The following is a 54414-nucleotide window of genomic DNA, read 5'->3' on the forward strand; positions in this document are numbered from 1 at the left end:
CACCGCCATCGGGATCAAGCCCCCTCCCACAGTGACCGCGTTAATCCTTAACTGACTGATATTAGGGCAAGCCCCCCTCCCACATTTCAACTCGGGCGTCTGTTAGGTAACCGGCGTAAAAAAACCCGCCGAAGCGGGTTTTTTCCGTCAAACAGTTCAGCGTCCGCTTACAGCTCGGAGAAGCACTCTTCGATGATTGCCAAGCCTTTGTCCAACTGCTCGTCCGGCGAGGTCAGCGGCACCAGTACGCGCAACACGTTGCCGTAGGTACCGCAGGACAACAGGATCAAGCCCTTGTCACGCGCCTTGGCCACCACCGAAGCCACGGCGGCGGCGTTCGGCTTGTGGCTGTCGCCATCTTCGAACAGCTCCACCGCAATCATCGCGCCCAGGGCACGCACGTCGCCAATCACCGGGTACTTGGCTTGAATCGCCTTCAGGCCAGTCACCAGGCGCTCGCCCACGGCCTTGCAGCGGTCCAGCAGGTGCTCTTCTTCGAACACATCCATCACGGCCAGGGCCGCGGCGCAAGCGATCGGGCTACCGGCATAGGTGCCGCCCAGGCCACCCGGAGCGATGGCGTCCATGTATTCGGCCTTGCCGCACACACCGGCCAACGGGAAGCCGCCGGCGATGGATTTGGCGAAGGTGGTCAGGTCGGCAGCGACGCCCATCTGTTCCATGGCGAAGAAAGTACCCGTACGCCCGGCACCGGTTTGCACTTCATCGGCGATCAGCAGGATGCCGTGCTTGTCGCACAGTTCGCGCAGGCGCTTCATGAAGGCTTTAGGCGCGACATAGAAGCCACCTTCGCCCTGCACCGGCTCAATGATGATGGCCGCGATATCACGAGGCTCGGCGTCGTTCTTGAAGATGCGTTCGATGCTGGCGATCGAATCATCGATGCTCACACCGTGCAGCTCATTGGGGTACAGCGCACGGAAGATGCCGCCTGGCATCAGGCCCATGCCGGCCGAGTAAGGCACCACTTTGCCGGTCAGGCCCAGGGTCATCATGGTGCGGCCGTGGTAAGCGCCGGTGAACGCGATCACGCCGGCACGGCCGGTGGCGGCACGGGCGATTTTCACGGCGTTCTCGACGGCTTCGGAACCGGTGGTGACCAGCAGGGTTTTCTTGGCGAAATCACCTGGCACCTTGGCGTTCACTTTCTCGCACAGTTCCACGTAAGGCTCGTAGGCCAGAACCTGGAAGCAGGTGTGGGTCAGCTTGTTCAGTTGCTCGGTCACGGCCGCGATGATTTTCGGGTGCACGTGGCCGGTGTTCAGCACGGCGATACCACCGGCGAAGTCGATGAACTCGCGACCTTCAACGTCGGTGACGCTGGCGTTTTTCGCGGATTCGGCGAAGATCGGGTGAATCTGGCCGACACCGCGGGGTACAGCGGCTTCGCGGCGTTTCATCAGGGAGGCGTTGGTCTTGCTCATAAAGTCCTCATTCGCCACTCATCGGGTGGCGTGGTCCAAGGCATACGTGGCGGGAGGCAACTACGGCAGCATGCGATGATCGACTGCCACAGCTTTCCCGGCCACTACGAATAACGGGGTGAAACACGCAAAGGGTCAGCGCTCTCGTGCCCTCTGCGTTTACCGCATGCTCCTGCCGGTCAGATGCCCAGGCAGAGGTATTTGATTTCCAGGTAATCCTCGATCCCGTACTTGGAACCTTCACGGCCCAGACCCGAAGCCTTGATGCCGCCGAACGGTGCCACTTCGTTAGAGATCAACCCGGTGTTGACGCCCACCATGCCGTATTCCAGGGCCTCGGCCACACGGAACACACGGCCCAGGTCGCGGGCATAGAAGTAGGAGGCCAGGCCGAACTCGGTGTCGTTGGACATGGCGATCACTTCAGCTTCGTCTTTGAAGCGGAACAGCGGCGCCAGAGGGCCGAAGGTCTCTTCCTTGGCGACGGCGGCGTCTTTCGGCACATCGACCAGGATGGTCGGCTCGAAGAAGTTGCCTTCCATCACCTTGCCACCGGCCAGCAGCTTGGCGCCTTTGCCGAGGGCATCGGCGATATGCTCCTGGACCTTGGCCACGGCTTTTTCGTCAATCAACGGACCGGTGGTGGTGCCCTCTTCGAGACCGTTGCCGATCTTGAGCTTGGTCACCGCCACCTTGAGTTTTTCCGCAAACGCGTCGTACACCGAATCCTGGATGTACAGGCGGTTGGCGCAGACGCAGGTCTGGCCGTTGTTGCGGTACTTGGAGATGATCGCGCCTTCGACGGCCTTATCCAGGTCGGCGTCGTCAAACACGATGAACGGCGCGTTGCCGCCCAGCTCCAGGGAGACTTTCTTGATGTCCTTGGCGCATTCGGCCATCAACTGGCGACCGATTTCGGTGGAGCCGGTGAAGGACAATTTACGCACGATCGGGTTGCTGGTCAGCTCGCCGCCAATATCGCCGGCGCTGCCGGTCACCACGCTCAGCACGCCTTTGGGGATACCGGCACGGTGCGCCAGCTCAACCAGGGCCAGGGCCGAGAACGGGGTTTGCGAAGCGGGCTTGATCACCATGGTGCAGCCGGCGGCCAGGGCCGGGCCGGCTTTACGGGTGATCATGGCGGCTGGGAAGTTCCATGGGGTGATGGCAGCGGTCACGCCGATCGGCTGCTTGATCACGATCAGGCGCTTGTCGGGCTGGTGGCCGGGAATCACGTCACCGTAGATGCGTTTGGCTTCTTCGGCGAACCACTCGATAAAGGACGCGGCGTAGGCGATTTCGCCCTTGGCTTCGGCCAGCGGCTTGCCTTGTTCGAGGGTCATCAGGCGGCCGAGGTCGTCCTGGTTTTCGATCAGCAGTTCGAACCAACGGCGCAGCTTGTTGGCGCGCTCCTTGGCCGTCAGCGCACGCCAGGCCGGCAGGGCCTTGTCGGCGGCTTCGATGGCGCGGCGGGTTTCCGCAGCGCCCATCTTCGGCACGGTGCCGAGGATTTCGCCCGTGGCCGGGTTGTTGACCTTGATGGTTTGACCGTTGTCCGCATCGACCCAAGCGCCATCGATAAAGGCTTGCTGGCGGAACAACTGGGTATCTTTGAGCTGCATGTCGGCTTTCCTTAACAGCACCGCGCGCACGCGGAGCGAATTAGAGTTGTTGAAAGGCGCCTTGTGGGCTGCCGTCAGGGAAATCAGCCCCAGCGCGCACGATGATCAGAAAGCGCACGGGAGACAGAGCGTTTGAAATCTCAAACGAATCCTAGGATCAATGGGGGGGCAGGGCAATAGTCTGTTCGAAAAAAAGAACGAAAACCGCGCATTTGCCGCACCTTTCGGATCAAGCGTGCAAACGACAACACCCCCGCCGCCTGTTGGGCGACGGGGGTGCCTGAAGCGGTTGCGGTTTAAGGCTGGAACGATTTGAGGATGGTCAACAGGCTGGTCAGGTTGTCGGCCACGCCGCCCTGGGCGACTTTCTCGGTGGCGGCAGCGCCTGCGGTGGTGTCGACGCTGTAGATTTGCATCACGCCCTGGTTGGTGGCGGCCTGGGCCAGGGTGTTTTGCTGCTGCTGGGCCGAGACCGAGTTCTGGAACAGGATCGCCGTGGCCTGGCCCATCGATTGGTAGATCGTGCTCATGGACATCGCCGGTGCCTCGGCAACGACCTTGACGTTGGTCTGGGTAACGGCATCGGTGATTTGCGGGCTGACAGTACTCATGGGTGAAACTCCTTTGTTAAGAAAGAACAACATCCGTTATCGCTCAGTGCTTAAGACTGGAAAGACTTGAGCACGGTCAACAGGCTGGTGAGGTTATCCGACACGCCGCCCTGGGCGACTTTCTCGGTAGCCGCCGCACCCGCCGTGGTGTCGACGCTGTAGATCTGCATCACGCCCTGGTTGGTGGCGGCCTGGGCCAGGGTGTTTTGCTGCTGCTGCGCGGACACGGCGTTCTGGAACAGAATCGCCGTGGCCTGCGCCATCGATTGATAAATGGTGCTCATCGCCATCGCCGGCGACTCGGCCACTACCTTGACGTTGGTCTGGGTGACCGCGTCGGTAATTTGTTCGTTAACAAATGCCATGATTAACTTCCTTATTGAGTACACGGTGCATTCCGTGTTCATGAATGAACGTTGCGAAACAGGCGCTGTGAAGTGTGCGGTTTCAGGAACCGGCAGCCTTGGCCAGGGCGGCCTCGATCTGCGCAATCAACTTCTGGATCTCGGCGTTCACTTCACGCTTGAGCTGCGCCCGACCGGCGCTGTCCTCAGGCGTGCTGTTCAACGCTTGGCGTACCGCCTCTTCACTCTGCTCGGCGGCCTTGCGGATCGCCTGTTCGTTGACTCTCGATTGCTCAAGTACCTGAGTGGCGCGCTTGAGGGTTTCGTCAACCACGGCCTGGGGCGTTCCGGCGAACATCTGCGGGTTGCGCAGCATCGCTTCCAGCCGTTGACGGTCATCGCTCGATAGCACTGAAGGGATGGATGGGTGGGCCATGTCGGTCTCCTTGGGCAATGTAGGGCTGGCGGCAGGCCCGCTAAAGCCGCACCTCCTGACCGTCTTCCCAGAAGCCCGCAAAGTAGAACCGCGGCGACGAATCACAGAACGTCGCGAGTTCCGCGGGCGTAATCGCCGAAGGCCGCCGATTGAAAATGGCAGGCGGTGGCGGCACCAGGTTAGCCGCGTTGTAGAGGTTGCCCACCTCATAAGCGTTGGCCGCGAATTGTGAGCAAAAGGAACTGCTGCCAATGGCTACCGATTCATTGATTCGATCCTGCAGCGAAGTGTCGGACTCCCAAGCCTTGAACGCCGAAAGCATCGCGTTCCACATGCTGTAGCGACCGTCAATTTCGCCACCGAGCTTGTCGAAATAGAACTGTTTGGCCGCTACCGCCGCCGCAAACCCCAACTCAGTGTCACGGCAGGAAAACACCATGGCGGTGCGAGGTGGTTTTTCCAGGCTCACGTCAGTCAAGGCCAAGCCACTGCCAACGCTTTCGATCACCATCGTCTTGCTCACCGCAATCGCCGGGTGGACCACATTCAGATACGTCGTGTCCTGGGAGAACACTTTGGCTTTGACCAGCTGACCGGCCTTGATAAAGGCCCGTGTCGTACTGTCGTCTTCTTGCTTCACCGAAAAGATAAGATCTCCAACGTCCATGATGTCGCTCCTCACTCAAGAAAAGTTGCTGTTGCACCGTTCCAGCAGAACGCTGGAACGCTGTGCTCGGTTCAGGCCGCTGGCGCTGCCCGGTTGGCCAAGGTGTCGGCGTACTTGGCGATGCTCTGGTCGATCTTGTCGATGGCCACGCTGGCAGCCTCGGCCTCCATCGCACCGGCTGCGGCAGCCACGGCGGCGGCCGCGCCCACCAGCAGGTCGGTGGCCAATGCGCCCAGGGCGTCTTCGGCGGCGGCCGGCAGGTTGTCCTTGACGATGTTCTCGGTCATTTGCTGCAACAGCACAGCCTGAGCCGCCAAGGCGATCTTGCTGACCCCATCGAAATAGCCCGCCGCCGATTGCGCGACCAACCCCGCCGCCTGGCTGATCATCATGTCGGCCGGCACGGCGATCTGCGCCGGTGCGTAAGCGAAATTCTGCGCATTGGTGAACTGCACCGCCTGGACGATCTGGCTGTTGAGCGCGGCGGTGCTGTCAGACGAGGGCGTGCTCGCCTGGTTGAGCAAATGCTCGTTCATGCGCGCCATGATCGAGCGAGTGGGTGACGCTGCCGGGGCGGACGCCGAGGGCTGCGTGGCGGGTGTTTCAGGCGCGGGGCTGGGCTTCTTTCTGCTGAACCATGACATGGCAAGTCTCCCCAGGGTTTAACCCTTCTCGCCAATCTGCATGATCAACGCAACGGCCTTGGAGATCACCGCGTTGGAAATCTGGTTCATCGCCTGCTGGCTGTTGACGGCGTTCTGCAACGACAAGCCTGCCGCACTGCTAGCCACCTGATACAACGACGCAATGGCCTGCGCCGGCGCCTCCGCGACCACCTTGACGTTGGTTTGGGTCACCGCGTCGGTGATCTGGCTGTTGACCTCTGTCATACATCTCTCCTTGATGGAATTCACCCGATCGGGGTGGGGGTGGCGTGACGCGCTCCTAAACTAGAACGCCTCACGCCGATGTCTGTGAACGGTATTCAGCGCAAAGCGCTGCGCAGCAATTGCACCCGCTTGCGCACCAATGGCAGCTTGACCTGCAGTTCAGCGGCGATCTGGGGGTAAGGCAGGTCATCGACAAAGCGCATCTCGAACAACCGCTGCTGTGCGACAGGCAAGCGCGCCACATGCGCCGTCACTTGCTCCAGGCGCTCATAACGCTCCACCCACTCCAGCACCGAGGCGCAGGGGGCGGCGAGCGCGGCCAGGTGATCGTGCTCAAGATCGACCGAGTCATCGAACAGTTGCCCCTCACGCTTGCCACGCCGCAGGCTGTCGAGAAACACATGGTCGAGCACGAGAAACAGAAACCCCTGAGGGTCGCGAATACGCTCAGGCGAGCGCCGAAAAAAAAGCAGGGCCTTGATCGCCGTTGCCGACAACCATTCCTGGCCCTGATCCCGGTTACCCTTGGCACGCCGCAGCGCACGCCGCTTCAACTCGCCCTGGACGGCGCGCCAACTCGTTTCAAACAAGCGGTCATCCGCCACCCATTGATCCTTGAACGGAACAGTCATCCCCATCGCAAGCACTCCTGTGCATCCTTGATGAAGGGCCAGTGTGCGAGGCACAAACAGGCGCGCGCTGTTACCTGGGGAACACCGCGAGGGCTAATTCAAGGCAGATGCCTTGCGCCGCAAATGCTCCAGGTCGTTGATCACCATCCGCTCCAGGCTGCCGCTGATCAGGCCACTGCGGCGCCACAACTGCAGTTGCACATTGAGCTTGGGGCGACTGGTATTGAGCATGGCCGCCAACACCCCTTGGTTGGCGGGCAATGACACGCTGGGCATGGCGAGGGCCAGGTCGATCTCGTCCATATTGGCCAATAGGAACCGCGCCAGCCGCGACTCCAGCCGATGCAGGCAGACCAATTCGAGCAGTTCGATGGCATGCAACAGGCGCACCATCATCAGCATCAACAGACGCCGCAGAAACACTGGTTCCTCAAACAGCGGAGCAAAATGTCGACGCCCCAGTTGCAGCAAGCGCGTCGGGCCGCCGGCAAAGGTCGAAGACTCACGACCATGGTCATTGATCAACGCCGTCTCGCCCACGACCTGCCCGGCGCCCATGCTGCCGATGATCTGCTCGCGGCCATCCGGCCCGTGTACCACCGAATAGATCCGGCCCTCCACCACCAACGCAATAAATTCGAGAGCGTCATCCTTGAAATAAAGCAGCTCACGATCAACCAGCGTGCGCTCCACCATATGGGTGGCGACGTAGCACAAGAGCGGCTCCGGCAGCCCTCGGAATAAATCGGAGCGGGCGAGCAAGGTCAGTCTCAGCGGGAGATCGAGCATCACGGTTCCTTTGGAATGCATGCGTTCACCTGGCCAGGGGGGAGGGAATTGCGGCGCCACAGCGGTGCTGGAGCCACAAGAGCAAAGCAAACAAAGGGACGTACGGTAGGAGGAGTTGTGAAAGATAATGGCAAATAGCCGCTTTTGGCCCTGACACTGCCTACGATCGCCAGTGAAAACACCGGCATGGACGCATCTGGCCGACATGGGTATGATGTCGCCCGCACAAGCATCCGTAGCTCAGCTGGATAGAGTACTGCCCTCCGAAGGCAGGGGTCGTGGGTTCGAATCCCGCCGGGTGCACCAGATATGCATGAAAAAGCCCCAAGTCGAAAGACCTGGGGCTTTTTTGTGGGTGCTCAGCACGCCCATCGAAAATCCTGAAAGTGCGCCCTCCTCGCAGGCACCGCCACCACCGGTTGCTTGCTGGCCTGCAGCGAGGCGGCATAGCTGATGCCCGGCCCCAGGCCATCGACGATCTGGAACATGCTCTCCAGGCTGCAATCCAGGATCAGGGCCATGCCCGAGTAGTCCTGGCCCGGTGTGGCCAGCGGTTCGCGCAAGGCCAGTTCATCCGGCGACAGGTCGATCAGCAACCAGCTGCGGTATTTGAAGCGCACACCTACATCCCTGAGTACTTCGTTCCATTCCATGACAAAGCCTCATCGACTGGCAATCAGTACAGGGATGGCGTTGTTCAGTGAGAACGCGACAAGGAAGACCGCCAGCCCGACGTCGATCTGCCGCGTGTACTTGAGGAACAGTGCCTTGATCGGGCCTTGGCCGAACAACAGCGCCACCAGTGAGTACCAGATGATTTCCAGGCTCGAACACAGCATGACGACCAGGACTTTATCCAGGTCCGAACGCGGTGAAGAGAGAAAGCCTGCATAGATACTGATCATGAAGGCGATGGTTTTCATATTGCTGATGTTGGTGATGACCCCCACCCGATAAGCCTTGGCAAAACTGGTCACCCCCGGCGTCGAGCTTTCGGCGGTGCCGGTGTTTTTCGCCAGCACACTTTTGATGATGCTGTAGGCGATGTACAGCAGGTACGCCGAACCGCACAGCGTGGCGACTTTGGAAAACGCCGGATACTGATGCAGCAACGCCGCCAGGCCGAGCAGGGAAATGGTCGAGAAGAACACGCCGACGGTACAGATGCCCAAGGTTGCGCCGATGCCGGTGGAGACGGACCCCAGCGAGGAAAACCGGCTGACGATGATGAAGTTGGGCCCGGGGCTGATCACCGCCAGGATGTAGATCAATGCCGCTGTAAACATAAGAACTCCTTGTAAGAAGCAGCAGCCGGCAACGGCTGCTGCCGGGTTGGATCAAGCCAACGCTTGTGTCGGTGCCTCGGTCAACGCCAGCGTCTCCTCCAGGGCCGCCAGGATGTGCTCGACCCGCAGGGAGATCAGGCTGAACGAGCCGGCATCCCCCAGGCCGTGGGAGCTTTCGCAGAGCCCGTTAAGATACACGGCGGGCAAGTCGTCCAGTGCGGTCAGGCTGTAATCGCGGTTGACCACCAGTGCCCCCTGGGTGTCGGTGCGAAACCGTCGGTGATAAGGCGCCAGCAGCGGTGGGTAGAGCTCGCCGTTTTCCTTGGCGGCGATGTCCTTGAAGCCGGTGGCGAGCACCACGGCGTCCAGTGCCAGGGTCGAGTGCGTGAGCTGGTTGACCTCCTTGAGCGCCAGTTCTACCTGCCCGGAGGCGCTTATGGACGCCTGCTCGATGGCAACATTGTTGAGAATGTGGATGCGCTGTTTGCCCTGCAGTTTTTCTTCATGGATGCGCACATACAGCGCATTGATCACATCCTCATCGGCCGAGCTGTAGTTCGTCCCGCGCAGCTGCTTGTCCACCCGTGCCTTGGCCTCGGGTGGCAGGTTGAAGTAGTAATCGATGAACTCCGGAAAATACACCTTGTCGCTGAACGGGCTGGTGTCCTTGAGGCGGAAGCTGAAGCTGCGGTGCAACGAATAGATATCCTTGTCCGGAAACCTGGCGGTCAGGTCGAGCACAATTTCCACCGCGCTCTGGCTGGAGCCCACCACGCCGATGCGTTGCGCAGTCGGCGGCAAAGCATGAATACGCTCCAGGTAATGGTTAAGGTGGAACACCTGCGGGCCAGGCAGGCCATCGAACACCGCCGGAATGTTCGCCGTGCGCCCAGTGCCCAGCACCAGGCTGCGCCCGTAGATGACCCGCTGATCATTGTAGGTGACCTTCCATACGGGCTCGCCTTTGACGTTCAGCGGCTCGACGCGCCGGGCGAACGCCGATGATTCGACACTACCCAGAAAATGCCCGGCCACCCACTTGATGTATTCGGCGTACTCGCGCCGCAGCGGATAGGTCAGCGGCAAGTTGAGGTAGTCGAACAGGCGGCCGGTTTCTTTCAGGTAATTGACGAAGCCATAGCGGCTGCGTGGGTTGCGGGGTGTCACCAGATCCCGCAGAGGGTTGTTCTGGATATCCGAGCCGCTGAGCAACATCTCATCCTGCCAGTCCGGAGCCTGTTTGGCGTCCAGGAAGCGGTAGGTCAAGGGTGAGGTGGCTTCTTCGAGCGCGATGGCCAGCGCCAGGTTGGAGGGGCCGAAGCCGATCCCGACGATATCGTAAATAGTCTCTGACATGGAAAGCTCCTATCCTTGGGCGCGGGCGAGTGGAAGATGGTAATAGTGGTAGGCCGTGTTCTCGATAAAACCAAAGCGCGCATATAAGTTTCTCGCCCGTGGATTATCTTCGGCGCCTTCAATAAACAACTGTTTGGCATGAGTGCTCAGCGCAAAGTTGCGCGCCGCCGTCAACAAGGCCAACCCAACTCCCGCACTGCGCTTGGAAGCTTCTACATATAAGTCATTCAATATCCAGAGACGCTCCAGCGTGACACTGGAAAAACTCGGGAAGAGTTGGGTAAAACCGATCACTTCGTTATTTATCTCGGCCACGATAATGATCGACTCGCCCAAAAAGAACCGTTGCTGGATAAAGGCCAGTGACCGCGACAAGTCGGGGGCCTCACCATAGAACTCACGGTATTTGTCCAGCAGCGGCGCGATGGCCTGCGCGTCATCCAGGGACGCATGTCGGGTAACAATCGCTTGGCTCATGGCGCGGTTACCTCGGCGAAAGCTTGCTCCAGTATCTGCAGGCCCTGGGTAATCTGCGCCGGGGTGATGGTCAGCGCCGGGAGGAATTTGAGCACCTGATCGTCAATGCCCGACGTCTCAATGATCAACCCTCGCAGGTAGGCCTTGGCCGCGATTCGTTGCGCCAGGCTCTTGTCTTCAAACTCGAGCCCCCTGAAGAAACCACGCCCCTTGAGACGGTTGGGCGCCTTGGCGGCGAAGTGTTGGGAAAGCGCCGCCAGCGACGCTTGCAGGAAGTCGGCCTTGGCTTTCAACGCTTGGGTAAAACCGGCGTCGCGCCAGTAGTGCTCGATCACCGCTTTGCCCGTGACGAAGGCCAGGTTGTTGCCCCGGAACGTACCGTTGTGCTCGCCCGGCTCCCACACGTCCAGATGCGGCGCGAGCAACACCAGGGCCATGGGCAAGCCGTAGCCACTGATGGATTTCGACAAGGTCACGATATCCGGCGTGACCCCCAGGGCTTCAAAGCTGAAAAAGTCACCGGTACGGCCGCAACCGGCCTGGATGTCATCGATGATCAGCAGGATGTCGTGGGCCTGCGCGATGCGCTGTACAGCCTGCACCCATGCGGCCGAGGCACTGTTCACTCCGCCCTCGCCCTGCACGGTTTCCAGCACGATCGCCGCCGGCTTGTCGATACCACTGCCGCTGCGCAACATGTCGGCCAGGTAGTGCGAAGTGTCCACGTTGTCGCCGAAATACTGGTCGTACGGCATGAACGTCACGTTGCTCAGGGTGACCCCGGCCCCGGCACGCTTGCGTGGGTTACTGGTCAAGGCGAGGCTGCCCAGGGACATGCCATGGAACGCGTTGGTGAACGCCACGACGTTCTGGCGCCCGGTGTACTTGCGCGCCAGCTTGATGGCCGCCTCCACCGCGTTGGTGCCGGTTGGCCCAGGAAACTGCACCTTGTAACGCAGGTTGCGCGGCGCCAGGATGTGCTCCTCGAACGCGGTCAGGAAGGCCTTTTTGGCCGTGGTCTTGAAGTCCAGGCCATGGGTGATGCCATTGTCGGCGATGTACTCCAGCAGCGCAGCCTTTAACACCTTGTTGTTATGCCCGTAGTTCAGGGCACCGGCTCCACTGAAAAAATCGATGAATACCTGACCCTGTTCACTGGTCAGGGTCGAGCCTTCAGCGGTATGGAAAGTGTCGGTAAAGTCCCGGCAATAAGAGCGTACGTTGGATTCTTTACGCTCGAAAATATCCAGGGGTTGTTGAATCTCAGAGACCACCGTGTTTGCCAGCGAGTCATTTAGCGTAGCCGTCATGTAAGGCACCGTTTATCAATCCAATTGAATGGACTTTCAACAGGTAGAGCGATTTCCCAGTGGCCATGTAGCGAATGCTGAGAAGACTTTAATCCCTTGAAGTCCGCATGCAACTTTTCATCCTATGAAACATGACCCGCTCTGTTGGCCAGCAGGAACAATGACGTCTTTCGCTGATTAAACTAGCAGCAATTGTAAGCGCCGCGACTAATTATAAATTCATATGCTTATGACCCGTTGCCCAGAGGCTGGCGATGGCCGCGGAAGATGCCATCGCCACAGGCTCATCGAGACTGCAATGCCTTTAGCTGCTCCTCGATATTTTGCGAGGGAAAGCGTTGCTTCAACTCGGCCAGTTTGGCCGTCGCAGCCGCTTCGTCCCCTGCCGCACGCAAGCGCAATACTTCCAGCAGCCCCTGCTCCAGCGGCTGCGGCGCGGTTCGTTTGGCCAGTTTGCCTTGGGGCAACGCCTCACTTCGCTGCGGGGCACTGTAAGACTCGGCCTGGGGCGGTGCACTCATAGGCGCAGGCGCAGACAGCGCCGCCGGCGCCGCCAGGCGCCCCTGTGGGCCCTGTGGCCCCTGTGTATCGAGGTCGAGCTCGGTGGTACGCATCACCACGCCGAGCATCAATGCCACGCCGGCAACCGTGGCGAACGCCATTTGCCAACGCGGCTGACGGCAGGCACGGCTCCAGCGCTGCCACAGGCTGAGCTTGGGCGCAGGCACCTCGCGGCGCGCGGTGGCCAGGATGAAGGCATCCAGCGACGCAGGCGGCTCGCCAATGCTGTGTTGACGCACATGCTGGATCAGCAGGTCGTCGGAATCCGGGGTCTGTCGGGAGTCGGTCATACAGGTATCTCCTCGGCCAGCAGGCGGCGCAGTTTCTGCTGGGCGTAACGCAGGCGGCTTTTTACGGTTTCCAGCGGGGCGCCGGTGAGGGCGGCAATTTGCGGCACTTCAAGGTCGCCGTGCAGGCGCAGCAGGAAGACTTCGCGCTGGTCTTCGGGCAGGTCTTGCAACGCGGCGTCGAGGCGCGCCTGGTCGCGGCTCAGGCTCAGTTGCTGCTCGGGGCCGGCGCTGTCGTCGGCCTGGGCGTGCAGCTGTTCATCGTAACTGTCGTGTAAAGGGTTGTGGATGCCATGCTTGCGCCAATGGTCGATCAGGCGATTACGGGCGATCTGAAACAACCACGTACGAAAACTTGCCCGGCCCTGGGGTTGGGTGGTGCTGCGGATCAGGCTGAGCCAGGTGTCCTGATAGATTTCTTCGGCCAGTTCAGCCTTGTTGCTCAGGGACACGAGGAACCGGTACAGGCCCTGACGGTGCCGCGCATAGAGCCCTTCAAAGGCGGCGGCATCACCGGAGCGGTAACGGGCCAGCAGCGATTCGTCGCTGGGTGAGTCGTGTGGAACGGCCATGGGGTGGGCGAACTCCTTTCTGTCAATCGAAGCTGATCTAACGGTGGGAGGGGGGTAGTGAGCGGGCTTGCCCCGCGCTGGGTGGCGCAGCCGCCCCAAACCCAGGCACCTCGGTTTTTCTGAAACACCACGGCGTTCCGTTGGGGCGGCTTCGCCACCCAGCGCGGGCAAGCCCGCTCACTACAGGTTAGGGCATGCCTCTCAGATTTGGGCGGGGTCGAGATCAGGGTTTGAGGTTCTGGGCCAACTCCACCAGTTGCACGAACTCATTGCGCAGGCCGAACGGGTCATCGCCGCGAGCCGAGCGGGCCAGTTTGGCGGTGTCCTGCAAACTCATGCTGCCAGTGTAGCGGCCATCGCCCTTGAGCTGTTGGGCGAAGGCAGCCACGGCAGCCGAGAAGCGCAGGTCGTCGCTGGCCGGGGTGGGCTGGTTGGCGATAGGACGTTCGATCAACTGGCTGTTGCCGCCCGCAGCGGGCTTGTAGCGCACCCGTAACATCGCCAGCTCGGCGGACTGACCGTCGGCCGCAGGCGCAGCGGCGTATCGCAACGGCTCCAGCCAGCCCTTCTCGCCCTTGGGGACAATTTCGTACAGCGCGGTCACCGTGTGCCCTGCGCCAATTTCACCGGCATCGACCTTGTCGTTGTTGAAATCCTCACGGTTGAGGGTGCGGTTTTCATAGCCCAGCAGGCGGTATTCACTGACCTGGGCGGGGTTGAATTCCACCTGCAATTTCACATCCCGTGCTACCACGGCCAGGGTCGAACTGAGTTGTTCGACCAACACTTTGCGCGCCTCGCGCAGGTTGTCGATGTAGGCGTAGTTACCGTCGCCCGCGTCGGCCAGTTGCTCCATCAGGTGTTCGTTGTAGTTGTCTACACCGAAGCCGAGGGTGGTGAGGGATACGCCGCTTTTGCGCTGCTCGACCGCCATCTGCTTGAGGCTGTCGAAGTCGCTGACGCCCACGTTGAAGTCGCCGTCGGTGGCCAGCAGGATGCGGTTGATGCCCTTGTGGATAAAACCTTCGCGAGCCATCTGGTAGGCCATTTCAATATCGGAAGCACCGGCCGTGGAGCCGCCGGCGGTGAGCTGATCGATGGCGTTGCGGATCTTCACCTTGTCACGGCCCGACGTCGGCTGGAGCACCACGCGGGATTCACCGGCGTAGACCACCAGCGATACGCGGTCTTGCTCGCGCAACTGATCCACCAGCAATTTCAGCGTGCTTTTCACCAGTGGCAAGCCTTCGCGGCGGTCCATGGAGCCGGACACATCCACCAGGAACACCAGGTTGGCGGGCGCCAGTTCCGCCACGGCTTTATCGGAAGCCTTGATGCCAATGCGCAGCAGCTGGGTATGCGGGTTCCACGGCGTGGCGGCGACTTCGGTGGTCACACCAAAGGGCGAGCCGTCGGTGGGCAGTGCGTAGCTGTAAGGGAAGTAATTGAGCATTTCCTCCAATCGCACGGCGCCTTCGGGCGGCAGGCGGCCTTGGTTGAGGAAGCGTCGTACGTTGGCGTAGCTGCCGGTATCGACATCCACACTGAAGGTGGAGACCGGGGTTTCGGCGACGCGATGCACCGGGTTCTGCGGCAGGTTTTCGTAGTGCTCGCGGGGTTCGCTGCGATAATCCACCGCCGCTGATTCCGGCATCTGCAAGCGCGCAGTCATCGGTGCGGGCGTTATCGCGGCTTTCGCCAAAGCCCCTTGGGGCGCCACGCTTTGCAACTCGGAAATGGGCGCCGATTCATCCGGCGTGGCCACTTGCGTGGACGACGGCCCCCCACACCCGGCCAGCGCCACCAGCACGGTAACGGCAAAGCCTTGGGCGGTAGGACGCAACAAGAGCAGAGGATGGGACATGGGCTGAACCTCGTGAGTGAATGATCCGTTCACAAGGTCAGACGCAAGGTGCGTAAGGTTCGGGTTAAACCCCATTTACCTGGCACCCGAAAGCAGTGTGGGAGGGAGCGAGCCCCTCCCACTATTGAGCGTCAGTCCGTACCGTATTTCGGGTTACGCGGGCCGTACAAAATCCCCGTGCGTTGCCCTGCCGACAGCAACCGCGCACTGGTAATACCGGCAATCGGATGCGCCGCATCGGTAGAGCTGTTGACTACCTGCTTGACCGCCGCCGTGATCAACATGCCCACCAGGCCGCCACCGTTGTTGTTGCCTTCCTCGCTGGACGCTCTAGCGGTACCGGTCCACAAGGTAGTGCCGGTGCGCAGGTCGACCAGTTTGGCGGAGGCCGTCACGGAGGTGTCGCTGGAGATCAGCATGTACTTGGTGCCGTACTCGCTGACGGTGATATACAGCGCCGCATCCGCACCAAAGATGTCGTGCAGCTTGGTCGGCGGCACGCCCTGGATGTCGTTGGCGGTGGTCAGACCGTTCTGGCGGAAGGTTTCATCCACCAGGGCAATCGGCAGCACGTAGTAGCCGGCTTCAGCCAATGGGTACGTCACCTGGGAAACCAGGCTGTAGGACGCCTGCACTTCCGGCGACTCATTGATCGGCGGCAGCACCAGGATCGACTTTGGTCGCGCCTGCTTGTACGCCGTGTAATCAACGGTCTTGGGCGCTGCGCAACCGCCGAGCAAGGCCAGGGCCAGCAAGGCGCCAGTGAGTTTTAACAGGCTCATTTAGCGGCGACTCCAGTCTTGGCGTTTTTCAGCAGGAAGTCCATGTACGAAGCGGACTCGGGGAACAGGGCCTTCTCGGTACGAAACTCCTGCACCATCTGGTCATCCTTACCCATGCTCATATACAGCATGCCCAGGTGCGCGTGGTAGCCCGGCGGCGCTTTGCGGCCACTGGCGTTGATCTTCTGCAGATCGCGCTCCAGCGCCTCAACCTGCGCCTCCTTGGGTTCACCCTTGAAGTACTCGTAAACCTGCGGCTGGTAGCTTTCCCATTGATACAGAGGCTGGGGCGCCGTGTGGCACCCCGCGACCGTCGCGATTGCTGTCAGCATCAGCGCCAACTTCACTGCCTTGCTCATCCGTGTACTGCTCCTTGGGGTGTTGCTGATCAGTTGCGTGGGTTCCAGGCGCCGGCGTTGATACCGTCGACAAGGCGGTTGATGGCTTCGCGCATGGCCAGGTCCAGGACCTTGCCATTGAGGGTGGAGTCGTAGCTGGCGGTGCCGCCGAAGCCGATCACTTCACGGTTGGACAGCGCGTACTCACCGGCGCCCTGGGTGGAATACACCACTTCGGAGGTGTTGATGTTGACGATATTCAGCGCGACTTTGGCGTAGGCCACTTGGGTCTTGCCACGGCCAAGGATACCGAACAGCTGGCGGTCGCCGGTCTCTTTGCGACCGAACTCGGTCACGTCGCCGGTCACCACATAGTCAGCGCCCTTGAGCTTCTGCACGGTGCCTTTGATCTTGGCTTCCTGGGAGATTTCGCCCATGTTGTCGCGGTCCAGCACGCTGAAGCGATTGGTCTGCTGCAAGTGAGTGATCAGGATGGTCTTGGCCTGGCCGCCGAGACGGTCAACGCCATCAGAGAAGATGCCGCGCATGTAGCTGGAGCGGTTATCGAACTTGCCCACGGCAATCGGCACACGCACGCCCGAATAAGCGACGTTGGCGCTGGCGACTTGCTCAACCGGCATCGCGCGGTTGCTCTCGGTGGCGCAACCGGCCACGGTCAACAGCGCTGCGGCGGTGAAGCCCGACAGCAGGATTTTGGACAGTGTCTTCACGTGTTGCTCCTAAAGTGAGAAATCAGCAGCGTGCAGGCTGCGGCAATTTCGGGGAGGCAAACACGTGCATCTGTATTCATCCCTGAATTTGTCGTACCGCGACGGCTGCGGCATTTTACGGGGTTAATAGCCGTTCTCAAGTTGTTTCAACCCTACAAAGGCCCAAATGCGGAGGGGTTTGCCCCCGATGGCAGCAAGCCTTTGCGCGGACTCACTTGAGTTCCTTCACCAGATACTGCCCGGAAATCTGCGTAATCCCAGTCAGCGCCCGGCGCACGGCTTCCGGGTCGGTGCGATAGGTCAGCGGGGTGTAGCCATAGACATTCTGGCCATTGAACGGGGTGATGGCCTCACTGGTGCGCCAGATCATCTTGTCACCGCGATCCATCTGCGCCACCACGTTGAGGGTGGGGTAAATCACGCTGCTGAAACCCTGGGTGAGGCGAAAGCCCCACTCGGCCACGGTCAGCTGGATCTGTGCATCGGCAGGCTCATCGTCGCCTACGACCTTGAGGGTAGAAGTCTTGCCCAACGCATCGATAAAGCCTTGCTTGAGCAATACACCTAAATCGATTTTTTCGGCATCCATCACCGTCAGGATTGCCACCGGTGTCGGCATCTCGGCCAGTTGCCCAAGCTTCATGCCCGCCGCAAACCCGGCGCCGCTCAATGCGGCGGTGCCTACCTTGGACGCCCCACTGGCCATGCCAACACCCGCGCCAAGCCCGGCGCCCAACGCCGCGCCCCAGGCTTGTTCGCGGCCGAAATACACCATGTTCTTTTCCCACTTCACGGGCAGGACTTTCACGGTCTTGATCTGCGCGCGGTCTTCGGGGGTCATGGGATGGCTGACGCAGCCGCCGAGGATGAAAGCGGTGAGCAATATGAGCAAGAGGTGTTTCATATCAGTCCTTGAATGTTTGCGCAGTAGAGGCGGCTGCATCGGTTTATTTTGGAATGATGATCGGAATAAACATCGGCGCAGGTGCAGGCGGCGGACTAATCTGGCCTTCACTCTTTACCACCGTGATGCCTTTGCTTTTCAGGGTTTCGAACAACCGCTCGGTCCCAGCTGCATCGTCGTACCCGCCATCATCAATCGTTACGCTCAGGCCCAGCAGCCGCTGGCCTTCCGTCAACTGCAATTGCCGGGCACGGAAGAAGGACCAGATAGAGATCTTTTTGAGGGCCGACAATTTTACGTTCGCCAGTTCTTCATACTTCATGGTTTTGCCGTTCCAGCCCATCACGAACAAATCATTGGACGTCAGCGCAAAAGTGCAGAAGTAGTAAGTGCCTGTATTCGAGTTGGGCGTAGTGATGATCAGCGAGCAACGGCCATGCTGAATAATCGGGTCGCTGATATCCGGAAAGCTTTTGACCAGATCGGAAGGGTACTGCGCGCGGTCGTAGTAAACCGTCGCTCTATCGTAAGGAGTGGTGTTACAGCCGGTAAGTGACAGTGCTATGCCCAGCAAAACCCATACAGCAAAACGCATTGAATACTCCCTATCGCAGCCTATTTCATTCGAAACGGCGCGTTGTCCATGCAGATGATGGGTTTAGGTTCAGACTTAAAAGCCAGCAACGACCCGCCAACCAAATAATATCACAAGGCCACTACCAAAGAAAAATAGGGCTCAGACAGCCATGCGAAAAAAACTTGGTCGACTCCTTATTTCACAAAATAAAGATGATGCCGGGAAGCGCCGAGCGCAAGGCTTGCGCGGGTTTGGGTGAGGGGCTTATAGTCCGGCCGTCGCCCAACAGGGCGATCGGATTTGGCGATCCGTTGACCGTATGCGAAAGCTTTCTGCTTGCTTGCAGGGGCTTCCGTACCCGCATTGCTGCTTTATGGCAGCTGTGCGCGGGAGACCTTCGGGTCTGCCGGAACTCGGTCCCGGTTCGCCAACCTGCGTACAGCTGTCACCCATTCGTTTGGCGACGACAGGTGACAGCCTCACATACTGACCGAGGTTGTACCCATGAATCGATACATGCCCCTAACCGGCCACGATTGCACCGTCCCAGCTCTAATGATCGACACCCAGGCACCCCTCGACGTCCTTCACGACGCCGCCGTGCACCGCATTCGGGCTGTCACCCAATTGCTGGAAAACCTGGCCTTCCGCGAACAACTCAGCAGCGATGCCGTAGTACTTTCAGACTTCGCCCACTTGCTGGCCATTCCGCTACGCGACGGGTGTGATTTGCTGGATGTCATCAGTCGTAGGCTTAATGCTGATCCATCCTGAGTGAAAATCGGGCGGCCGCAGTGTCGCCCGCTTTGGCTTTGTGCGCGGATGGAAAGGCATTTAAAAGAGCAACTCTGCTGACCTTCAAAAAAACGTAAAACCGTGGTCCCACCCTTATATTTATCTATCAAGTATCTTTTGACGGAATTATCGAAGAAGCCGAGAGAAAAACTTCAATAATTTTTCGATCTGCATCATTCTTCGCAAAACGCTTAAGCACAGGGATAAGATGATAAAACAATAACTCCATCCTGCTAGGATCTTTGGGCAATGCATCGTTAATACATGCAACCATTAACTTAATTGACATGATTGACGCGAACACTTCATACCCTCTAGCGCTAGAGAACGGAATCTTCTTGAAATAATAGTCCGCTAAACGTTTCTGCTCTGGTCTTTTCCAAGATCTATGAGGAAGAAGCAATAAAGCCTCACCCCAATTATCTGAAGAAAGAGGGTACCGGCTCAATATCCAAGCTGCCGCCTGATCAGAAGTCATTTTCGCCAGCTCTTTACGGAGTGGGATTAATCTAGAATCCATACCAAGCTATCTCCTTGAACTAAATGATTTTTCCGGCAACCCAGAGTTAGCCTTTAGGGTAGCAGGAGGAAAATAGGGGGCAGACCACTATTCTTCTCTAATTGTATAAGAGTTTACAGCTTATCCGCCCATCACCAGGCCAACAAAATCGAATAATTACAAAAAATAAATGACATTTTAAAAGAGCAATTCTTCTGACCTCAAAAGACATAAAGCCGTTGTCTGCCCCCTATTCCTTCCCTCTATTCTTCTATTCTTTTCCCTTTGATATGATTTCGCCATGGCATAAGCAGCCCCTCAAGCAAGACTCGATCAATAACACCATCATCAATGGCGCCTACAAAAGTAGTACCCAACTGAAACTCAAAAGAAATATTTTCTCTTTCAGATAATTTTTTTACGGCAAAGATTAATTCTTCTACTTCATCCAGATTTCTCGAGTCCATATCAATAGAAAGTTTGTTTGGTTGCAGTGCTGAATAAACCTCTAGCGCTCCACCCACTACTTTCGCGCCACCTTCATCTATCGCGTCAATGAAGGTTGGTGGCGCAATACTCCATATTCTTGATGCGGCGACCTCCTTCACCAGCTGCTGCACATTAGATCTAATAGAGTGATCTAAATCCTGAGCCACGTAGAAAATCAACTTTTGCTTCTCATGGTCTAGAGGTACGGAATGCATTATTCAGCTCCTTTTTTCGGAGGGTATGTCGGGAGCGCCGACCCTGGACCGCCCGGATTATATCTAAACCCTCCTGGCATATGCGCATCCAAATGCCGTGTATCAGGCAGTGGCACAGTAAGTGGCGAACCTTGAACATGGTGCATAGGAATTCTCTCGCCCTTTAGCCCTGCATCTTCAGGAAAACCTTAACCCATGCATCGTCGACTTTTGGGGTCCGTCCTTTAGCAATCGCGGCCCGATTTTCAGTACTTAAGATTTGACCATACCCGAGGTCATCCCAGTTATCACGCAGTGCTCTCCAGTCTGCAGCATTTGAAAAATAGAGGTCAGACCACTATTCTTCTATTCTTTTAGCCCACACTTTTTGGGCGTCCTGATACACCCTGCGAAACTCTTTTACCTAATGCCTGCTCAATCTCGGCCGCAAACTTTTGATCGCCCAAAAAACGTAATTACCGTTTGTAGAAAATCGAATTTGCTCTATCAACCCAAGGGAAAGCCGATACTTGAATAAAAACCGGTAGGATTCGGCTCGCTGCACGGTGCTGCTACCTAGCTCCCTGTAGACCGCATGTGGGCTTAAAAGCTTGATGGCTCACCCTGTGCATTTGCCCTGTAGCTAGTCCAGCGATAGTCGACCGGATGAGCAATCATGCCCCTCTAACTGAAAAAAGGGGACAGACTTAGACGAACAAATCCTTAGAATTAAATAAATCGCCCCGTTCTGCCTTCGGAATTTTTATTATTCGGGCGGCCGCTCAAATAATTTTTCTAAAAACTTTGAAAATGAGGAAGCAACAAATGATAATTCGGAATCGCTACCTGGCACAGCCTCATGATGCCACATCATCACGGCAGGATCATCAGAAAGCCGATTTTCACGGTAGTCAAAACAAAGCGCGTCTCCGTTCCCTAATACCGAGAAAATAATTAAACCTTGAACAAAACCCTCTGGCGGATGACGGTACTTCATCTCCATTGTCTCGAATGAGCCTTCGAGTTCACCGAAAGGTAAAAACATACCAGCGCTGCTCGTAACGTCCTCGCCGAGAAGACGATTATAGAAATTGAAAACAGGTTTATTTAAAATAAATGCGCCATTAAACCCCAATGAAACTTCTTTGTATTTTTCAGGAAAAACTATACCCGCCAATATTTCAAAAGCTTCTATATCAGCAGAATCACCTTGACCATAATAAGAATCAAAACTTACTCCAGCAATCATTTATTGCCCCTTACTCATCGATTCCCACCCGATGTGACGCGCACCATTATGAAAAGCCTCGGGGACCAGCTGCATCCTACCGGTATCCTGATGGTGATGCCAAGTATGGGAAAATAGGGTCAGACCACTATTCTTCTCTAATTGGATAAGAGCTTACAGCTTAGCCGCCCATCACTAGGCCAACAAAATCGAATAAACACAAAAAATAAATCACATTTTAAAAGAGCAACTCTGCCTACCATCAAAAAAACGTATAACTGTGGGCTACCTCCTACCTTCGACAAATAACAAACTTATCTTCAAACAAATACCCTGCACCACCCACTTTCCAAAATTCAAAATATGAACGAAAGTCAAATCTAAGATTTATCAAAGGTTGCCCCATGTACCATGCCAAATAATAATCAGCGGCAACCCCGTAAAGCGCTTCAAACAGTGCATACTCTTGTTCTGTTTTTAGCAACCTGCAATCCCTGACATGATCTCCTAAAAGCTCAAGCACCCAGTTACCAGGAAAATCTAAGTTATCAAAAGACTTAAATTGATCTTTTTTCTCGTAAACCAATTTCGCACGATGGCATATTTCATACAATTCATGATCCCCAAGATCTTTACAAAAATTTGCCTGATCTTGCAACCAAGCCTTCCCTCTTCGCATCAATTCTAATTCGCTGGACTCTATCGTTGGACGAAGATAAAAATTATCTTCAAGCGTACCAGCTTGAATCACCTCGTTTATGCGAAACACCAAACCTTCAGCGTAAGGAAAATAGCTTAACGCTTTAGCAATCTCAGTTGGAGAAGAATGCACTTTGAGCAACGCCAAAAAATGCGATTTATCAAAATAACTTTTACCTTCACAAAAAGCACACCAATCCTTTAAAAGGATAGTCATCATTTCCCTCCTCTCGGTAGATCTGGCAAAAGAAAAGGATCGATTTTCCATCGATCGCGCAATTCCGTTACGACCATATTAAGTTCGTCTAGGGACTTACGACAAATAGGGGACAGACCACTATTCTTCATGAACTCTAAAAAAGCAAAGCCGTGGTCCGCCCACTATTTTTTCTTTCACCACCACCATCTAGAAGCAAAAATAAACGCTGTTGCAATTTATATTCAATTTAATAAAAACGCCCTCGCTTAAGCCCTATGATCTGCTCCCAGCGTTTCCTATTATTTTTTTTTCTTCACATGAATATAATTAACAAACCTGCTCTCAGCATCATAGTAAACAGTCACCACTTGCTCCCTCACCATGAACTCACATCCAGGGTTTGTAGGAGCCCTTCCTGGGATTTTTATGGAAGGCACGTCGCGTGAGGGAGCACCAAAATGAACCGTTGCGTCTTCAATAGTTTCAAGATCCGCACACGCTTTTTTAGTTTCAGAGGAAGCTGGATAATATTCCCCAACCGCCTGATAATAAACTCTGTACCCTACAATAACGCCATCATCGCCCGCCTGAAAATAAACACCACACTCCGGCAATTTTAAAAACTCATCACTTTCAACTTTCGAGTACTCAACTATCGAAAAACTCTTTCTAAAATCTTCGAGAGCCTCGATTAATGGCGTATTTATGTATTCATTTGGATTCATACTTAATACCTATTTCGTCAAATAATTTTTTATTTGAATCGTGAAGTTCTTTCCGAGTATTTTCAATCTTACTAGCTGACCAACCTTCGCTTTTCCATACGGGCACCCACGTGTCGATATCGGCCTCAGCTGCCTTATACAGATTGGAACCATCTAATCTGACTTTCTCGGGATTGTTTCGCCCACCAAAAGTTCGCGAGTCTGTCATATGGCTACAGGTTTTGACTATGACACAATTGGTATTATTGCGAAGGGCTTTCAACTCAACGTCTGTCAGCTCAATACCCATCTGACGTAATGACTCTTTAACAGCCGCAAACGAAGGGATATGGTCCGGGGTGAGACCATCACCGACGCTACGAGGAGCCGTAGATCCATACGTACCCACTTCGCCCTCAGCTACTTTGTCGGCTGTGCTGACGCCTCCTTTTTTCGAGAAGAAGTCAGGAGGCAACGCACACGGCCCGGTATTGTGCACCCACGTTTTCAAATCCCCAACGTAGAACGTGTGTCCCACGTCTACCGTTAGGTTGAAGGTCTCGCCCATTGGCAAGTAAAGCTCCAGCGACTCCACCTCAGACGAGGTGTTGTTCGTCTCGCCATCCGCCAGAGACTGCAGCAGATCGCCCGGTTTCAGATCGATGACAGGAATAAAGTCGCGTTTAGCCGGAACATAGAACGGGTGACCCGGCGTGACTAACAGGGTTTCGCCCTTAGCTTCACCGTCTGCCCTAACGCTTTTCAGTTTAAGGCGGTAAATCGGTTGGTCGGAGCGCTGATGGGTCGCCAGAATCTTCGCGGCGAAAGGTTTGCCGCCCCTTTCCGGCTTGCTCCAGACCACGTCCCCGACCCTAAGCGATTCAATGGCGCGGTCGCCGTTCGGAGTTGAGACTTTAGTACCTGCCGCGAAGCAGCAAGGCTCTTTGTATTTCGTCAGCACGACTTCATTGCTTCTGGCAGCAAGTAAGTCATCGGTTCTAATGTAGCTGCCTAAATCACCAGTAAGGGCAGTCGGTTGATAGGCGTTGATGGATGTGGTCGGTGTACGAGCGCCTGAGCGCTCAAACTGTAAAGTAGTGTCAAAACTATTGGGGCTCAGACCATAGGTTGGGATGTCATCCGCCAATCGAGTCGTCAGCCCCGCAGCGGCTTCACTTCTCGCCGCTAGAGCTCCGTCGGCCCTGATAAATGCTGAGGCTTCGCTAGCCTTGGAAATTTGCCCAAATCTGGCTGCAGAAGAACCTGGGGCGGCCATGGTTGCAGCGTCAGTGACTAATTCTGAAACTTGCGCAGCTGATTCATAGCTGTTGCCTTGAAACTTCGAAACGAGTGCCCTACCCGTTTGCCGGGTAGTCATTTGACCAACCGGGTCTAGAGACGGATCTGCGACCGGTCCCAGGAAATCGTTGGCGACGCCCAGTGCGTTTCCGCCTAAAAGCTCACCACCGAGCTTGGCAGTGGAAGCAACTAGCCCCCAGGCACTGCGACCGATACCAGCCACCCCGCCTTTGAAGCTTTCCAGGTAGTCCGTCGGCTTATCGCTGTAGTTCAAGTTGGACTGATAGAAATCCACTGTCCCTTGGCTGTTGTGCCCTTCAGGGTCGCCTAGGTAGTCGATATTTCTAGTGCTGTCTTTGTAGGCAGATGGGCGGGTGTCCTTGAAATCGAGAATCAACGCTGCCGTCTCGTTGCCACTGTACCCACGCTGGCTTCCGTCTGCGGACGCGTCGGTTCGGGCGTAGTTATCCGCAATGGGCGCCAAAGCGATACCTAAGTGCTGCATGGTCGCTGTATCGATATTGCTTACATCATCTGCCGGGATTGATTTGCTCCAGCCTTCATCGGTGTAATACGCCAGCGCAACCGCCATGCGCCGCGAGGCCTCTTCCTGGCTGATATTCAGGTCCGCTGCCATTTTTGGCGCTTGTTCTTTGATCAGGTCTGCGGCTCGTGGGTGCAGTTGCTCGTTGTAGCGCTCAACATTGCCCGCCACCCAAGCGGCGTCATTCGGATTGCCGTTTACCAGAGACCCGGCCGCAATACCGATGATTTGCGCGGTTGCGACTTTGAATTGATCATCCTTTGCAAAACGATCATCCAGGTATTTACCCAAGTTCTCGGTCGCAATTGCTGTCAGCCCTTCAGCCGCACCAGCGGCAATGGCGCCGGTCTTGAAGTCACCGCCTCGAGCAGCTGAAAGTGCACCGCCCAGGATGGCGTGCATCAGGACCTTCTCCGCTGAGCCGGGGCTCAGATTAAGGTCGTTCGCCAGATTGCCAAGGCCCTTGTTGCCGGCAGCAGCGGCAAGGTCGAAACCTTGCGACACCAAGGCGGAGCCTAGATTGTCCTTCAGACTGCCGCCGTTGATGGCAGTGGAAATGCCACTTTCGATGACGGCATGGGTGCCACCGCGTAGGACTGCATCCTGCGCTTTCGGCCAACTGAGCCAATCACTGGAATAGCCCGGGTTCTGCACCGGCCCTGCCGTTGTGACTTTCGCGCCCGCTCCGTCGGCAGGGCTTGCGCCCTTGAACCAATTACTGTCTGCGTAGTTCAACGCCCCGGTTGCCAGCCCAGCGATGGCGGCGTTTTTCAGACTGCTGCTGCTGAAGGTGTCCTTGAGCGCAATGCCGATGTTGCCTTTGTTGTTGATTGTACTCACGGCACCGGTACTGGCTAGAGAGGTCAGTGCGGCGGTGGCCATCATGTTACCTAGCCCAGCACTTGTGGCTGCTACCGCCGCCGACGTACTGGTCGCCGCAACCGCAGCAGTGCCGGCGGCCATGGTTGAACCGGCCGATGCTCCTGCGCCCACCAGTGCACTCGCACCACCTGCCGTGACAATGGTGACGATAATGATGACCGCCAACATGGCCCCCTGGCCCATACCAGAGTTGCTGTATTTAAAGGAGTCATGCAGCTCTTTTATCTGGCGCCAATCCACGTCGCCGCGCTTCTCGGCGTCCTTGAGCCAGGCCAATTGCGGGTCGGCCTTGACCATGGTGTCGATGGTCTGGCTGACGGTTTGCTGGTCGACTTGTTTAACGTCAATCTTCAGACCGTTAACGGCTTCGATGACAGTCTGCCCCTTGGCAACCAGTTCACTCTGACGCAAGGTTTCATCGGTTTTGCCTTTGCCCTTCATCGAGAACCAAGCCATGTTGCTCTTGCTCTTGGTATGGCTCTCGTCGTGATAATCCTTCACGCCTTCAAACGCCACGGCGCCGCCGCTTTTCAGAATCAGGTCGTTACCGCTATTGAGCTTTGTGACTTGGTAACGCTGGTCGCCATTGCTGACCAGCGTCAGGTTACCTACGGTTTTGATTTCGGTACCGACGTTGGTGGTCTGGGTGACTTCATCGCGCTTGGCTTTTTTCGCGCCCCAGCCGCCGCTCTCTTTCATGTCATACAACGTATGCGTGCTGTTCTGCGCCGCCAGCAGGTTCAACTTATCCCCGCTATACAGATAAGCCTCATTCCCCGCGCTGATCCTGCTCGCCACGATCGTGGTGTCACGCCCAGCCTGGCTGACAAAATCCCCACCCGCCGTCAGTACGCTCGCCACTTGAGTGGTCTGGTCGTCCGAGGTCTTGATGCGTTTTTTGCCGTCCTTTTCCTTGCCTTCGACGTTATGCATGTCGCTGACCGACGCAACGTTGAAGTCGCGGCCGGCAGCGATGTTGAGGTCTTTGCCGGCGGTGGCGGTACTGCCGATGATGTTGACGTCTTGCCCGGCCTGCATATTCAGGTTGCCGCCCGCCGTGACGCTGGCGGCGAGGTTTTTGACGTCGGTGGTGATGCTGGATTTATGCCCGCCGTCGCTGAATGCGTGCTTCACGCGAGTGTCGCTGGCGGCGACTAGGTTGAGGTCACGGCCGGCGGTGAGGTTGGCGTCGTTGCCTGCTACCAGCGCGCCTCGGTTGGTGAGGTCGCGGCCGGCATCGATGGCGAGGTTTTCGCGGGCGACGATGGTGCCGGCGCTGGTGTCGGTGAGGGTGCGCATACCGGCGCCGTCACGCACCTGGATGGCGGTGTTGTCGTTGGTGACGTCGCCTTTGAGCGCCGTGAGGCTGACTTGTTTGCCGCGTATTTCGCCGGCCATGGCGTTGCGGATGCTGTCCTGGGCCAGCAGGCTCAGGTTGTTGCCGGCCTCGACCAGGCCGCCGGTGTAAATGCTGCCGCTGCTGACGGCGGAGAGGTTGTTGCTGGCGCGCAGGGTGCCGACGTTGATCAGGTCGCCGCCGGTGACGAGGTTGAGGTCGCGGCCCTGGATCAGGCTGTTGCCGCGCACGTTGCGTGAGTCGGCCTGGGCCAGGTACAGCACGGGCACGAGGACTGTCTGGCCGTCGACCACGCGGTTTTCCATCCACACGATGTCGTGGGTCAGGGCACCAACTTGCTGGCTGGTCAGAGACACGCCGAGACTCAGGCGCAGGGCGTCTTTGCTGGCGAGGCCGTTGTCCATCAGGTAGCGGAACTGGTCGGCGTCGCTGGCCAGGCCGCCAGCGAGGAAGCGTTGGCCGGTTTGTGCGAGGACGGCGTCGCGGATCAGGCGGGTTTCGTATTGGCCGTCACCCAGTCGGCGCCAGGCGTTGTCAGCGTTGTAGCCGAGCTTGCCGAGCATGTAGTCGGAGCTGAAGAAACCGGACGCCGAGGTGAACTCGGGGTTGGTCTCGATCAGGTAGTGGCTGGTAGGGTCGGCGCTCTTGACGAACAGGCCGTACTCGCCCTTGGGCAGTTGGAAGTGGGGCGAGGTGGTGGGGTCGACCGCCGCGAACGCGGTGCCGGTGTAATCCACGGGCACGAAGCCGCCGCCGGGGGCGGCACCGACAACCGGCAATACCGTGCCGGGTGCCTGGGCGCTGGCGTCGTTGGCGTGCTTACTCAGGTTGATGTTGATACCGCCGACGGGGATACCCGTCTGGTCGTCTCCGAGGGTGCCGGTCAACTGGGCCAGGGTGTTGTTATGCAGCGTGCCGTTTTGCAAGGTGCGGGCGACATTGAGGTTGACGCTGCCGCCGGCTTGCAGGGTGGCGTCGTAGCCGGGGCCGCCGTTGTTGGTCCAGGTGGTGACGTCACTTGCGTAGGCGAACGGCAGGCTGTTGGGTGAGCGGCTTTTGAGTTCTTCGAAGCGCGCCTTATCGAAATTCCCGGCCGCCGTGGCCGCATTGAACGCGGGCACGTCGACATATTGCATGCGTTCAAACAAATCGTCGGAGACGTGACCTGGCGTGCCGATGACAAGCTTGCGCTGGCCCGTGCGCGTCGCGGCGCCCTGGTTGAGCAGGTCACCGGCGGTGATGCTCAGGTCGCCATTGGCGGCCATCAGGCTGTAGCGGTTCTGCACAGTGTCGCCTTGCAGCAGCATGTTTTTGCCAGCCACCAGGCGCGCCGCTACCGAGTCCTTGGTCGCCGCCTCAAGGTACGTTTCGTAGATGGTGATCTCGCCACGTTCCCAGTTGTCGCTCTCGCCGCAGTGCTGGCCACAGATCCAACTCAAGCTGCCGGTGGTCAGCGTTTGCCCGAGTTCGAATTCATCTTTGGCGTTTTCGATAAAGCCCGCATTGATGCCGATGGAGCCTTCGCTTTCCACGGTGCCGGAACGGTTGCTGAACAGCACGGCACGCCCGCCATCGCGGGCGGCGAAGCTCAGGTTGCCTTTGCTGTAGACATCGCCATAGCTGTTGCTGAAGCCATTGCTGCGCAAGGTCATGTCGCCGCCGCTGAACAGCAGCGTGTTGGCGGCATTGGTGATGCCGTTGACTGCGGTGAGGTTCACTGCGCCCTGGGCACCGAGGGTGCCGCGGTTGTTGATTTGCGCGGCGGCGATATCCAGTTGCTGGCGGGCGGTGAGGAAACCGAGGTTGTCCAGGCTGCCGCCCAGGCTCAGGCGCGCATGGGTGGCCGCCAGGCGGCCGCCGTTTTGACTGAGGTTGTTGGCGGCGACGGTGAGTGTTTGCAGGGCCGATACGCGGCCGCTGTTGGTGATATCGCCGGTGGTGATGCTCAAGTCGCCGTCGCTGAGCAGTTCACCGCCGTTGTCCAGGCTCGCCACGTTGAGGATCAAGCCCTTGGCGCTGGCCATGCGATCGCCGGCCTTGAGGGCCAGCGCTTGGTCGCTCTTGTAGGTGAGTACTTCGTTGAGTTGCACACGACCCAAGCCATCGACTTTACCGAACGCCCAATCGGCGCCGCCCATGCCCTGAATATTGCCCTGGCTGCCGGAGAGGCTCGCGGTGTTGAGGTGGAACAGGCCGGTGCCAGCGTGTTGCAGCATCCCGTTCTGGTTGTTGACGCTGGCTGCGTCAAGGCTGAAGGCCTGGCTGCCGAATTCGAGGGTGCCGTTCTGGTTGTTCAACGCACCGCTGAGGTTGACGCGGCTGCTGGACCCGCCCAGCGCACGCAGTTGCCCGTTGGCGCTGTTATCCAGGTTGCCGCCAGTGAAAGTCAGGCCCTGGTTGGCTTCGATCAGGCCGCCCTGGTTGGTGAGGGTGTCACGTGAGGTCAGGCTGATCTGGTTGCCGCTGAGCTGGCCATTGGCGCTGTTGTCGAGAGTGGCGCCGCTGACGGTCACTTGTTCTTTGCCGAACAGTTTGCCACCACGATTGTTGAGGGCTTCGACGGTCAGTTGCAGATTGCCGACCAGGCTCGCCATCAGGCCGCCGCTGCTGTTATCGGCAGTGTTGGCGGTGACGCTCAGGCTGTCACCCTGCACGGTGCCGCCCTGGTTTTGCAGGCGGCTGGTGGTCAGTACGGTAGGGGCGCCGCTGCTGAGGATCAGGCCCTTGCGGTTGCTCAGGTCCTGGCCGCTGTAGCTCACGCCTTCGGCACCGGCCAGCAGTTGGCCGTTGTCGTTGTTCAGTTGCTGTGCGGTGATGTCCAGGCGCTTGCCGCGCAGGGTGCCGCCAGTGTTGTTGAGGGTGGTGAGTTGCTTGACCAGCACGCTGCGTTCGCCCGCGTCGATCTGGCCGCCCACGTTGGTGAGCAGGTCGCTGACCTTGAGCACCACGTCGCCGCCATCGCTGACCAGCGCGCCTTTGGCGCTGTTGTTGAAGGTCTGCGCGGTCACGTCAACGGTCTGGCCCAGCAGGATGCCGGCGCTGTTGTCGAAGCGCTCGCCTTGCAGTTGCAGCAGGCCTTCGCTCTGGATACGGCCTTGGGCGTTGAGCAATTGGCCCGGGCCTTTGAGCAGCAGGCTGACGCCTTGGGCGCCACCAGCCAGCAGGCCGGCGTTGCGGTTGTCGAGGCCGGAGGCGCGCACGTCGAGGTGGTCGCCCAACACGCGTCCGGCGCGGTTGTCGATGTCGCCACCGGCCACGTCGAGCAGCAGTTGTTTGCCGACGATCACACCGCTCTGGTTATCCAGGTTTGCCGCGTGCAATTCAATATCGCCCTGCCCGGCCTGCAGGCGACCCTGGGCATTGCTGAGCTGTTGCGCGGCGGTAAGGGTGAGTTTGCCGGTGTCGGCGCTCAGTACGCCGCCTGCGTTGCTGCTGAGGGTGCCGGCGGTGACGTTGAGGTCGGTGCTGGCCTGGGCGAAACCCTGGTTGTTATTGAAACCGTTGGCAACGTTCAGGTTGAGCGCGCCGCCGTCTGCCTGGATCAAACCCTTGAGGCTGTTGTCGAGGGCGTTGGCCTTGACGGTGGTGGTTTTGGCCACCAGCACGCCATTCTGGTTGTTCAGGTTGCCGGCGTTGACGGTCAAGTCGTTGGCGATGACTTGCCCGCCGCTGTTGTTCAGGTCGGCACTGGTCAGCACCAGGCTGCCGCCGGCCATTTCGATACGGCCTTGGCGGTTATCCAGGGATGCGCTGTTGAGCGTGGCGGCCTGGCCTTCACCGAAGCGAATCAACCCGCCGAGGTTGACGATGGCCGGCGAGTTGAGCGCCAGGCTCTGCTCGCCGAACAGGCGTGCGCCGGCACCCTGGTTGGTGAGTGTGGCGCTGCTGACGTCGACGGTCTTGGCCTGGATGATCGCGCCCTGGTTGGTCAGCGCTTGCGCGGCAGTGATCGCCAGCGCCCGGCTGGCCAGCAGGTTGCCGCTGGTGGTGACGGTTTGTGCGTTGACCACCAGATCGCCGGTGGCGTTGCGGCTGTTGTCGGCGGCGACACCGGCTTCGATGATGCCGGGGTTGGTGACGCTGGCCGCGTTGATTTCGATGCGCTGGCCGGCGGCGATGCTCTTGCGGTTGACCAGTGCCTGGGCGCTGGAGACCTGCACGTTGCCGTTGGCGTAGACCTTGTCGGTGAGGTCGACAGTCTGCGCGGTGACCTTGACGTTGCCGGTGGCCGCCGCCTGCGCCATGCTCAGGCGCCCATTGGCATCGAGCTGAATATCGCCGCCACTGGCCGCCAGGGTGCCGTCGAGCTTCACGCCCACACCGGCTTCGGTGCCCACCAGTTTGATCGCGCCGGCATACATGCCGCCCAGGGCCGAGGAGTCAATCGCCAGCTCGGGTTTGGCGCTGCCGTCGTCGGCACGTGCGGTGGCTTTCAGGCTTTGGGCGTCGACGTCGTTGCGCCCGGCAACCACGGCCAGCTCGCGGGCGTTGATCTGTGCGTTGATCTTGGCCGAACGGGTGATGATCTCGAAGCGGTCGACGTTGCTGGCGTTCAAGCCTTGGCCATCGATAGTCACGGCGCCGCCGTCGACTTGGTAACGCTGCAGTTGGCCGTTTGCGTCGATCACCGGTTTACCGGTGGTCAGCGTGACATTCGGGGTGTTGATAAAACCGCAGCCGCTGCAGGTGACGCCATAGGGGTTGGCGACGATGACTTTGGCCGACTGCCCCGCCACTTCGGTGTAGCCGCGCAACTGGCTCGGGCTGCCGCCGTTGACTTCGTTGAGGATGACGTTCGCCGCGCCGCCCTTGAGGTTCGGGTTACCGACGATGTAGCCGCCCAGCTGGGTGTTTTGCACCGCGCCGGTGGCGTTGTTGAGGATGACGCCGTTGGCGCCGACGTTGTAGTCCTTGAACTGGTTATGGGACAAGCCTGCGCCATTGGGCGTGGCGATGTTCACCACGGGCACGCCATTGCCGGCCTGGCCGACGCTGGTGGCCGGGTTGCTGACCACAATGCCTTCGGCCTGGGCCAGCAAGGGCTGCCAGAACAGCGCGTTGGCCAGGATCAGCACCAGGCCGCGCTTGGGCAAGCCAAGGAACGAATCGCGCGGCTTCAGCGCAGCGGAAGGTTGGCGGGCCAGAAAGGCAAAGTGGCGAACATCCATTGTCAAATTCTCGATGTAACGGGCGTTGAATTACAGGAAGAAGTCCATGCGAAAGTAGATCGGCGCTTCGCGCTCGGTCACTACCCCCGGTCTTTCCAACGAATGGGCAAACGTCACGCTGGTGCTGACGTATTTGCCGCGGGCGAACAGTTCCACGGAGTTGCTTGAGACGCGGCCGTGGTTGTCGCCGTTGTATCGGTCGTTGCGAATCACGCCCTGGTCGTAACCGAGGCTGGTGCCGTATTCGGCGAAGGCCGGGCGCAACCATTCAAGGGTGACCGGGCGCGCCCAGCGCACTTCATTGCGCCAGTAGCCGCCGCTGTCGCCGGACAGTTGCTGGTCCTTGAAACCGCGCACCGACGACGAGCCGCCGAGGCTGATGCGTTGCGGCGAGAACAGCACGTCTTCACTGCGCTGCCCGGTGGCCAGGCTGGTGAAACTGAACGACTCGCCCCACAGGCTGAACGGCTGCAAGTAGCTGACGGTGGCCGTGTATTTGCGGTAATCCGGGGTGGGCGTGAGGTTGCCGAACTGATCGCGATGCTGGTCGTCGCGCTGAGCATCAAAGGCGCCGATGCCGTTCTGCACGCCCAGGTCGACGTTGACGAAGGCGTTGCCGATGCGTCGGCCGTGGTTGATGCCAAACTGCAACTCACTGAGGCGGTTGCTGCTCACGTCGACACGGCTATCGAGGATGTAGTTGTTGGTGCGCAGGTGAGCCAGGCCGACGTTGAGCGAGGTCTTGCTGACGTCATCGCGGTGGATCACCCGTTCGGCACGCAATTGGTGGTTCTGGCTGTCGCCCGACTGCTTGAACTTGAAGGTGTCGGAATAGCCAATGGCGCGGTAATCGCTCTCGCTGTAGGTATAAGTGAAGTTCCACCAGCCCCACGGCACGTTGTAATAAAGCATGCTGTTTTTCGAGGTCTTCTGGTGGTCGCTGATGGCGTCGTGGCCGCCGCGCAGCACCAGTTGGTCGGCCAGGCCCAGCGGGCTGTCCCACTCCAGGCCCGCGCCCCATTGCTGTTCACCGGTGCTGCGTTGCCCGTCGTTATTGCGCGACAGGCTGGCGCGCCAGGGCTTTTGTGGGGTGTTTTTGACCACCACGTCGCTGCCACCGATCTGCTGGCCGGGGGTCAGTTCCATTTGCGCCTGTTTCGACGGCAGACGGTTGAGCTGGTCCACCAATTGCTCGACTTCGCGCAGGTTCAGCGCTTGACCGACCTTGCCGGGAAACGCCATGGCCAGTTCGCGGTCGGTGACGTTGCTGCCGTCTGCGCTTCGCACCGCTTCGAGTTTGCCTTCCACCACCAACACCTGAAGGTGGCCGCTGGAGAGGTCCTGCTGCGGCAGGTAGGCGCGACTGGTGACGCGGCCTTTGGCGATGTAATAGTCAGTGATGACCTTGAGCAGTTCATTGAGTTGCGAGACGCCCAGGCATTGGCCGACATAGGGTTTGAGCAGCAGCGTGCGGTCGCTGGCAGACAGGCTGTCGGCGCCCTTGAGTTCGATGTCTTTGATCGGGAAGCAGCGGGTGTCCGCAGGCGTGGCCGGGGCCTGGGGCTTGGTCTCTTTGCCGGGCAGGTCCTTGAGTTCTTCAAGGCGTCGCTGCTGCTCTTCGAGCAGGCGATTCTGCCGGTCGCGGATCAAGTCTTGATCGCCCGGCGTGGGGGCGGCGGTGGCGCTGTTCAGGCTCAAGTAGGCGAGCAAGACAGTGCACAGTAAATACCGAGTCCGTGGTAACAAAGACATGTTCGATCCATCGAAAAATCAAGGGGCGGCAAATTAACATCGAACTTCCAGCGTTCAAAGACACTGGGCCAGTTGCACATTCGCCCGCGTTAAACCCACAACCCATTGATTAATAACAATTAAAACCTATCAAAAAACAAACATGCCGATACCGTGAAGGATTATTCCGACAGGTGGCTGATTTTTTGATGGCGATAAGGCGAAGAACCGATTAGTTGCCATTATTAGGCCACTAAGCTCTTGGCGCGTTAGGTTAGTGCGAGGGTTTGGGGAAAAGTTCGCGGGTATAGTTTGAATTGGATCCCATTTATCGGATTCATCCACCGACTGCCCCCACCGCTTTTTTGTAGGAGCGAGCTTGCTCGCGAAAAACTCGCGGGCGCCGCGCTCATTCAGGCAACCCACGTTATCGTTGATATTTTTCGCGAGCAAGCTCGCTCCTACATGTTACCGGCGCCTTGGTCTTTTGGCTGGCCGGGCACCAGGGTCAGCGGCGGGCGCTCCACGTCACGGGACACATGGGGCTTCACTTCCCCCACGCCACCCTCTTCGTCGTTGTGGATCACCAGCACACCCGGCTTGCGCAATTGTTCCAGGTCGCCTTCACCCAACTTGAAACTCTCAATCAGGAGCTTGTCGCTCAGGGCATTCGCCTCGGCGCGGCGCTGGGCGAACTTGCGGCCCTTTCGTTGTTGGTAACGCGCCCAACTGATCAGGATCAGCGCGTTGAACACCGCGATCCACAGGTACACCTGCAAGGTATTGAGTGCGGCGAAGATCGGCGCTTCCAGGCGTGGACCGCCATGGGTTTCCAGCATGGCGCTCATACCACGCGCCAGCAGCCAGATCAGACCGGCCCAGGCCGCCAGGGTCAACAGCACATCGATGAACCACATCACGGCGTTTTGCCGGGTTCTGACCAGTTTCATGCTCACGCCTCCTCTGGGCTGGGTTTGATACCGCGATCCGGGCTGACCCAGCGTGCGCGCTTCTGGTGTTGCTTGAACAACACCCTGGGAAAGCTGACCAGCGTGGTCAACAAGCTGACCAGCCAGAACACCATCGGGTACCACACGGTCCAGAACAGGGTCTTCCACAGGTCTTTTTCATAACGCCGGTCAATCAGGATGCTCACCGCAAACTGCATCAGGCACACCATCGCCAGCACCAGGCCGGTAAACGCCGGGGGCACCAGCGAGTCCACGGCAATCGCCGGTGGCAGCACGATGAATTTACCCACGGCCCAGAAAATCACCGAGAGCAGGAAGGTGAAGGCCCAACCGGTGGACAGGCAGTATTCGAACAGCAGCGGCCACAGGTAACGATGGCGCCATTGCCAGATGCCACGGATGTTCTTGAACAGCACTTCGGCGCCGCCCTGGGCCCAACGCAAGCGCTGCTTCCACAGGCCGCCGACGGTTTCAGGCATCAGGATCCAGCAGAGGGCACGAGGCTCGTAGAAGATGGCCCAGTGGTCGAGTTGCAGCTTCCAACTGACATCGATGTCCTCGGTGATCATGTCGGTGCTCCAGTAGTCGATGCGGTCCAGCGCCTTTTTACGGAACGCCACCACCACCCCCGACACGGTGAAGATCCGCCCGAACACGCGCTGGGTACGCTTGATCAAACCGATGATCGAAGAGAACTCGCCCACCTGCACCCGACCAATCAAGGTGGAACGTGTGCGGATGCGCGGGTTGCCGGTCACGGCGCCCAGGCGCGGGTTATCGAGCATTGGCGCAACCATGTAGGCGGCAGCGTTTTTGTCGAGCAACGCATCGCCGTCGATGCACACCAGGTATTCACTGCGGGCGGCCACGGCGCCCATGCGCAGGGCCACGGCCTTGCCTTGGTTCTGCGCCAGGTGCAGCACGCGCAGGCGCGGGTTTTCCAGAGCAAGGGCGTCAAGCACGGCGGCTGTGTTGTCGCTAGAGCCGTCGTTGACCGCGATCACTTCGATATTCGGGTACAGCTGGTCCAGCGCCGCGTAAATGGTCTCGGCAGCGTTATCGCCCTCGTTGTAGCAAGGGACGATGATCGAAATCATCGGGTTGCCGGCCAGGGTCGGCGCCGGGGTGTCTTCCTCCCAGGCCCAGTGGCGCTCCCAATGCAGCCAGAAGTACAAGCCGCCGGCAATCCACAGCCCCGACATGAACAACGGGTAGAAAAACACGAAGTCCATCAGGAACTGCCCGGTGACCAGGAAGATCAAGCCCAGGGGCACGCCCAATACCAGCGCCAGGACGAATAAAGCCAGGATTCTGTCGAACATGATCAAGGATTCCACTGGTTGGAAAGGGCCGGACGCACGGTTTTCAGGTCCGGTGAGTTTTCCAGGAAGTTGTCCGGGTAATAGCCGAAGCTCTTGACCCCCTGGCGTTTGAGTACCCCCATCCATTCAGCCATTTGCGCACCGTCGGTGTCGGTCGCCTCTTGAGTACGCCAGTCTTTGGCTTGCAGCTCGAACACCGTGCGTTCAAGCGCGCCGGGGCGGGCTTTGACCGTGGCAACCAGTTTCTCCAGCCAGGCATTGGAGTTTTTCTGCGTTTGGCCTTCCATCAACGGCATGGCCATCGGCGCGGTCCAGTCATAGGTCTGGAGGAAGTCGTCGAGGTTCTGCGCAAACCAGGCTTCGCTTGGCGGGTTAAGCATCGGCTCGGCGAAGATATTGCGCGCGGTCAGCACCTGCGGCCCGCCAATGGCGCGGACCTTGGCCGTCAGTTCATTGGTGAAGTCAATCAGGTAGCGGCTCTTGAAGCGGGTCCAGCGTTGCATCACCGCAGGGTCGGCGCGCAGGGCCGCGATGCTGCCGGGCAGGCCGTTGGCGGCATAGGTCTTGAGCGCAGCGGGGCTGGCGTCTTCGAAATCCGACAGCACCGCATCATCGTGGTACAGCACGCCGTCGATGGGACTGTTGCGCGCCAGGTCCTCATAGAGCTCACCGATGACCTTGCGCACCTGGGGATCAAACGGCGACAGGCGCTTGTATTGATCCGGGTCGAGACCGACCTTGCCGGTCTGCGGATCCCAACGCGTTACGCGGGGCAACTTGGGGTCGAGGGCGAAGCTCAGCACCGGCATCCACGCATAGACGCTGGCATGGGCGCGGGTATGCAACTGCCAGGACACGCGGTTGAACAAGTCGGCACGGACCGGCAGGTGACGGTTGGGGAAGTACAGCGAACGCACCAGGCCGTCACCCTTGGGGTCGGCGAAGGCTTGCAGGAAGACGGTGCCCGCACCCATGTCCACCACGCGCTGCACCAACTGGTCGAGGTTGCGCGCTTGTTGGGCCGGGTCCGGGTCATACACGTTATCCAGGTCCACGTGCAGCACGCGCAACGGCGCCGGGGTTTGTACCGCGACGATGCTGTTGGCGAAGTGTTCGCCATCCGGGTCGGAGGCGACGAGGAAGCGCGGGCTGTTCATCAGTTTGCCGAGGTCATCGATGCCGTCGTCCAGGGTCAGCGCCATCTGGTAACCCTGCTCTGCGACGAGCGCCAATGTAGTGCCCTTGGCCGCACCGTACGGCCACACCCAGACCCGTGGCGCCTTGCCGGAGACGGTCTGGATTTTTTTCGAGATGGCGGCGATATCGGCACGCATCCGCGCATCGAACTGCGCCTGGGTTTCATAGCGGCCCGTGGCCGGGTCAAAGCGCAGGCTGGTCGCGGCCGGCTCCAGGTTGCCCTGAGGGTTGGCCAATATGCCGGTGTGGCTGGCGTCAGTGTGTGCGGCAATCTCCACCAGCCCGGACTGGGACACTTCCCGGATCTGCTGCCAGGTGAGGAATTCCCCGCGCGGCCGTGGCATCCCGGCGAAATCCACCGGCTGATTCATCGGCGTATCAATCCAGTAGCCTACCGGCGCCAGCAACGCCGGCCAGTGGTAGGCGCGCAGGATCGGCATCACCCGCGTGTAAAAGCTGGAATAACCATCATCGAAACTGAGCATGACGGCCTTGGGCGGCAATTCTGGGCCGCCCCGGCGCGCCGCCAGGATCTGGTCGACGGAAACCGCCTGATAGCCGTTCTCGCGCAACCACGCCAACTGCTCGATCAAACGCTCGGTACGCACCGCCACCACGGCCTGGTCGGGGTCGCGGTCGTTAACGTCGTGGTAGGCAATGCCCAGGAAGTGGTTTTTCGGCCACGGCGTTTCGTTGGGCGCTATCGGCCGTTCGGCGGGCGGGGTGTAAGGCGCGGGTTGCTGGGCGCAGGCGCTGGCCAGCATTACACCCAGGATCAACAAGCAATGGCGGAGGACGGTCATGGTCGGCTCTTTCTAGAATCGGTAAGTGAGGTCGACGAGCAGACGCAGATCGCGTTCTCGGTCGCCGTCGTAAGGGCGGCTGATCAGGCTCAGGTTGGCACCGACCTCCAGCACATCGTTCCAGAGCAGGCGCTGGCCGTAGCCGATCAAACCGATACCGCCAGTGGAATAATCGCGCTGGCTGTAGGTACCGACACCGACCTGGAATTGCTGGCTCCACTGGGTTTCATAGCGGTGGTAGAGCACATGATTGACAGTGACCGTGGGCAACACGGTGAAGTCCGACTTGGGGTTGAAGTACACCGTGTCGCTCTTGGTGTTATGGCTGGCGCCGACTTCCAGGCCCAGGTCGACTTGCACATGGGGCGAGCTGTAGAGGCCCTCGCGGCCCGTGAGCAAGGCTTCGAGACGGTCGTTGCCGTCACTGAAATGGGACGGGCTCACAGCCAGCTTCCACTCACGGCTTTCGTTGGCACGCCAGCGGATGAAACCGCTGCCGCCATTGGCGGTGATGTCGGCATTCAACGCCCGCAGCGGCGTCGTGGCCAGGAGGTAGCCAAGGCTGCCGCCGTATTGCCAGTTGTCGTTGATGTCGCGAGCAATCGACACGCTCGCGCCTTGTTTGGAACCAAAGCCGTAGGAGTGGTTGGACACCTCGGCTTGCAGGGTCATGTCGCGGGTACGCCGCTCCACGCCGACACGTTGCCAACGGTGCTGGCCGGTGCCTTCGCTGAAGTCGGCAGTGGCGTAGCCGGCCCCTGCGAACAGGCGCCAATCTTCATCGATGGGCGGCGTGTAGATCACGCTTTCAATACCCCAGTCGCGGCTGCCGCTCACGGCGCCAACGTCGCCATTATTGCCGCCGCCGTAGCTTTTGCCGGTGTAGGCTTCCACGCGCAGCTCGGCCATGTGGTGCACATTACGCAGACGGTCAAGGCGCTGTACCTGGCGGTTGTCCGGGTTGCGCGCCAGCACGTCGTCGGTCAGCGCATCCATTTGCCGCCACTCTTGCAGGTCCATGGCGGTATAGGCCTGGGACACTTCCAAGCCGATATCTCGCGGCGCCTGGGCTTCGGTTTCCTTGAGCGCCGCCTCGGCGCGGCGCGGCCAATCGCGGGCACGGTACATATTGGCTTGGGCCAGCTGCAGGCTGACGTTGCCGGGGGCTTTTTGCACCAGTGCTTCAAGGCCGGCTTCGCTGTCCGGCAGGTTGCCGGTGAAGGTGCTGGCCTGGGCGGCCAGTTGTTGCGCGTCCATCCAGTTGTCGTTGGGGTTGCCGATGGGCAAGCCTTTGAGTTCCTGGCGGGGGTTCTGGCTCTTGGCCAGGTTGTTGGCGACGTCGCGGGCCTCCAGGGCTTTGTCACTTTCCACCAGGGCGTAGAACAGCGCGGTGCTGTCTTCGACACGGTCGGCCGGGTCGGCATCCGGCGCAGCCAGTGCCTGGCGGTACAGCGGCTCGGCTTTTTCCGGCTGGCGCTGGTCGAGGTAAGCGGCGGCGACCCAACGGATGGCGTACGTCGGCAATTGCACGCCCTCGCCTTGCAGGGTTTGGTACTCGCGGATCACCTCGGCGGTGCGTGCCCGCGCCTTGAGGGCTCCCAGGCGGTCGATGCGCCAGCCCACCACATCGTCATGGGCACTGGCGTCCGGCGTCCAACGGGCCAGCAGTTGGTCGTAATCGTTGAGGGCACGGTCAGCGATCACATAACGCTCTTTCTCGCTGCGCGTGGCGAACTCGGCCATCCGCACGCGCTCGGCGGCGAGATCACCTTCCAGGCGGCGCTGGGTCACCGCGTCCAGCACCCCCGGATGCTTGGCCGACAGGCGCAACGCCGGCTCCGGCAAGCGGGCCCTTTGCAGGGCAACCATGTATTCGCGGATCACCTCAGGCTTGTCGCCGGCGAGCACGAATGCCTTGTCGAACTCATTCAGGGCATCGTAGTTCAGGCCGGCGCGGGTCAGCGCGTAGCCCAAGGCCATGCGCCGGTTGGCGTCATCCGGCTTGGCGGCCACCAGCGCACGGGTGCGCAACAGCGCTTCGTTGGTCTGGCCGGCGTCGGCCTGGGTCAGGGCCTCGCCCAGTTTCAGATCGACATTATTCGGCTCGCGCAGCAGCGCCTGCTGGTAGACCGCCAGGGCCTGCGGCCACTGCTTCTGGTTGCGATAAGTACGGGCCACCGTGGCCAGTGCCTGGGTCGTCAGGTTGCGATGTTTGCCTTGGGCTTCGTACACCTTCAGCACTTCGGCGTCTTGCCCGGCCCAGCCGGCGATGACCAGGTGATCGCTGATCTGCCCCGGCGTCTGTCGCTCGACGGGCAGTTGGCGCAATTGGGTCAGGGCGGGCGTGAAGTTGCCGTTACGCGCTTGGATGATCAGCGCATCGTAGGCCGGATCGGCCAATGCGCAGGCGGGGATGAGCAACTGGCTGCACAAAGCGGCGCCGATAAGCAGACGCAGACGGCCTGGCGCACTGAGAGGGAGGTTTCGCAGCATGTCGTGAGCTTCCTTACACACGGAAAGCTACAACGATAGGTGGTCCTGAGCGGTTTGCATCAGGGTGTCGGCGTCTAGTGACCCGACCTAGCTTTCCTGTAGGAACTATCCATCAGAAATGTAAGGAAAAGACCTGGCAGGAACAATTGTTCAGAATTAGCCGTGCAGGTGGGAGGGAGCAAGCCCCCTCCCACATTTTCTAACCGTGCTCCCAACCTGTAGGGTTATTGAGCGCGGTTGACGGTGCCGAATTTAGCCATGACAAAGCCGATGAATTGCTCGACGGTCATCTTCTGGCCGTTGAAGGTCACTTCATTGTTGGCGTAATGCAGCTTGGAGACTACGTCGCTACCGACCAGGGTCGCCAACTGAGACCCAACGGCCACGCCACTGACCGTTTCGGCCGTCATCTGCGATTGCTGCTCGATGGTTTGCGGGTCAGTGACACCGCCCACCTGGGCCTGCAACGCCGCCACGTCCGCCACCATCGGCTTGGATAGGGTCAGGTTGGCATCCAGCAAGGCCACCATCTGCTTGCCCAGTTCAACCGGCGGCAGCTCCATGGAGGCCGGTTTGGCCAGGTCCACGACCAGGTTGAATTTGCTTTCGCCGTGGGTGGTTTTCAGTGACAGGTTTTCCACCGCCAGTTGTGGCTTGGCGGCGAGCACCTGGTTGACGTTGGTTTCAGCCAGGGTCTGCTCGGCTTCGGTCAATTGCAGTTCAGGCACTGGCTGGCCGGCAGCGGCGGCGGCTTGCACCGGCTGCATCTTGTCCTGGTAGAGCTTGGTCAGCACCAGCATCGCCGGGATATCGACGTTCTTCATACTCAGGGCCATGGCCGCCGAACCAACAGGTTTGCCCTGGTAACCGATCTCGTCGATTTTGTAGTCGACACGGCCGGCCAGGTTGTTGTCCTTGGTTTCGCTGGTGTCTTTCTGCTCGAAGCCCTTGAGGGTCAGCACGGCTTTCTGCGGGCCGAAGGTGACTTTGGTGTCGGTCAACTCAACCGTGTTTTGCCCGGTGTAGAAGCCGAAGGTGGACTTTTGCAGGTTGCTGGCCACGGTCAGGCCGGCCAGCTCGGCTTCGAACGGCTCGCCATTGCCGTCGATGGCACTGACCTTGAGGCTGTTCATATAGCCGTTGGCCTTGACCTTCTGGCCTTCGGCGGTGCTGTCAAAGTCCAGGTTGGCGCCGGAGAAGCTCACCGAGGATTTGTCGTCCTTGAGCTCCAGCGGCAGCAACTCGAGGTTACCGCTGACCGAACGGCTGTAGCCGATATTGGCCACGCCTTTGAGCGGCGACACGTCTTTGCTGGCAGCGAACCATTTTTCAGTGGTGGCGTTCTTTTCCAGAGCGTAGTGACTGGTCGCCATGACCGGCAGCCACTTCAGCGTGACCAGGCGCGAGAACGGCAGGGGGCCGTGTTCGATATGGTCAACGAACAGCAGCTCGGGGTTCGGGTTGTCCTGGCCGAATACCGTGCCCTGCCCCTTGAGGCGGTAGTGCGCGGTGCTGCTGAACACGCCGCGCTCCAGCGACACCAGCTCCAGGCTCACGTTGCCGTCGACGCCGGCCATGGCGGTCTGCAGTTCCTTGTTGGCGTTCTGGATCGCGGTTTGCAGCACCGGCTCCAATTGCTTACCGGTGTACCAGGCACCGCCTGCACTGACGGCACCGATCGCGACAACAAGACCCAAGAAAACAACGGCTGGCTTATTCATGAAGTGACCTGATCAAATCCTGTGAGAAGTGGGCTGTCTTCCTTGAACCCCGCAGGGGTTGGCTCAAGCCCGCCGAAAACGGGGGAAGATTAGCACTGGCGGCCGCGCACGGCCCAGTTTTCTCAGAGCGATCAAGTCCGCACTTGGTTCAGGAGTACTCCATATCGATCTCATCGAGTTGGTGATCAAAGCTCTTCAGGCGCGCCGTCCAGGTGTAGACCAGCACCTCGAATTCACGGTGGATCACAGCATTGCCCGGGGTGTCGACCTTGGGATCACAGAAGTCCAACTGGTAGCGCTCGCGGGCCATCTGGTTGGCCACGTCCGATAGTTCCCGGGCGTTCTTCAGCCAATGCCTGCCGTCGGCGACCTGCCGGTCGAGGACCACGCACTGTTTTTTCAGGGCTTCGAGGCTTTTTTCCAGGGGCGTGCCGGTGAGTTCGCCCATGACTTCCTGGAAGGTGCGCCCAGGCTGCCAGTAGCTGCCCCAGAAATAGCGGTCGAACACGGTTTCGACGCGGCGCAGGGCGACTTTGGTGTCCCAGATCGCCACGCGAGTCTTGCCCTGTTCGAGCAGTTTTCGTTTTACCCGTTGGCCTTGGTACGACGCCCAGGCCACCACGCCGATGGACAAGGTGCCGATCACCAGGCAGGCGCTGTCGAGGAACACCATGGCCTTGTCGAGTTGATGCGCGAGCATGACACCGTAGAAATAGGCAGCCGATAACAGCACCAGCGCGAAGAGCACGCACCAGAAAGCGGGAGCATAAGGGTTTTTCATTATTGGAATCCCCATGAGCAAACGCGAGCAGTGAGCCGCGGACGCCCCTGGTTGGAAAACCACGGGGGCCCGCCTGTCAAAGCATAGCTATTTGCTCAGGGTTTGCTGGCTGGCGCCGCTTGCGTTCGTCCGCTTTCCCAACCACCGCCCAAGGCCAGGAACAGGTCGATCTGGCTCATGGCAACTTGAGTGTTCGCCGCCGCCAGTTGCGCCCGCACATCGGTATAGGTACGGGTGGCTTGCAGGTCTGCGAGGAACGATGCACGACCGGCCTGGAAGAAGCGGTGGGTCTGCTCCGAAGCCACCTTGGCCGACGCGCCGGCATCGGCCAGGGCGTCGCGGCGTTGCAACTGCGCCGTGTATTGCGCCAGGCCGGTCTGGGTTTCGCGGATGGCGTTAAGCACCACACCGTCAAAGTGCGCAAGAGCGCCCTGGGTGGCGGCTTCGGCCTCGTGAATGCGCGCCCGCGCGCCGTTGGTCGGTACCGTCCAACTGATCAGCGGGCCAAAGCCCCAGCGGTTGGTGGGCGCCGTGCCCAGGTCATCCAGAATACCCACGGTGCCCACGGTGGCACCGATGCTGATGTCCGGGTACAGCGCGCCGGTGGCCACGCCGATCCGTGCGGTGGCGGCGGCCAATTGGCGTTCGGCCTGGCGGACATCCGGGCGACGCTTGAGCAGCGCGGCGCCGTCGCCCACCGGGAGCAACTGGGCGATGTGCGGCAGCTCGGCGCACGTGGCGGTGCCGGCCGGCAATTGGTCCACCGGCTTGGCCAGCAACATCGACAAGCGGAACAAGCCCGCCTGCCGCGCCGCGGTATAGCGCGGCATGTCGGCGCGCAGGGATTTGTATTGGGTCTGCGAACGGGTCACCTGGGTTTCATCGCCGCGCCCGGCGTCGCGCAGGCGCTGGGTCAGCTGGGTACTTTGGCCCTGCAGGTCGAGTGACTCGTTGGCAATCGCCAGCTCTTCGTTGGCGGCACAGACCTGGGTGTAGGAACGCACCACGTCGGCCACCAGGGTAATGCGTGCGATATCGGCGGCGGCTTGGGCTGCGTCGGCGCTGGCTTGGGCGCTTTCGATGCCGCGTTGCAGAGTGCCGAACAGATCAAACTGATACGAGGTGGTGATACCGACGCTGCCGATGTTCGACACCGGGACTTTTTCCGGGAGCAGAAACGCCTCGCCGGACTCCTGCAAGCGCTGTGCCTCGGCCTTGACCCCGGCATTCCAGCCACCGGCGGATTCAGCCTCCTGGGTCTGGTAGCGAGCACGCTGCAGGTTGGCGGCAGCCACCCGCAAGTCGGTGTTGGAGGCCATGGCCTGACGCACCAGCTCATCCAGGCGCGGGTCTTTGTAGAGTTTCCACCAGTCGGCCGGCACCGGCGCCGACACCACGTTGTGCCCCTCTCCCGCGAGCGGTCCTTGCAGGTCGCTACGGTTGACGGCCGATTGTTCCGGCAGCTTGTAATCCGGGCCTACCGCTTGGCAGGCCGACAGCAACACTCCCAACGCAGCGGTTGCCAGAAGCTGCTTCATGGCTTGGCTCCGTCTTGAGGTTTGTCACCGATGATCGACACCGTGGCCGTACGCCCGGCAATCATGCGGAAATCCGCCGGTACGTCATCAAACGCAATCCGCACCGGAATCCGCTGGGCCAGGCGCACCCAGCTGAACGCCGGGTTGACGTTGGGCAGCAGGTTGGAGCCGCTGCTGCGGTCGCGGTCCTCGATCCCGGCGACAATGCTCTGCACATGCCCGCGCAGACGGGCGTTGTCGCCAATCACGCGGATATCCACGGCCATGCCGACGTGGATGCCATCGAGCTTGGTCTCTTCGAAATAGCCATCGATGTGGAACGAATTGCTGTCCACCACCGACAGCACCGGGCGCCCGGCGGTCACGAACTCTTGGGTGCGTGGCGCCCGGTCGTTGACGTAGCCGTCGACCGGGCTGCGGATCACCGAACGGTCGAGGTTGAGCTGGGCCGCATCCACGGTCACTTGAGCTTCGGCCAGGGCCGATTGGGCGCGGGCGACGCGGGACTGGCTTTCTTCCAGTTGCTCGCTCGGCACCAGGTTGCCCAGGCCGCGGTTACGCTTGTACTCGCGCTGGGCCTGGGCCAGGGTCTCCTGGCGGTCGGCCACGGCCGCCTGGGCCTGGCGCAGAGCCAGCTTGAAACGGTCCTGGTCGACAGCGAACAGCACCTGGCCCTTGGTCACCAGTTGGTTGTCGCGCACGTCGACTTGCTGGATCAGCCCGGACACGTCCGGAGCGATCTGCACGATGTCGGCACGGATATGCCCGTCACGCGTCCAGGGCGCAAACATGTAGTACATGACCATGCGCCACACAACGACGACCGCAAACGATACGATCAACAACGTCAGGACTACACGGCCGATGGTCAAAAAAGGTTTCTTCATGTCATCAGGTATCGACTGAGTGAGTCCACGGCGCCCAGCAACAGCGCGTAGAGCCCCACATTGAACAATGCCCGGTGCCAGACCAGGCGATAAAAGTGGACACGGTTCAACAGCCCGTGCACCACCAGGAACAACCCATAGGTAATGCCCATCAGCACCAGTAGCGTGGGCAGGAACACCCCGCTGATATCCAGATCACCGATCATAAAGGCGCTCCATCAGGCAACGGCGCTTGCATTTCGCTGCCCCCAATAAATTCCACGCCGGGCAGCAACGACAGGCGCAAGCCGGCCAGTGCATGCAGCAGATGCAAGCGGGTGTCGTCTTCGTCTTGCAGGCCTTGGCCGTTGAGGGCGCGGCGCGTGCGGTCCAGGGTCATCAGCAGACCGCTGGGCGCGGGCAAGCGTTCACCGGCCTTGAGGCAGGCCTTGAAATAACCGCCCACGCCTTCCACCACCTGGTTGAGTAACACCCGGGGTACGCCATAGACACGCGGCGCGTAGGCCAACAGGTCGAGCAGGTTGAGGGCCACGCGCAAATCGCGCAGGGCGGTGCCGGTGTCCTGGTTGATCAGGGCCAGGCGCGGCAAGTGCTGCATCAGGCGGTCGAGCATTTGCACGGCCATGTGCCGGTGTTCGGCCAGGGTCGCAGGCTCGGTCAGGCTGACGATGTCGCGCCAGCTGAAACGGGTCAGGCGCTTGGCCGCCAGTTCGGCGCCGAAGGGCCGTGCGATCAGCGTCCATACAAAGGCGAACAGCAGGCCCACGGGCCCGGCCAGGTTGACGTTAGCGAAGTTGAGGAAGTCTGCATCATAGGCGCCCTGGATGCTGATGAACGACGAGGTGTTCACCAGCGTCAACAACATGCCCAGGTAGAAACGCGGCTGCACTGTCAGCGTGCCGATGCAGATGAATGGCACGGCAAACGCCAGCACCAGCATCGGGAAATCGTGCAGGTTGGGCAGTACCAGAAACAGATAGAGGCTGGCGAACAGCACCGACATCGCGGTCCAGAAAAAGAACCGGTAGATCTGCGGCGCCGGGTCGTCCATCGAGGCGAAAAAGCTGCACGCCACGGCGGCCAGAATCACCGCGCTGCCGCCGTCGGTCCAGCCCAGCAAAATCCACAGCACAGAAGCGACGATGATCGCGGTGACAGTGGAAAACGCCGAGTAAAACATCAGGCCACGGTCCAGAAACGGCGTGAGCCGGCCCAGGCGCCAGTGACGGTACACGGCGCGCCAGGGCTCCTGGCTTTCGCGCTGGATAGCGGCTTGCAGGCTGCGGCAGTCCTGCCACAGGTCGACCCACTCGGCCAAGCGATACAGGGCGTTGGAGAACAACAACGAGTGCCGGTCATCCAGCGCGTCGCCTTGGGGTTGCTGAGCGTCGATCTGATCACGCAGGGCGCGCCAGCTTTCCATGGGCGCGCTTTGCTGGGTGGTTTCCAGCCATTGGCGGGCCGCTTCAAGCACAGGCGTAAGGCGCTCGAGAAACTCCGGGGCGCGATGTTCGATGGCATACAACGCGTCGTCCAGGGCATCCACCACCGGCAGCAGGTGGATCATGCGCCCACGCAGCTCCTTGGTGTTGCGCACCGTCTGCGGCCGCGCGCCTTCGTGGGGCAACTGGCCGATCATCAATTCAAGGGTGTTGAAGGTGGCAACCATACCGCTGCGCAAAGTACTGATCTGTTCGGGATCCACGTTGCGTGTCAGAAAACGCTGGCTATAGACCTGGGCGTCGGCAAACCACTTGGCCACCGAACCATCGAACACCGGCATCAGGCGCCGCGGCCAGAACATCGCGCCCACCACCGCCGCCACGGCGATACCGAGGAAGATTTCTTCGGTACGCGCCTCAGCCACGTCCCACACCGCCAGCGGGTTATCCACGACCGGCAAGGCGATCAGCGGCAAGGTGTAGCCGGCGAGCATCAACGCATAGTTATTCGCGGTACGCAGGTGCATGGACAGGAACAGCAAAATGCCCGTCCAGAGCGCAATCACCACCACCAGCACATAGGGCGACTGCACGAACATCGGCACAAAAAACACGGCCGCCGCGGCCCCCATCAAGGTGCCGATGGCGCGGTACAAGGCTTTGGAGCTGGTGGGGCCGACAAACGGGCTGGAGACGATATACACCGTGGCCATCGCCCAATACGGACGCGGCATTTGCATGAGCATGGCGATATACAGCGCGATCATCGATGCCGCGAACGTACGTACCCCGTAGAACCAATCGCGGGCCGGCGGCATGCCGGTAAAAAATCCGTTCAAAGCGACGCCGCCTCAAAGGCGCGCAGCACTCGCAGCGCGGCTTCCAAGTCACTGTGGGGAATATCGGCCAGTACGTCATGGCGCAGGCGGACCAGTTGCGCTTCCACGGCTTCCACCAACTCACGGCCACGCTCGGTGAGGCTCAACGCCTTGGCGCGACGGTCGTGAATGTCCTCGGTGCGGCACACATAGCCGCCGCTGCACAGCTGGTCGAGCAGGCGCACCAGCGACGGGCTTTCCATACCGGAGGCCTGGGCGACTTTGACCTGATGCACACCGTCACCCAGGCGGCCGATCATCAACAGCGGCACGGCGCAGGCTTCGGAGATGCCATAGCTCACCAGCGTGGTCTGGCAGATTTTGCGCCAATTACGGGCGCCCACCACCATGCTGCTGCTGAGGTTCATCTGGAGTTGTTCGAGGGCTTGGGACACTGGATAGTTCGCATACTGTTAGTTTGCTAACTATCAATATGGTGGATCATTCGAACGTCGTCAAGTTTTGATACAAATTTGCGGATGGGTGGCGAGCCTGGTTTTTCACATTACTCGGTTTTCTGCACCCATCGCCCACCGTGCAGCAGAACGTTCAACTCATCCACCACCTCAGCCCAATCCGCGTCATCCAGAATTTCGCTGCGCAGAAATTGCTTCTGGTTGTCGGTCCAGAAAAACGCATCTTCGAGTCTCTGGTCACGCTTGAGTGGCGAATGCACCGCCACGAATTTCTCGATACTCACCGGGTCATCCGGCAGCCCAAGTTGCTTGAACAATGACGGCAAGCTATGCACTGGCGATTCCATGGGAGCCTCCTAAAAAGACGATTCCCCAGAGTCTAGTTCAGGCGCAAGCCACGCCAACAGCCGCTCGACGCACTGTTGCGCCGACAGCACGCCGGTATCCAATACCAACGAGGCGTGCAACGGTTGTTCGTACGGCGAGCCAACCCCGGTAAACCCTGGCAACTCCCCACGCCGTGCACGGGCGTAATGCCCTTTGGGGTCACGCCCTTCGCACACCGCCAGCGAGGCGCTGCACCAGACTTCCCGATAATCGGCAGCCAGGCGTTCGGCAAACACCGCACGCAGTTCGGCCAGAGGCGCGATCATCGCAAGGATCACGATTTGCCCGTTGTCCACCAGCAGCGCCGCGAGTTCGCTGGCGCGGCGGATGTTTTCCAGACGGTCGCTGTCGGCAAAGCCCAGGTCTTGGTTGAGGCCGCCGCGCAAGGCGTCGCCGTCGAGCACCAGGCTTTGTTTGCCTTGTTCAAACAGCGCCGCTTGCAGGCCCTGGGCCAGGGTGGATTTACCCGACGCCGGCAGGCCGGTGAGCAAGATCGCCACACCGCGATGCCCATTGCGCGCCTCGCGTTGACGGCGCGTGATGCTCGCCGTCGGCGCCACCAGGTTACTGGGCGACGGCACGCGGCACCGGCGTCGTGATGTTGCCCGCAGCCCAGGCTGACTCACGGCTGGCCAGTGCCGTAGCGATGGTTTGCACGCGGTCGGAGTCCAGCTGCTCAGGCAGCGGGTCAAGCCCGGCGCTGGCGAAGATCTGGCCGTAGGCGTTGCGCAGGTCAGCGTAGGCCAGGTCGCGACGCAGGTCCGCCTGCAAGGTGTTGAGTTCGCCCTGGATCAGGTCAAGTTCGCCGAGCCCTGCGGCCTCATGTCGGTTGCGCAGCTGGGTGAGGATTTGCCCATCAATGTTGGCCAACTGTTCGTTGGTCTTGAACTGGCGTACCGCGTCCTGATAGTTGGCATTGGCCACGTAGATCTGCGCCAGCACCGCGATGGACATGGCCTGGCGTCGTGCGGTGGCGACTTCCTCACCGGCCTTGGCCACATCGATGGCGGCGGGTGCGGAGATCACATTGAACAGGTTCCAGGTGACCTTGGCGCCGTAGTCAGCCCAGCGGTTGTCGGTCAGGAACGAGTTGCTGTCGTAATGGCCGCCGGCTGAAAATTCCAGGCCCGGCAGCAGGCGCAGCATGGCTTTGCGGGTTTCGGCGGCGCTGATACGGGTCTGGTAGTCCTGCTCACGCAGTTCCGGGCGGTTGGCCAGGGCTTCCTGTTCCAGGCTGGCCAGGTTGACCTTCAACTGCGGCACGCTGTAGTCATCCGGTGTGGCCAGCTTGAGCTCGCTGCCCATGGGCAGGTTGATCAGCGTGGCCAGTTCGGTCTTGGCCAGGGACAAGGCGCGGCGCTGCTCCTGCAACTGGCGCGTGGCTTCGATCAGCGAACGCTGGTAACCCAGCGCCTGCACCGGGTCGCCGATACGCTGTTCGCTCATGCTCTGGCTGTTGGTCTGGGCCTGATCGACCCGTGCCATCAGGCTGTCGATCTGGGTCAGCAAGCGTTCGGCCGCTACCGCGCGCCAATAGGCCGAGCGCACATCCTGCACGATGGTGTTGATCACCTTGCGCCGACGCTCCTGGATGATCAGGCGCTGGTCGCCCTGCTGCTTGGCGCTGATATAGCTGACGCCAAAGTCGAGCACGTTCCACACCATGGTCAGGTCGGCTACGCGGCGGTCGCGGTCCTGGGAAGTCGACGGCTCCAGGGATTGGGTGCCAGTGCGCACACTCTGGCTGCTGGAGGCGTTGGTGTTGTTGCGCCCGGCATAGCCTGCGGATAAGGCCATGCGTGGCAGCATGTCGAAGCTGGAGAGGTCGGATTGGCGTTTGGCCAGCGCCTCTTCCATCACCTTCAAGCGGCCTTCGAGGTTGTACTTAACCGCACGGGCCATGGCCTGGTGCAGGGTAAGCGGGCCATTCAGCGGCTCCTGGCCTTTGTACATACCTTGCAGATCGCTACGGGCTCGCTGCTCACTGACACTGCGTTCAATCGGCTCACTGGTGACTGCACAACCGCTGATCGCCAGCGCCAGCAGGCTGGCGCCGAACAACTTATGACTTGTTTTCATCCTTGGACTGCCCCTGTTACTGCGCCTGGAGTTAAGTATGTTCAAGCCTGCATTTCGCTGATGCCGACTTGTTGCAGTGCGTGCGCCAGGTCCATCACCTGGCGCTGTTCTGTGTCTTTGAGCTGCTGCAATTGCTGGCCGAGGCTCGGCGCGCCGAACACGCCGCGCAGCCCCTGGGCCGGGTCGCCCTGGCCGTTGATCGGTTTGCTGTCGAACGCTTTGAGGGTGCTGTCATCGCCGTGGGTTTCATGGCTGAACAGGCTCGACAAGGTGCTTGAGCCGAATACCCCACCATCGCCGCCGCCAAAACCCAGGAAACCGTTGGCACTGCCGTCACCGGCACCATCGGTGCCGAACACCTGGGCGATATAGCTGGGTGCCAGCGCGCCGTTGTGGATAAAGATGCTGCCGACCGGTGGCAAGCCTGCACCCAGCTGACGTTGCTCGAACAACGGCGGGAAGCCGATAGGTGAGCCGAGGTTGCCCAGCGGCGCGCCAAACACGCTCGGCTGCAACGGCGCGTTCGGTGCGCCTTGAGGCGGTGCCGGGTTGGTGACGCGGAACAGTGGGTCGCCAGTCAATGCCACGGTATTGATCGTGTAGTTATTGGAGTTGGCAAAACCACTGCCCACGTTGCCCGAAAGGTCACTCACCAGGCGGTTATCGAGGGTAATGAAGTTGCTCGGATCGTTGAGATTGGCCGTTGGCGTCAGTGTCGCCGTCCAGGTCTTGCCGCCGTCGCTGGTCGCCAGGTTGGACAAGGCGCCGTTGGCCACACTCAGGTCATCCAGGCTGAAGCCACTGACTTTCTCGCTGAAGGTGAACGTCACGACAGTGGTCTGGCCGACGGTCAGGCTCGGGTTGGCAATACTGATGGTCGCAGTGGGGCGTTCGCCATCGATCGCGTAGTTATTGGAGATCGCAATGCCGCTGCCGGCGTTACCGGCGGCGTCGTTGACCTGGCTGGCATCCAGCACGATCAGGTTGGTTGCGTCGGTGATAGCGGCCGTCGGCGTCAGGGTGGCGGTCCAGGTTTTGCCGCCGTCCTGGCTCGCCAGGTTGGACAGCACGCCATTGGCCACACTCAGCTGCGAGAGGTCGAAGCCCGTCACGGCTTCACTGAAGGCGATGGTCACCGTGGTGGTTTGCCCGATGCTCAGGGCGCTGTCGGCCACGGAAATAGTCGCGGTGGGACGCTGGGTGTCGATGGCGTAGTTGTTGGAATCGGTGGTGCCGCTGCCCGCGTTGCCTGAAGCGTTCTGCACGCCACTGTTGTCGAGGGTGATCAGGTTGCTGGTGTCGGTGATGTTGGCCGTTGGCGTCAACGTCGCCGTCCAGGTCATACCGCCATCACTGGATGCCAGGTTGCTCAGGGTGCCATTGGCCACGCTCAGATCGGCAGTGGTGAAACCGTTGACCGCCTCGGAGAAGGTGATGGTGACTTGAGCCGTTTCACCCTGCTTGAGTGCGCTGTGGTCGACCACGACGTTCGCCGTCGGCCGCACTGTATCAATGCTGAAATTGCCCGAAAGGGTGACACCTGTGCCGGCGTTGTTGGCCAGGTCGGTGACGCCCGTGTTGTTCAGGGTGATCAGGTTGGTGGTGTCATGAATGTTGCTGGTCGGGGTGAAGGTCGCGGTCCAGGTGATACCGCCGTCCACACTGCTCACCGCCGACAGTGTGCCGTTAGGGACGCTCAAGTCGTTGTTGTCAAAACCGCTGACCGCCTCACTGAACGTAATGGTCACCAACGAGGTTTGGCCAATGGCCAACGTCGGGTTGGCAAGCACAATACTGGCGGTCGGCGCCTGGGTATCGACGCTGTAGGCATTCGACTGGGTGATACCCGCGCCACTGTTACCCGCAAGGTCATCGACTCCGGTGTTGTTCAGCGTGATGACGGCTGCAGCATGCGTCACACCAGCGACAGGTGTCAGGATGGCGGTCCAGGTGATACCCCCGTCGGCACTGCTCACGTTGCTCAACGTGCCATCGGCGACGGTCAGGTCGGCGTTGCTGAAACCGCTGACCGCCTCGCTGAACGTGATGGTCACCAACGACGTGGCGCCGATGTTCAAGCCGTTATTGGCAACGACGATGGTCGCCGTTGGCCGCTGGGTGTCGATAGCGTAATTGTTGGAGTCGGTGGTGCCGCTGCCGACGTTGCCCGAGGCATTCTGCACGCCGCTGTTGTCCAGCGTGATCAGGTTGGTGGTGTCGGTGATGTTGTTGGTCGGCGTGAAGGTCGCCGTCCAGGTAATCCCTCCGTCGCTGCTGCTCACCGCCGTCAAGGTGCCGTTGGCAACGGTCAGGTCGGCGTTGGTGAAACCGCTCACCGCCTCGCTGAAGGTGATGGTCACCAACGAGGTATCGCCGACTTTCACCGCGTTGTCCGCCACCACGATGCTCGCGGTCGGCCGTACGGTGTCAATGGTGAAGTTGGCCGAGTTGGTGATGCCTGAGCCCGCGTTGCCGGCCAGGTCGCTGACGCCCGCATTATTCAGGGTGATCAGGTTAGTGGTGTCGCGGATGTTGCTGGTAGGGGTAAAGGTCGCCGTCCAAGTCACACCACCATCGGCGCTGCTCACGGTACTCAGAGTGCCATTGGGCACGCTCAAGTCGCTGTTGTCGAAGCCGCTGACGGCCTCGCTGAAGGTTATCGTCACCCCAGAAGTCTGGCCAATGGCCAAAGTCGGGTTGGCGACCACGATCGTGGCGGTGGGCGCCTGGGTGTCGATGTTGTAGGCATTCGACAGCGTGCTGCCCGCACCGCTGTTCCCGGCCAGGTCGTTGACGCCCGCGTTGTTCAGCGTAATGACGTCACCCGTGTGGCTTACACCCTGGGTGGGCGTCAAGTTGGCGGTCCAGGTGATACCTCCGTCGGCACTGCTCACGTTGCTCAAGGTACCGCCGGCGACGGTCAGGTCGGCGTTGCTGAAACCGCTGACCGCCTCGCTGAACGTGATGGTCACCAACGACGTGGCGCCGATGTTCAAGCTGTTATTGGCAACCACGATGGTTGCCGTCGGCCGCTGGGTATCGATAGCGTAATTGTTGGAGTCGGTGGTGCCGCTGCCGACGTTGCCCGAGGCATTCTGCACGCCGCTGTTGTCCAGCGTGATCAGGTTGGTGGTGTCGGTGATGTTGTTGGTAGGCGTGAAGGTCGCCGTCCAGGTAATCCCTCCGTCGCTGCTGCTCACCGCCGTCAAGGTGCCGTTGGCAACGGTCAG

General features: G+C 59.8%; 47 protein-coding genes and 1 tRNA gene. 2 read left to right on the top strand and 46 right to left on the bottom strand.

The features are described 5' to 3' along the window. Window positions 1-167 precede the first annotated feature (167 nt). The 10 genes from gabT to ACQRBT_RS08225 form a co-directional block, all read right to left on the bottom strand. Entirely contained in the window at window positions 168-1445 is a 1278-nt protein-coding gene (gene gabT, locus ACQRBT_RS08180) for a 4-aminobutyrate--2-oxoglutarate transaminase (protein ID WP_090367592.1), read from the bottom strand. Window positions 1446-1624: 179 nt separating this feature from the next. Continuing rightward, window positions 1625-3067, bottom strand: coding sequence for an NADP-dependent succinate-semialdehyde dehydrogenase (gene gabD / locus ACQRBT_RS08185; protein WP_060755529.1), 1443 nt, complete (start codon window positions 3065-3067; stop codon window positions 1625-1627). Window positions 3068-3363: 296 nt separating this feature from the next. Then, window positions 3364-3678: a RebB family R body protein gene (locus ACQRBT_RS08190; RefSeq protein ID WP_060755528.1), complete on the bottom strand. Its 315-nt coding sequence runs from the start codon at window positions 3676-3678 to the stop codon at window positions 3364-3366. 50 nt (window positions 3679-3728) lie between these two features. Continuing rightward, window positions 3729-4043, bottom strand: coding sequence for a RebB family R body protein (locus ACQRBT_RS08195; RefSeq protein ID WP_060755527.1), 315 nt, complete (start codon window positions 4041-4043; stop codon window positions 3729-3731). 82 nt (window positions 4044-4125) lie between these two features. Further along, window positions 4126-4458 carry a hypothetical protein gene (locus tag ACQRBT_RS08200; RefSeq protein ID WP_060755526.1) on the bottom strand — a complete coding sequence of 111 codons (333 nt, stop codon included), beginning with the start codon at window positions 4456-4458 and terminating at the stop codon, window positions 4126-4128. Between the two features lie 40 nt (window positions 4459-4498). After that, window positions 4499-5125, bottom strand: coding sequence for a hypothetical protein (locus ACQRBT_RS08205; protein WP_060755525.1), 627 nt, complete (start codon window positions 5123-5125; stop codon window positions 4499-4501). Between the two features lie 71 nt (window positions 5126-5196). Further along, window positions 5197-5769 carry a hypothetical protein gene (locus ACQRBT_RS08210; protein ID WP_412047472.1) on the bottom strand — a complete coding sequence of 191 codons (573 nt, stop codon included), beginning with the start codon at window positions 5767-5769 and terminating at the stop codon, window positions 5197-5199. Between the two features lie 18 nt (window positions 5770-5787). Next, window positions 5788-6015 (bottom strand): RebB family R body protein, encoded by a 228-nt coding sequence (locus ACQRBT_RS08215; protein WP_003187543.1) that lies wholly within the window; start codon window positions 6013-6015, stop codon window positions 5788-5790. A gap of 95 nt (window positions 6016-6110) precedes the next feature. Further along, complete coding sequence (locus ACQRBT_RS08220; protein WP_412047471.1) at window positions 6111-6653, bottom strand: RNA polymerase sigma factor; 543 nt, start codon at window positions 6651-6653, stop codon at window positions 6111-6113. Window positions 6654-6740: 87 nt separating this feature from the next. Beyond that, entirely contained in the window at window positions 6741-7457 is a 717-nt protein-coding gene (locus ACQRBT_RS08225) for a Crp/Fnr family transcriptional regulator (protein WP_060755522.1), read from the bottom strand. A gap of 208 nt (window positions 7458-7665) precedes the next feature. Here ACQRBT_RS08225 and ACQRBT_RS08230 point away from each other — a divergent pair. Then, window positions 7666-7742, top strand: a tRNA-Arg gene (locus ACQRBT_RS08230). 53 nt (window positions 7743-7795) lie between these two features. Here ACQRBT_RS08230 and ACQRBT_RS08235 read toward each other — a convergent pair. The 13 genes from ACQRBT_RS08235 to ACQRBT_RS08295 form a co-directional block, all read right to left on the bottom strand. After that, a complete protein-coding gene (locus tag ACQRBT_RS08235; RefSeq protein WP_104995165.1) occupies window positions 7796-8089 on the bottom strand; it encodes a hypothetical protein in 294 nt (97 codons plus the stop codon). Window positions 8090-8098: 9 nt separating this feature from the next. Further along, window positions 8099-8722, bottom strand: coding sequence for a LysE family translocator (locus tag ACQRBT_RS08240; protein WP_412047470.1), 624 nt, complete (start codon window positions 8720-8722; stop codon window positions 8099-8101). Window positions 8723-8773: 51 nt separating this feature from the next. Continuing rightward, the gene (locus tag ACQRBT_RS08245) at window positions 8774-10078 is read right to left on the bottom strand and encodes a SidA/IucD/PvdA family monooxygenase (protein ID WP_412047469.1); all 1305 of its coding nucleotides are present in this window, start codon (window positions 10076-10078) and stop codon (window positions 8774-8776) included. Between the two features lie 9 nt (window positions 10079-10087). Continuing rightward, on the bottom strand, window positions 10088-10555 hold the full coding sequence (locus ACQRBT_RS08250) for a GNAT family N-acetyltransferase (RefSeq protein WP_412047468.1): 468 nt from the start codon (window positions 10553-10555) through the stop codon (window positions 10088-10090). Then, window positions 10552-11805 (bottom strand): diaminobutyrate--2-oxoglutarate transaminase, encoded by a 1254-nt coding sequence (gene ectB / locus ACQRBT_RS08255; protein ID WP_412047475.1) that lies wholly within the window; start codon window positions 11803-11805, stop codon window positions 10552-10554. The genes ACQRBT_RS08250 and ectB overlap by 4 nt, the downstream gene beginning before the upstream one ends. A 344-nt stretch (window positions 11806-12149) precedes the next feature. After that, window positions 12150-12716 carry a hypothetical protein gene (locus ACQRBT_RS08260; protein WP_161547622.1) on the bottom strand — a complete coding sequence of 189 codons (567 nt, stop codon included), beginning with the start codon at window positions 12714-12716 and terminating at the stop codon, window positions 12150-12152. Continuing rightward, the gene (locus ACQRBT_RS08265) at window positions 12713-13285 is read right to left on the bottom strand and encodes an RNA polymerase sigma factor (RefSeq protein ID WP_411985708.1); all 573 of its coding nucleotides are present in this window, start codon (window positions 13283-13285) and stop codon (window positions 12713-12715) included. Before ACQRBT_RS08265 ends, ACQRBT_RS08260 begins: the two co-directional genes overlap by 4 nt. A 223-nt stretch (window positions 13286-13508) precedes the next feature. Next, window positions 13509-15149: a vWA domain-containing protein gene (locus ACQRBT_RS08270; protein WP_412047467.1), complete on the bottom strand. Its 1641-nt coding sequence runs from the start codon at window positions 15147-15149 to the stop codon at window positions 13509-13511. Between the two features lie 131 nt (window positions 15150-15280). Next, window positions 15281-15931, bottom strand: coding sequence for a DUF799 domain-containing protein (locus ACQRBT_RS08275; RefSeq protein ID WP_411985710.1), 651 nt, complete (start codon window positions 15929-15931; stop codon window positions 15281-15283). Beyond that, window positions 15928-16290: a DUF4810 domain-containing protein gene (locus tag ACQRBT_RS08280; protein WP_198762843.1), complete on the bottom strand. Its 363-nt coding sequence runs from the start codon at window positions 16288-16290 to the stop codon at window positions 15928-15930. The genes ACQRBT_RS08275 and ACQRBT_RS08280 overlap by 4 nt, the downstream gene beginning before the upstream one ends. Window positions 16291-16319: 29 nt before the next feature. Next, window positions 16320-17000 (bottom strand): CsgG/HfaB family protein, encoded by a 681-nt coding sequence (locus tag ACQRBT_RS08285; RefSeq protein ID WP_198762844.1) that lies wholly within the window; start codon window positions 16998-17000, stop codon window positions 16320-16322. A 211-nt stretch (window positions 17001-17211) separates the two neighbouring features. Then, window positions 17212-17904 carry a hypothetical protein gene (locus tag ACQRBT_RS08290; RefSeq protein ID WP_411985711.1) on the bottom strand — a complete coding sequence of 231 codons (693 nt, stop codon included), beginning with the start codon at window positions 17902-17904 and terminating at the stop codon, window positions 17212-17214. 43 nt (window positions 17905-17947) lie between these two features. Next, window positions 17948-18499: a hypothetical protein gene (locus ACQRBT_RS08295; protein ID WP_090367617.1), complete on the bottom strand. Its 552-nt coding sequence runs from the start codon at window positions 18497-18499 to the stop codon at window positions 17948-17950. 498 nt (window positions 18500-18997) lie between these two features. On the opposite strand from ACQRBT_RS08295, the gene ACQRBT_RS08300 reads away from it, so the two are divergent. Further along, entirely contained in the window at window positions 18998-19255 is a 258-nt protein-coding gene (locus ACQRBT_RS08300; protein ID WP_244701391.1) for a hypothetical protein, read from the top strand. 127 nt (window positions 19256-19382) lie between these two features. Here ACQRBT_RS08300 and ACQRBT_RS08305 read toward each other — a convergent pair whose 3' ends face one another. From ACQRBT_RS08305 to ACQRBT_RS08415, 23 genes are all read right to left on the bottom strand, one after another. Continuing rightward, window positions 19383-19796 (bottom strand): hypothetical protein, encoded by a 414-nt coding sequence (locus tag ACQRBT_RS08305; RefSeq protein ID WP_411985713.1) that lies wholly within the window; start codon window positions 19794-19796, stop codon window positions 19383-19385. 242 nt (window positions 19797-20038) lie between these two features. Continuing rightward, window positions 20039-20479 carry a hypothetical protein gene (locus tag ACQRBT_RS08310; protein WP_412047466.1) on the bottom strand — a complete coding sequence of 147 codons (441 nt, stop codon included), beginning with the start codon at window positions 20477-20479 and terminating at the stop codon, window positions 20039-20041. Window positions 20480-21224: 745 nt separating this feature from the next. Then, on the bottom strand, window positions 21225-21707 hold the full coding sequence (locus ACQRBT_RS08315; RefSeq protein ID WP_411985715.1) for an SMI1/KNR4 family protein: 483 nt from the start codon (window positions 21705-21707) through the stop codon (window positions 21225-21227). After that, a complete protein-coding gene (locus ACQRBT_RS08320; RefSeq protein WP_427851670.1) occupies window positions 21708-21854 on the bottom strand; it encodes an HNH endonuclease in 147 nt (48 codons plus the stop codon). 124 nt (window positions 21855-21978) lie between these two features. Further along, window positions 21979-22602 carry a hypothetical protein gene (locus ACQRBT_RS08325; protein WP_411985716.1) on the bottom strand — a complete coding sequence of 208 codons (624 nt, stop codon included), beginning with the start codon at window positions 22600-22602 and terminating at the stop codon, window positions 21979-21981. Window positions 22603-22883: 281 nt separating this feature from the next. After that, window positions 22884-23309 (bottom strand): hypothetical protein, encoded by a 426-nt coding sequence (locus ACQRBT_RS08330; RefSeq protein WP_412047465.1) that lies wholly within the window; start codon window positions 23307-23309, stop codon window positions 22884-22886. After that, the gene (locus ACQRBT_RS08335) at window positions 23296-32538 is read right to left on the bottom strand and encodes a DUF637 domain-containing protein (protein WP_412047464.1); all 9243 of its coding nucleotides are present in this window, start codon (window positions 32536-32538) and stop codon (window positions 23296-23298) included. Before ACQRBT_RS08335 ends, ACQRBT_RS08330 begins: the two co-directional genes overlap by 14 nt. 30 nt (window positions 32539-32568) lie before the next feature. Next, window positions 32569-34290 carry a ShlB/FhaC/HecB family hemolysin secretion/activation protein gene (locus ACQRBT_RS08340; protein ID WP_412047463.1) on the bottom strand — a complete coding sequence of 574 codons (1722 nt, stop codon included), beginning with the start codon at window positions 34288-34290 and terminating at the stop codon, window positions 32569-32571. A gap of 440 nt (window positions 34291-34730) precedes the next feature. Next, window positions 34731-35219 (bottom strand): poly-beta-1,6-N-acetyl-D-glucosamine biosynthesis protein PgaD, encoded by a 489-nt coding sequence (gene pgaD, locus ACQRBT_RS08345; RefSeq protein ID WP_060755505.1) that lies wholly within the window; start codon window positions 35217-35219, stop codon window positions 34731-34733. A 2-nt stretch (window positions 35220-35221) separates the two neighbouring features. Next, window positions 35222-36562 carry a poly-beta-1,6-N-acetyl-D-glucosamine synthase gene (gene pgaC / locus ACQRBT_RS08350; RefSeq protein ID WP_412047462.1) on the bottom strand — a complete coding sequence of 447 codons (1341 nt, stop codon included), beginning with the start codon at window positions 36560-36562 and terminating at the stop codon, window positions 35222-35224. Between the two features lie 2 nt (window positions 36563-36564). Then, a complete protein-coding gene (gene pgaB / locus ACQRBT_RS08355; RefSeq protein WP_412047461.1) occupies window positions 36565-38562 on the bottom strand; it encodes a poly-beta-1,6-N-acetyl-D-glucosamine N-deacetylase PgaB in 1998 nt (665 codons plus the stop codon). A 12-nt stretch (window positions 38563-38574) separates the two neighbouring features. Continuing rightward, window positions 38575-41055, bottom strand: a complete 2481-nt coding sequence (gene pgaA / locus ACQRBT_RS08360; RefSeq protein ID WP_412047460.1) for a poly-beta-1,6 N-acetyl-D-glucosamine export porin PgaA — start codon at window positions 41053-41055, stop codon at window positions 38575-38577. 224 nt (window positions 41056-41279) lie between these two features. Further along, entirely contained in the window at window positions 41280-42776 is a 1497-nt protein-coding gene (locus ACQRBT_RS08365) for a YdgA family protein (protein WP_060755501.1), read from the bottom strand. A 148-nt stretch (window positions 42777-42924) separates the two neighbouring features. Continuing rightward, on the bottom strand, window positions 42925-43557 hold the full coding sequence (locus ACQRBT_RS08370; RefSeq protein WP_060755500.1) for a hypothetical protein: 633 nt from the start codon (window positions 43555-43557) through the stop codon (window positions 42925-42927). Between the two features lie 95 nt (window positions 43558-43652). After that, entirely contained in the window at window positions 43653-45095 is a 1443-nt protein-coding gene (locus tag ACQRBT_RS08375) for an efflux transporter outer membrane subunit (RefSeq protein ID WP_198762854.1), read from the bottom strand. Continuing rightward, complete coding sequence (locus ACQRBT_RS08380; protein ID WP_412047459.1) at window positions 45092-45982, bottom strand: efflux RND transporter periplasmic adaptor subunit; 891 nt, start codon at window positions 45980-45982, stop codon at window positions 45092-45094. Before ACQRBT_RS08380 ends, ACQRBT_RS08375 begins: the two co-directional genes overlap by 4 nt. Next, on the bottom strand, window positions 45979-46188 hold the full coding sequence (locus ACQRBT_RS08385; RefSeq protein ID WP_060755497.1) for a DUF1656 domain-containing protein: 210 nt from the start codon (window positions 46186-46188) through the stop codon (window positions 45979-45981). Before ACQRBT_RS08385 ends, ACQRBT_RS08380 begins: the two co-directional genes overlap by 4 nt. Then, window positions 46185-48263, bottom strand: a complete 2079-nt coding sequence (locus ACQRBT_RS08390) for an FUSC family protein (RefSeq protein ID WP_412047458.1) — start codon at window positions 48261-48263, stop codon at window positions 46185-46187. The genes ACQRBT_RS08385 and ACQRBT_RS08390 overlap by 4 nt, the downstream gene beginning before the upstream one ends. Next, on the bottom strand, window positions 48260-48670 hold the full coding sequence (locus ACQRBT_RS08395) for a MarR family winged helix-turn-helix transcriptional regulator (protein ID WP_060755495.1): 411 nt from the start codon (window positions 48668-48670) through the stop codon (window positions 48260-48262). The genes ACQRBT_RS08390 and ACQRBT_RS08395 overlap by 4 nt, the downstream gene beginning before the upstream one ends. A 137-nt stretch (window positions 48671-48807) precedes the next feature. Continuing rightward, complete coding sequence (locus tag ACQRBT_RS08400; RefSeq protein ID WP_060755494.1) at window positions 48808-49065, bottom strand: DUF2789 domain-containing protein; 258 nt, start codon at window positions 49063-49065, stop codon at window positions 48808-48810. A gap of 9 nt (window positions 49066-49074) precedes the next feature. Further along, window positions 49075-49686, bottom strand: a complete 612-nt coding sequence (gene cysC / locus ACQRBT_RS08405) for an adenylyl-sulfate kinase (protein WP_161547579.1) — start codon at window positions 49684-49686, stop codon at window positions 49075-49077. Next, a complete protein-coding gene (locus ACQRBT_RS08410) occupies window positions 49670-51184 on the bottom strand; it encodes a TolC family protein (protein WP_090367642.1) in 1515 nt (504 codons plus the stop codon). The genes cysC and ACQRBT_RS08410 overlap by 17 nt, the downstream gene beginning before the upstream one ends. A 41-nt stretch (window positions 51185-51225) precedes the next feature. Beyond that, window positions 51226-54414: Ig-like domain-containing protein (locus tag ACQRBT_RS08415; RefSeq protein WP_427851669.1), on the bottom strand; the 3189-nt coding region annotated here is incomplete at its 5' end.

The organism is Pseudomonas sp. R19M (genome assembly GCF_050312585.1).
GTDB lineage: Bacteria > Pseudomonadota > Gammaproteobacteria > Pseudomonadales > Pseudomonadaceae > Aquipseudomonas > Aquipseudomonas palleroniana.

Excerpts from the sequence above, each read along its gene's own strand:
- pgaB (WP_412047461.1), bottom strand. The coding sequence starts at position 38,562 with ATGACCGTCCTCCGCCATTGCTTGTTGATCCTGGGTGTAATGCTGGCC.
- ACQRBT_RS08215 (WP_003187543.1), bottom strand. The coding sequence starts at position 6,015 with ATGACAGAGGTCAACAGCCAGATCACCGACGCGGTGACCCAAACCAAC.
- ACQRBT_RS08305 (WP_411985713.1), bottom strand. The coding sequence starts at position 19,796 with ATGGATTCTAGATTAATCCCACTCCGTAAAGAGCTGGCGAAAATGACT.
- ACQRBT_RS08195 (WP_060755527.1), bottom strand. The coding sequence starts at position 4,043 with ATGGCATTTGTTAACGAACAAATTACCGACGCGGTCACCCAGACCAAC.
- ACQRBT_RS08375 (WP_198762854.1), bottom strand. The coding sequence starts at position 45,095 with ATGAAGCAGCTTCTGGCAACCGCTGCGTTGGGAGTGTTGCTGTCGGCC.
- ACQRBT_RS08300 (WP_244701391.1), top strand. The coding sequence starts at position 18,998 with ATGCCCCTAACCGGCCACGATTGCACCGTCCCAGCTCTAATGATCGAC.
- ACQRBT_RS08340 (WP_412047463.1), bottom strand. The coding sequence starts at position 34,290 with ATGTCTTTGTTACCACGGACTCGGTATTTACTGTGCACTGTCTTGCTC.
- ACQRBT_RS08335 (WP_412047464.1), bottom strand. The coding sequence starts at position 32,538 with ATGGATGTTCGCCACTTTGCCTTTCTGGCCCGCCAACCTTCCGCTGCG.
- ACQRBT_RS08245 (WP_412047469.1), bottom strand. The coding sequence starts at position 10,078 with ATGTCAGAGACTATTTACGATATCGTCGGGATCGGCTTCGGCCCCTCC.
- ACQRBT_RS08210 (WP_412047472.1), bottom strand. The coding sequence starts at position 5,769 with ATGTCATGGTTCAGCAGAAAGAAGCCCAGCCCCGCGCCTGAAACACCC.
- ACQRBT_RS08295 (WP_090367617.1), bottom strand. The coding sequence starts at position 18,499 with ATGCGTTTTGCTGTATGGGTTTTGCTGGGCATAGCACTGTCACTTACC.
- ACQRBT_RS08370 (WP_060755500.1), bottom strand. The coding sequence starts at position 43,557 with ATGAAAAACCCTTATGCTCCCGCTTTCTGGTGCGTGCTCTTCGCGCTG.
- ACQRBT_RS08325 (WP_411985716.1), bottom strand. The coding sequence starts at position 22,602 with ATGACTATCCTTTTAAAGGATTGGTGTGCTTTTTGTGAAGGTAAAAGT.
- ACQRBT_RS08270 (WP_412047467.1), bottom strand. The coding sequence starts at position 15,149 with ATGTCCCATCCTCTGCTCTTGTTGCGTCCTACCGCCCAAGGCTTTGCC.
- ACQRBT_RS08260 (WP_161547622.1), bottom strand. The coding sequence starts at position 12,716 with ATGACCGACTCCCGACAGACCCCGGATTCCGACGACCTGCTGATCCAG.
- pgaA (WP_412047460.1), bottom strand. The coding sequence starts at position 41,055 with ATGCTGCGAAACCTCCCTCTCAGTGCGCCAGGCCGTCTGCGTCTGCTT.
- gabT (WP_090367592.1), bottom strand. The coding sequence starts at position 1,445 with ATGAGCAAGACCAACGCCTCCCTGATGAAACGCCGCGAAGCCGCTGTA.
- ACQRBT_RS08400 (WP_060755494.1), bottom strand. The coding sequence starts at position 49,065 with ATGGAATCGCCAGTGCATAGCTTGCCGTCATTGTTCAAGCAACTTGGG.
- ACQRBT_RS08385 (WP_060755497.1), bottom strand. The coding sequence starts at position 46,188 with ATGATCGGTGATCTGGATATCAGCGGGGTGTTCCTGCCCACGCTACTG.
- ACQRBT_RS08225 (WP_060755522.1), bottom strand. The coding sequence starts at position 7,457 with ATGCATTCCAAAGGAACCGTGATGCTCGATCTCCCGCTGAGACTGACC.
- ACQRBT_RS08240 (WP_412047470.1), bottom strand. The coding sequence starts at position 8,722 with ATGTTTACAGCGGCATTGATCTACATCCTGGCGGTGATCAGCCCCGGG.
- ACQRBT_RS08395 (WP_060755495.1), bottom strand. The coding sequence starts at position 48,670 with ATGAACCTCAGCAGCAGCATGGTGGTGGGCGCCCGTAATTGGCGCAAA.
- ACQRBT_RS08220 (WP_412047471.1), bottom strand. The coding sequence starts at position 6,653 with ATGGGGATGACTGTTCCGTTCAAGGATCAATGGGTGGCGGATGACCGC.
- ACQRBT_RS08280 (WP_198762843.1), bottom strand. The coding sequence starts at position 16,290 with ATGAGCAAGGCAGTGAAGTTGGCGCTGATGCTGACAGCAATCGCGACG.
- ACQRBT_RS08265 (WP_411985708.1), bottom strand. The coding sequence starts at position 13,285 with ATGGCCGTTCCACACGACTCACCCAGCGACGAATCGCTGCTGGCCCGT.
- ACQRBT_RS08310 (WP_412047466.1), bottom strand. The coding sequence starts at position 20,479 with ATGCATTCCGTACCTCTAGACCATGAGAAGCAAAAGTTGATTTTCTAC.
- ACQRBT_RS08315 (WP_411985715.1), bottom strand. The coding sequence starts at position 21,707 with ATGATTGCTGGAGTAAGTTTTGATTCTTATTATGGTCAAGGTGATTCT.
- ACQRBT_RS08330 (WP_412047465.1), bottom strand. The coding sequence starts at position 23,309 with ATGAATCCAAATGAATACATAAATACGCCATTAATCGAGGCTCTCGAA.
- ACQRBT_RS08290 (WP_411985711.1), bottom strand. The coding sequence starts at position 17,904 with ATGAAACACCTCTTGCTCATATTGCTCACCGCTTTCATCCTCGGCGGC.
- ACQRBT_RS08235 (WP_104995165.1), bottom strand. The coding sequence starts at position 8,089 with ATGGAATGGAACGAAGTACTCAGGGATGTAGGTGTGCGCTTCAAATAC.
- gabD (WP_060755529.1), bottom strand. The coding sequence starts at position 3,067 with ATGCAGCTCAAAGATACCCAGTTGTTCCGCCAGCAAGCCTTTATCGAT.
- ACQRBT_RS08200 (WP_060755526.1), bottom strand. The coding sequence starts at position 4,458 with ATGGCCCACCCATCCATCCCTTCAGTGCTATCGAGCGATGACCGTCAA.
- ACQRBT_RS08250 (WP_412047468.1), bottom strand. The coding sequence starts at position 10,555 with ATGAGCCAAGCGATTGTTACCCGACATGCGTCCCTGGATGACGCGCAG.
- ACQRBT_RS08365 (WP_060755501.1), bottom strand. The coding sequence starts at position 42,776 with ATGAATAAGCCAGCCGTTGTTTTCTTGGGTCTTGTTGTCGCGATCGGT.
- ACQRBT_RS08380 (WP_412047459.1), bottom strand. The coding sequence starts at position 45,982 with ATGAAGAAACCTTTTTTGACCATCGGCCGTGTAGTCCTGACGTTGTTG.
- ACQRBT_RS08275 (WP_411985710.1), bottom strand. The coding sequence starts at position 15,931 with ATGAGCCTGTTAAAACTCACTGGCGCCTTGCTGGCCCTGGCCTTGCTC.
- pgaC (WP_412047462.1), bottom strand. The coding sequence starts at position 36,562 with ATGTTCGACAGAATCCTGGCTTTATTCGTCCTGGCGCTGGTATTGGGC.
- ACQRBT_RS08410 (WP_090367642.1), bottom strand. The coding sequence starts at position 51,184 with ATGAAAACAAGTCATAAGTTGTTCGGCGCCAGCCTGCTGGCGCTGGCG.
- ACQRBT_RS08190 (WP_060755528.1), bottom strand. The coding sequence starts at position 3,678 with ATGAGTACTGTCAGCCCGCAAATCACCGATGCCGTTACCCAGACCAAC.
- pgaD (WP_060755505.1), bottom strand. The coding sequence starts at position 35,219 with ATGAAACTGGTCAGAACCCGGCAAAACGCCGTGATGTGGTTCATCGAT.
- ACQRBT_RS08205 (WP_060755525.1), bottom strand. The coding sequence starts at position 5,125 with ATGGACGTTGGAGATCTTATCTTTTCGGTGAAGCAAGAAGACGACAGT.